General features: G+C 57.2%; 42 protein-coding genes and 2 tRNA genes (1 of these 44 only partly in view). 30 read left to right on the top strand and 14 right to left on the bottom strand.

Annotated features, from left to right (window positions below; all coding sequences use genetic code 11):
• Positions 1-9: 9 nt before the first annotated feature.
• Together HFD97_RS01375 and HFD97_RS01370 are read left to right on the top strand one after the other, a co-directional pair.
• Positions 10-84 (top strand) — tRNA-Gln (locus tag HFD97_RS01375).
• Positions 85-113: 29 nt separating this feature from the next.
• A tRNA-Gln gene (locus HFD97_RS01370) sits at positions 114-188 on the top strand.
• Positions 189-285: 97 nt separating this feature from the next.
• On the opposite strand, the gene ubiF is transcribed toward HFD97_RS01370, so the two are convergent.
• On the bottom strand, positions 286-1458 hold the full coding sequence (gene ubiF, locus HFD97_RS01365; protein ID WP_046101415.1) for a 3-demethoxyubiquinol 3-hydroxylase: 1173 nt from the start codon (positions 1456-1458) through the stop codon (positions 286-288).
• A gap of 172 nt (positions 1459-1630) precedes the next feature.
• On the opposite strand from ubiF, the gene miaB reads away from it, so the two are divergent.
• The 9 genes from miaB (at position 1631) to HFD97_RS01320 (ending at position 11212) form a co-directional block, all read left to right on the top strand.
• Positions 1631-3055, top strand: coding sequence for a tRNA (N6-isopentenyl adenosine(37)-C2)-methylthiotransferase MiaB (gene miaB / locus HFD97_RS01360; protein ID WP_009091472.1), 1425 nt, complete (start codon positions 1631-1633; stop codon positions 3053-3055).
• A 209-nt stretch (positions 3056-3264) separates the two neighbouring features.
• Positions 3265-4326, top strand: coding sequence for a PhoH family protein (locus tag HFD97_RS01355; protein ID WP_009091474.1), 1062 nt, complete (start codon positions 3265-3267; stop codon positions 4324-4326).
• On the top strand, positions 4323-4796 hold the full coding sequence (gene ybeY / locus HFD97_RS01350) for an rRNA maturation RNase YbeY (protein WP_058956316.1): 474 nt from the start codon (positions 4323-4325) through the stop codon (positions 4794-4796). Before HFD97_RS01355 ends, ybeY begins: the two co-directional genes overlap by 4 nt.
• 82 nt (positions 4797-4878) lie before the next feature.
• The gene (gene corC, locus HFD97_RS01345; RefSeq protein WP_009091478.1) at positions 4879-5760 is read left to right on the top strand and encodes a CNNM family magnesium/cobalt transport protein CorC; all 882 of its coding nucleotides are present in this window, start codon (positions 4879-4881) and stop codon (positions 5758-5760) included.
• A gap of 4 nt (positions 5761-5764) precedes the next feature.
• A complete protein-coding gene (lnt, locus tag HFD97_RS01340) occupies positions 5765-7288 on the top strand; it encodes an apolipoprotein N-acyltransferase (protein WP_167431129.1) in 1524 nt (507 codons plus the stop codon).
• A gap of 603 nt (positions 7289-7891) precedes the next feature.
• Positions 7892-8788: an amino acid ABC transporter substrate-binding protein gene (locus HFD97_RS01335; RefSeq protein ID WP_167431130.1), complete on the top strand. Its 897-nt coding sequence runs from the start codon at positions 7892-7894 to the stop codon at positions 8786-8788.
• 280 nt (positions 8789-9068) lie between these two features.
• Positions 9069-9809 carry an amino acid ABC transporter permease gene (locus HFD97_RS01330; protein ID WP_009091484.1) on the top strand — a complete coding sequence of 247 codons (741 nt, stop codon included), beginning with the start codon at positions 9069-9071 and terminating at the stop codon, positions 9807-9809.
• Entirely contained in the window at positions 9809-10486 is a 678-nt protein-coding gene (gltK, locus tag HFD97_RS01325) for a glutamate/aspartate ABC transporter permease GltK (RefSeq protein WP_009091486.1), read from the top strand. Before HFD97_RS01330 ends, gltK begins: the two co-directional genes overlap by 1 nt.
• Entirely contained in the window at positions 10487-11212 is a 726-nt protein-coding gene (locus HFD97_RS01320; RefSeq protein ID WP_009091487.1) for an amino acid ABC transporter ATP-binding protein, read from the top strand.
• 57 nt (positions 11213-11269) lie between these two features.
• On the opposite strand, the gene HFD97_RS01315 is transcribed toward HFD97_RS01320, so the two are convergent.
• On the bottom strand, positions 11270-11752 hold the full coding sequence (locus HFD97_RS01315; protein WP_046101412.1) for a zinc ribbon-containing protein: 483 nt from the start codon (positions 11750-11752) through the stop codon (positions 11270-11272).
• A 223-nt stretch (positions 11753-11975) separates the two neighbouring features.
• On the opposite strand from HFD97_RS01315, the gene leuS reads away from it, so the two are divergent.
• From leuS to lipA, 13 genes are all read left to right on the top strand, one after another.
• Positions 11976-14558 carry a leucine--tRNA ligase gene (gene leuS, locus HFD97_RS01310; protein WP_150029405.1) on the top strand — a complete coding sequence of 861 codons (2583 nt, stop codon included), beginning with the start codon at positions 11976-11978 and terminating at the stop codon, positions 14556-14558.
• Between the two features lie 14 nt (positions 14559-14572).
• Complete coding sequence (gene lptE / locus HFD97_RS01305; RefSeq protein ID WP_009091493.1) at positions 14573-15172, top strand: LPS assembly lipoprotein LptE; 600 nt, start codon at positions 14573-14575, stop codon at positions 15170-15172.
• A complete protein-coding gene (holA, locus tag HFD97_RS01300; protein ID WP_009091495.1) occupies positions 15169-16200 on the top strand; it encodes a DNA polymerase III subunit delta in 1032 nt (343 codons plus the stop codon). The genes lptE and holA overlap by 4 nt, the downstream gene beginning before the upstream one ends.
• Complete coding sequence (nadD, locus tag HFD97_RS01295) at positions 16193-16837, top strand: nicotinate-nucleotide adenylyltransferase (RefSeq protein ID WP_167431131.1); 645 nt, start codon at positions 16193-16195, stop codon at positions 16835-16837. Before holA ends, nadD begins: the two co-directional genes overlap by 8 nt.
• Before the next feature lie 92 nt (positions 16838-16929).
• Positions 16930-17247, top strand: coding sequence for a ribosome silencing factor (gene rsfS, locus HFD97_RS01290; protein WP_009091499.1), 318 nt, complete (start codon positions 16930-16932; stop codon positions 17245-17247).
• Between the two features lie 3 nt (positions 17248-17250).
• A complete protein-coding gene (gene rlmH, locus HFD97_RS01285) occupies positions 17251-17721 on the top strand; it encodes a 23S rRNA (pseudouridine(1915)-N(3))-methyltransferase RlmH (protein WP_009091501.1) in 471 nt (156 codons plus the stop codon).
• Positions 17722-17755: 34 nt separating this feature from the next.
• Positions 17756-19660 carry a peptidoglycan DD-transpeptidase MrdA gene (gene mrdA, locus HFD97_RS01280; protein WP_111207372.1) on the top strand — a complete coding sequence of 635 codons (1905 nt, stop codon included), beginning with the start codon at positions 17756-17758 and terminating at the stop codon, positions 19658-19660.
• An 8-nt stretch (positions 19661-19668) separates the two neighbouring features.
• Positions 19669-20781: a peptidoglycan glycosyltransferase MrdB gene (gene mrdB, locus HFD97_RS01275; protein WP_033736585.1), complete on the top strand. Its 1113-nt coding sequence runs from the start codon at positions 19669-19671 to the stop codon at positions 20779-20781.
• A 10-nt stretch (positions 20782-20791) separates the two neighbouring features.
• Positions 20792-21880, top strand: a complete 1089-nt coding sequence (gene rlpA, locus HFD97_RS01270; protein WP_140028216.1) for an endolytic peptidoglycan transglycosylase RlpA — start codon at positions 20792-20794, stop codon at positions 21878-21880.
• A 132-nt stretch (positions 21881-22012) separates the two neighbouring features.
• Positions 22013-23224, top strand: coding sequence for a D-alanyl-D-alanine carboxypeptidase DacA (gene dacA, locus HFD97_RS01265; protein WP_009091510.1), 1212 nt, complete (start codon positions 22013-22015; stop codon positions 23222-23224).
• 100 nt (positions 23225-23324) lie between these two features.
• Complete coding sequence (gene ybeD, locus HFD97_RS01260; protein ID WP_009091513.1) at positions 23325-23588, top strand: DUF493 family protein YbeD; 264 nt, start codon at positions 23325-23327, stop codon at positions 23586-23588.
• A gap of 77 nt (positions 23589-23665) precedes the next feature.
• Positions 23666-24325 carry a lipoyl(octanoyl) transferase LipB gene (gene lipB / locus HFD97_RS01255; protein WP_167431132.1) on the top strand — a complete coding sequence of 220 codons (660 nt, stop codon included), beginning with the start codon at positions 23666-23668 and terminating at the stop codon, positions 24323-24325.
• 169 nt (positions 24326-24494) lie between these two features.
• Positions 24495-25460, top strand: a complete 966-nt coding sequence (gene lipA / locus HFD97_RS01250; protein ID WP_009091517.1) for a lipoyl synthase — start codon at positions 24495-24497, stop codon at positions 25458-25460.
• Between the two features lie 107 nt (positions 25461-25567).
• On the opposite strand, the gene tatE is transcribed toward lipA, so the two are convergent.
• From tatE to cspE, 4 genes are all read right to left on the bottom strand, one after another.
• Positions 25568-25771 carry a twin-arginine translocase subunit TatE gene (gene tatE / locus HFD97_RS01245; protein ID WP_009091518.1) on the bottom strand — a complete coding sequence of 68 codons (204 nt, stop codon included), beginning with the start codon at positions 25769-25771 and terminating at the stop codon, positions 25568-25570.
• Between the two features lie 136 nt (positions 25772-25907).
• Entirely contained in the window at positions 25908-26702 is a 795-nt protein-coding gene (locus tag HFD97_RS01240; protein WP_009091520.1) for a deaminated glutathione amidase, read from the bottom strand.
• Between the two features lie 307 nt (positions 26703-27009).
• On the bottom strand, positions 27010-27438 hold the full coding sequence (locus tag HFD97_RS01235; RefSeq protein ID WP_167431133.1) for a GNAT family N-acetyltransferase: 429 nt from the start codon (positions 27436-27438) through the stop codon (positions 27010-27012).
• Between the two features lie 228 nt (positions 27439-27666).
• Positions 27667-27876 (bottom strand): transcription antiterminator/RNA stability regulator CspE, encoded by a 210-nt coding sequence (cspE, locus tag HFD97_RS01230; protein WP_006118399.1) that lies wholly within the window; start codon positions 27874-27876, stop codon positions 27667-27669.
• A 1303-nt stretch (positions 27877-29179) separates the two neighbouring features.
• Between cspE and HFD97_RS01225 the strand changes: the two genes are divergently transcribed.
• Positions 29180-29425 carry a hypothetical protein gene (locus HFD97_RS01225; RefSeq protein ID WP_009091526.1) on the top strand — a complete coding sequence of 82 codons (246 nt, stop codon included), beginning with the start codon at positions 29180-29182 and terminating at the stop codon, positions 29423-29425.
• Positions 29426-29541: 116 nt separating this feature from the next.
• On the opposite strand, the gene gntT is transcribed toward HFD97_RS01225, so the two are convergent.
• Complete coding sequence (gene gntT / locus HFD97_RS01220) at positions 29542-30858, bottom strand: gluconate transporter (RefSeq protein WP_009091528.1); 1317 nt, start codon at positions 30856-30858, stop codon at positions 29542-29544.
• Positions 30859-31148: 290 nt separating this feature from the next.
• Between gntT and HFD97_RS01215 the strand changes: the two genes are divergently transcribed.
• Positions 31149-32297 carry an iron-containing alcohol dehydrogenase gene (locus HFD97_RS01215; protein WP_140924586.1) on the top strand — a complete coding sequence of 383 codons (1149 nt, stop codon included), beginning with the start codon at positions 31149-31151 and terminating at the stop codon, positions 32295-32297.
• Positions 32298-32351: 54 nt separating this feature from the next.
• Here the strand turns inward: HFD97_RS01215 and HFD97_RS01210 are convergent, their stop codons facing one another.
• The 4 genes from HFD97_RS01210 to HFD97_RS01195 form a co-directional block, all read right to left on the bottom strand.
• Positions 32352-33188: a Cof-type HAD-IIB family hydrolase gene (locus tag HFD97_RS01210; RefSeq protein ID WP_167431134.1), complete on the bottom strand. Its 837-nt coding sequence runs from the start codon at positions 33186-33188 to the stop codon at positions 32352-32354.
• Between the two features lie 102 nt (positions 33189-33290).
• The gene (locus HFD97_RS01205; protein WP_046101405.1) at positions 33291-33782 is read right to left on the bottom strand and encodes an RcnB family protein; all 492 of its coding nucleotides are present in this window, start codon (positions 33780-33782) and stop codon (positions 33291-33293) included.
• Positions 33783-34029: 247 nt separating this feature from the next.
• A complete protein-coding gene (locus HFD97_RS01200) occupies positions 34030-35127 on the bottom strand; it encodes an ABC transporter substrate-binding protein (RefSeq protein ID WP_167431237.1) in 1098 nt (365 codons plus the stop codon).
• A 200-nt stretch (positions 35128-35327) separates the two neighbouring features.
• Complete coding sequence (locus HFD97_RS01195; RefSeq protein WP_167431135.1) at positions 35328-36614, bottom strand: HAAAP family serine/threonine permease; 1287 nt, start codon at positions 36612-36614, stop codon at positions 35328-35330.
• Positions 36615-36978: 364 nt separating this feature from the next.
• Between HFD97_RS01195 and HFD97_RS01190 the strand changes: the two genes are divergently transcribed.
• Entirely contained in the window at positions 36979-37569 is a 591-nt protein-coding gene (locus HFD97_RS01190) for a hypothetical protein (RefSeq protein ID WP_111207366.1), read from the top strand.
• Positions 37570-37718: 149 nt separating this feature from the next.
• Entirely contained in the window at positions 37719-38912 is a 1194-nt protein-coding gene (locus HFD97_RS01185; RefSeq protein WP_046101401.1) for a zinc-dependent alcohol dehydrogenase, read from the top strand.
• Positions 38913-38981: 69 nt separating this feature from the next.
• Here the strand turns inward: HFD97_RS01185 and HFD97_RS01180 are convergent, their stop codons facing one another.
• The gene (locus tag HFD97_RS01180) at positions 38982-39188 is read right to left on the bottom strand and encodes a hypothetical protein (protein WP_009091537.1); all 207 of its coding nucleotides are present in this window, start codon (positions 39186-39188) and stop codon (positions 38982-38984) included.
• A gap of 139 nt (positions 39189-39327) precedes the next feature.
• Positions 39328-40020 carry a DUF421 domain-containing protein gene (locus tag HFD97_RS01175; RefSeq protein WP_167431136.1) on the bottom strand — a complete coding sequence of 231 codons (693 nt, stop codon included), beginning with the start codon at positions 40018-40020 and terminating at the stop codon, positions 39328-39330.
• Between the two features lie 605 nt (positions 40021-40625).
• Here HFD97_RS01175 and HFD97_RS01170 point away from each other — a divergent pair.
• Complete coding sequence (locus HFD97_RS01170; RefSeq protein WP_167431137.1) at positions 40626-44387, top strand: NAD(P)-binding protein; 3762 nt, start codon at positions 40626-40628, stop codon at positions 44385-44387.
• 14 nt (positions 44388-44401) lie between these two features.
• On the opposite strand, the gene HFD97_RS01165 is transcribed toward HFD97_RS01170, so the two are convergent.
• Positions 44402-44731 (bottom strand): hypothetical protein, encoded by a 330-nt coding sequence (locus tag HFD97_RS01165; protein ID WP_009091543.1) that lies wholly within the window; start codon positions 44729-44731, stop codon positions 44402-44404.
• Positions 44732-45083: 352 nt separating this feature from the next.
• On the opposite strand from HFD97_RS01165, the gene HFD97_RS01160 reads away from it, so the two are divergent.
• A protein-coding gene (locus HFD97_RS01160; RefSeq protein WP_167431138.1) for an AI-2E family transporter crosses the window boundary here: on the top strand, positions 45084-45852 show its 5' portion. It continues 458 nt past the right edge of the window; only the first 769 of its 1227 coding nucleotides appear in the window; it begins with the start codon at positions 45084-45086; the stop codon falls past the right edge of the window.

Genomic DNA, 45852 nt, shown 5'->3' with positions numbered 1-45852 from the left:
CCATATAATTGGGGTGTCGCCAAGCGGTAAGGCACTGGTTTCTGATACCAGCATTCCGGGGTTCGAATCCCTGCACCCCAGCCATACAAAGACAATTTGAAAAACACCATTATTGGGGTGTCGCCAAGCGGTAAGGCACTGGTTTCTGATACCAGCATTCCGGGGTTCGAATCCCTGCACCCCAGCCAAATTGCACAACAGGCCCGCTTTTGCGGGCTTTGTTGTTTTTGTCGTCTGCCTTTCTGACGGCTGACCCACCCTGCGGCGAGCCAGACCGCCTGTCTGTTACAATCCCAGCGCGTAGCGCAGCACCTGCCGCTTCAGTACCCCGGAATGTTCGGCGGCGATCAGGCCGAGATTTCGTGCAAACCGCAGCGGAGCCAGCTGATTGCTGAAGGCGAAGTAGAAGAGATCCATCCCCCCCTGCATCAGCATGTTGTCGCGGCGGCGCTTGCGGTGATAACGCTGCAGCACCCGCTCAGAGGCCCACTCTTCCGCCGCATCGCGCGCGCTGACCAGCACATCAATCAACGCATCAATATCGCGATAGCCCAGATTGACGCCCTGCCCGGCCAGCGGATTGATGGTGTGCGCCGCATCGCCAACCAGCGCCAGCCCCGGCAGCACATACTGCGAAGCGTGACGGCGCACCAGCGGGAAACTGCCCGCCGCGTGGGCTTTAAAACGTCCCAGCCGCGCCGGGAAGTGACTGGCAATCTCTTTTTCCAGCTGGGCCATCGGCATCGCCTGAAGCTGACGGACTCTTGCCGGTGCGTCATACCAGACCAGCGAGGCCCGGTTGTCATACAGCGGCAAAAAGGCGCGTGGCCCCTGAGGAGTGAAGTGCTGCCAGGTGGCATCGCCTGCCGGATGTTCACAGGTCACGCTGATCAGTAAACAGGACTGCGCATAGCTCCAGCCATGAATCCCGATGCCGGCCATCTGCCGCACCTGCGAATTGGCCCCATCGGCGCCGATTACCAGCCGGGTATGCAGCGTCACGCCATCGCTCAGGTCGACGCGCCAGCCGCCGTTTTCCGGCTGCAGATTTTCCAGCGTGGCCGGGCAGTAGCAGGTCACATCCCGCGACTGCATCTCTTCCCACAACGCGCGCTGAAGAACGCTGTTCTCGACCATGAAGCCCAGCTCCGGCAATCCCAGCGAGGCGGCATCGAAACTCACCTGCGCCGTCTGCCACTCCCAGGTTTCCAGCCTGCGATAAGGGGCGCTTCGCATCGCTTCCACCCGCGGCCAGACGCTAAGCTGCTTCAGTAACGCCACCGAGGAGGAACCGATCGCTGAAATGCGCAGATCGGGATCGCTGTCGGCATCAAAGGGGGCGGGCTCGGCGCGTTCAATGACCGCCACGCGGAAACGCTGCTGCGTCAGTCCACAGGCCAGCGCAGCACCCACCATGCCTCCCCCGACAATCACCACATCAAACTGATTATCCTGCATTGCTTCTATCCTTCTCTTATTGCCGTCCGCCTGCGCAACACGGGTCTGAATACAGCAAAGTGTACCGGAAAACCGGATAGCTGACAGAAAAGCCCGCAGGCTGGTCACAACCGCATCAAAGCATTACAATACGCGCCCCGCACTTCACTGCACTGAATCAATGGCTAGCGCGATGACAAAAAAACTGCATATCAAAACCTGGGGATGTCAGATGAATGAGTATGATTCATCGAAGATGTCTGATCTGCTGAACAGTACGCACGGCTATACGCTGACCGAGGTCGCTGAAGAAGCGGATGTTCTGCTGCTTAACACCTGCTCTATCCGCGAAAAAGCGCAGGAGAAGGTTTTCCACCAGCTGGGGCGCTGGAGAAAGCTGAAAGAGCGTAACCCGGATGTGATCATTGGCGTGGGCGGCTGTGTGGCGTCACAGGAAGGAGATCATATTCGTCAGCGAGCGCCCTGCGTGGACATCGTATTTGGCCCGCAGACCCTGCACCGCCTGCCGGAAATGATCAACACCGTGCGCGGCAGTAAAAGCCCGGTGGTAGACATCAGCTTCCCGGAAATCGAAAAGTTTGACCGCCTGCCGGAACCCCGCGCAGAAGGTCCGACAGCCTTTGTCTCCATCATGGAAGGCTGCAACAAATATTGTACGTTCTGCGTGGTGCCTTACACCCGTGGTGAGGAAGTGAGCCGTCCGTGTGACGACATTCTGCTGGAGATTGCTCAGCTGGCGGCGCAGGGCGTGCGCGAAGTAAACCTGCTGGGTCAGAACGTCAACGCCTGGCGCGGTGCTTCCTTTGATGGCGACACCTGTACCTTCGCTGAGCTGCTGCGCCTGGTCGCCGCCATCGACGGTATTGACCGCATCCGCTTCACCACCAGCCACCCGATTGAGTTCACGGATGACATCATCGATGTCTACCGTGATACGCCGGAGCTGGTGAGCTTCCTCCATCTGCCGGTGCAGAGCGGCGCAGACCGCATTCTCACGCTGATGAAACGCGCTCACACGGCACTGGAATATAAAGCGATTATCCGCAAGCTGCGCGCGGCGCGTCCCGATATTGAGATCAGCTCTGACTTCATCATCGGTTTCCCGGGTGAAACCCAGCAGGATTTCGAGCAGACCATGAAGCTCATCGCCGACGTGAATTTCGATGTCAGCTTCAGCTTTGTCTACTCAGCCCGTCCCGGCACACCCGCCGCTGACCTGCCGGATGATGTCAGCGAGGAGGAGAAGAAGCAGCGTCTGTGGATCCTGCAGGATCGCATCAACCAGCAGGCGCAGGCGATCAGTCGCCGCATGCTGGGCACCGTGCAGCGTATTCTGGTTGAAGGCATCTCCCGCAAGAACGTCATGGAAGTCTCTGGCCGCACCGAAAATAACCGCGTGGTCAACTTTGAAGGCTCACCTGAGATGATCGGCCGGTTTGTGGATGTTGAAATTGTCGATGTCTACACCAACTCCCTGCGCGGCAGGCTGGTGCGCACCGAAGATGAGATGGGCCTGCGCATGGCACAGAGCCCGGCGTCTGTGATTGCCCGCACCCGCAAAGAGAATGACATCGGCGTGGGTCTCTTCCAGCCGTGATACCGGCTTTATTGTGCGGCAGCGCGCTTCGCGCTGCCGCCCGTTTCACATTGCGACACTTGCTTTCTGAAGCTGTTGCCCAAATATCTCTCCTTAAGCTTGCGCCCAGGCGTTACGGCATAAATAATTTCGTTATGGTGCATCCGGTTAAGCTCAACGGTGCGTCAGACACACCCCATAACTGGCCCTGAGTGACCCAAAGGATTCGTTTGAATATCGAAACTCGTGAAATCGCCCTTGAACCGGCTGATAACCGTCGTCTGATGAGCCTGTGCGGGCCGTTCGATGACAATGTGAAACAGCTTGAGCGCCGACTGGGTATTGAGATCAATCGTCGCGACAACGTCTTTAAGCTGGTTGGACGCCCGCTGTGCGTCAATGCCGCCGCCGATATCCTGAAAACGCTCTATGTGGATACGGCGCCCGTGCGCGGCGACATTCCGGATATCGAGCCGGACCAGATTCATCTCGCCATCAAAGAGAGCCGGGTGCTGGAGCAAACCGCCGACAGCGTGCCGGAGTACGGTAAAGCGGTCAACATCAAGACCAAACGTGGCGTTATCAAACCGCGCACGCCGAACCAGGCGCAGTACATCGCAAATGTCCTCGACCACGATATCACCTTTGGTATCGGCCCGGCCGGTACCGGTAAAACCTATCTGGCCGTGGCCGCCGCGGTGGACGCGCTGGAGCGTCAGGAGATCCGTCGCATCATGCTGACCCGTCCGGCGGTAGAAGCGGGTGAAAAACTGGGCTTCCTGCCCGGCGATCTGAGCCAGAAAGTCGACCCCTATCTGCGTCCGCTCTACGATGCGCTGTTTGAAATGCTCGGTTTCGAGCGGGTTGAAAAGCTGATGGAGCGCAACGTCATTGAAGTGGCCCCGCTGGCCTACATGCGTGGTCGTACCCTGAACGATGCGTTTATCATTCTTGATGAGAGCCAGAACACCACCATCGAACAGATGAAAATGTTCCTGACGCGTATCGGCTTCAACTCCAAAGCGGTCATTACTGGTGACGTGACCCAGATTGACCTGCCGCGCCACGTTAAGTCCGGCCTGCGTCACGCCATTGAGGTGCTCTCTGATGTGGAGGAGATTAGCTTCAACTTCTTCCACAGCGAGGATGTGGTTCGCCATCCTGTCGTGGCCCGCATTGTCACCGCCTATGAAGCCTGGGAAGCGGCCGATCAGACCCGGCGTGACCAGCAGGCTGAAGAGCGCAAACGTGAAGCACTGGCGGCGCAGAGCGCAACCCAGGAGAGCAAATGAGCGAGGTGATTCTCGACCTGCAGGTCGCCTGTGAAAACAGCGCAGGGTTGCCGGATGAAAGCCAGTTTCATCGCTGGCTCTCGGCGGCGGTTGCCCCTTTTCAGCCCGACAGCGAAGTCACCGTCCGTCTGGTTGACGAAGCCGAAAGTCATGAGCTTAATCTGACTTATCGCGGTAAAGACAAGCCGACTAACGTGCTCTCCTTCCCGTTTGAAGCCCCGCCGGGTATTGAGCTGCCGCTGCTGGGCGATCTCATTATCTGCCGTCAGGTGGTTGAGCAGGAAGCGGCTGAACAGGGTAAAAGCGTGGAGGCGCACTGGGCCCACATGGTCGTGCACGGCACGCTGCATCTGCTGGGATATGACCATATTGATGACGATGAAGCCGATGAAATGGAAGGGCTGGAGACCGAGATAATGCTTGCTCTTGGGTATCCTGATCCGTACATTTCGGAGAAAGAAGACGCCTGAGTCCCGCATTCAGGCTATCCGGCTGTCAGTGCATGTGGCTGACAGCCCCCATTCCTCACCAGAGAGATCTTTAAAAACCGCCATGAGCGACGACCATTCTCAAAACAGCGATGCACCCAGTAGTAAAAAGGGATTTTTCTCCCTGTTAATCAACCAGCTTTTTCACGGCGAACCCAAAAACCGTGATGAGCTACTGGAGCTGATCCGCGACTCGAACAACAAAGAGCTGATTGACCAGGACACCCGCGACATGCTCGAAGGGGTTCTGGATATTGCGGAGCAGCGCGTGCGTGACATCATGATCCCGCGCTCGCAGATGATCACCCTGAAACGGAATCAGAGCCTTGAAGAGTGTCTGGATGTCATCATCGACTCCGCGCACTCCCGCTTCCCGGTGATCAGCGAAGATAAAGATCATGTGGAAGGTATCCTGATGGCGAAAGATTTACTGCCGTTTATGAGCAGCGAATCCGAACCTTTCAGCATTGAAAAAGTGCTGCGTCCTGCGGTGGTGGTGCCGGAAAGTAAGCGTGTGGATCGGATGCTGAAAGAGTTTCGCTCCCAGCGTTACCACATGGCGATCGTGATTGATGAGTTTGGCGGCGTCTCCGGCCTGGTGACCATTGAAGATATCCTGGAACTGATCGTCGGTGAGATTGAAGATGAGTATGACGACGAAGAAGATCGTGATATCCGTCAGCTCAACCGCCACACCTTCACGGTGCGCGCGCTGACCGCCATTGAAGATTTCAATGAGGTGTTTGGCACGCAGTTCAGTGATGATGAAGTCGACACCATCGGGGGCCTGGTGATGCAGGGCTTCGGCCATCTGCCTGCACGTGGTGAAAGCATCGAGATTGAAGGTTACCAGTTCAAGGTGGCGATGGCGGACAGCCGACGCATCATCCAGGTTCATGTGACTATTCCGGAAAACGCACCACAACCTCAACTGGAAGACGAATAAGTCTATGGCTTTCGCCTCACTTTACCCGCGTCAGCGGGTTCGCCTGCTGCTGGCTTTAATAACGGGTGCGTCTGGCACCCTCGCCTTCTCCCCCTACGATTTCTGGCCCGCCGCACTGCTGTCACTGTGCGGTTTACAGCTGCTGACCCTTAACCGTTCCACTCCGCAGGCCAGCGCCATCGGCTTTGTCTGGGGGCTGGGCCTGTTTGGCAGCGGCGTCAACTGGGTTTACGTCAGCATCGCCACCTTTGGCGGTATGCCCGGCCCGGTAAACGTGTTTATTGTGGCGCTGCTCGCCGCCTATCTGGCGCTCTATCCAGCCCTGTTTGCCGGTGTGCTGAACCGCCTGTGGCCTCGCACTTCACTGTGGCGGCTGGTGCTGGCCGCCCCGGCGCTGTGGCAGATCACCGAGTTTCTGCGCGGCTGGGTGCTGACCGGCTTTCCGTGGCTGCAGTTTGGTTACAGCCAGATCGACGGACCGCTGAAGGGTCTGGCACCGCTGGCGGGCGTTGAAACCCTGACCTTCCTGCTCATGGTTATCGCCGGGCTGCTGGCTTATGCCCTGCAGCAGCGCAATGTCAGAAGTCTGATCGCCGCGCTGCTGCTGCTGGCGCTGCCGTGGCCGTTGCGCTACCTCCAGTGGGTTGAGCCGATGCCCGAACGCACCGTCGAGGTGGCGCTGGTTCAGGGCAACATTCCGCAATCCATGAAGTGGGACCCGCAGCAGCTGCTTAACACGCTGCGCATTTACACCGGCCTCAGTCAGCCGCTGATGGGCAAAGCGCCGATCATTATCTGGCCGGAGTCAGCGATAACCGATCTGGAAAGCAACCAGCAGCCCTTCCTGCGTTCACTGGATGATGAGCTGCGTCAGCGCGGCAGTTCGCTGGTCACCGGTATTGTTGACTCCCGGCTGGAGCAGAACCGCTATCACGACTACAACACGGTCATCGTGCTGGGCGGCAAAGCGCCGTACAACTACTTCAGTGGCAACCGCTACCAGAAAAATCATCTGGTGCCGTTTGGTGAATTTGTGCCGCTGGCCGATCTGCTGCGTCCGCTGGCTCCGTTCTTCGATTTACCGATGTCCGCGTTCAGCCGGGGCAACTATCTCCAGCCGCAGCTCAGCGTGGCGGGATATCACCTTACCACGGCGATCTGTTATGAGATCGTGCTGGGTGAGCAGGTGCGGGCCAACTTCCATCCCGATACGAACTTCCTGCTGACCGTTTCTAATGATGCCTGGTTTGGTCACTCGATCGGCCCGTGGCAGCATTTCCAGATGGCGCGGATGCGGGCGCTGGAACTGGGTCGTCCGCTGTTGCGCAGCACTAACAATGGCGTCACGGCCGTGGTGGATGCGAAAGGCGATGTGGCGTCAATTCTGCCGCAGTTCACCCGCGATGTCCTGACCAGCAAAGTCACCCCGACCCAGGGGGAAACGCCCTACGCGAAGGCGGGCGTCTGGCCGGTGTGGTCTCTGACGCTGCTGGCTGCGGTGATTGCCCTGCTGCGTCGCCGTCGATAACCGCCTGGATGCCGCAAGGCCAGCGGTGAGATTCAGCCAGCGCAGGGAACACGGTCAGGCAAAAACCGCCCTCTCTGACACCCCCGACCCGCGTCGTCCATGGCGCGGGTCACTTTCCGCTTCAGCCCCTGTTCCCTGTGCTTTCATCTGACGCTTTACTGCCAGATTCATCCGGCTTCGGGTGTGTCAGCATTCTGAGGCTTCGTTTTTTATTTTTTTATCCCCGATATAACTCACTCTCCTGACCGCATACTCTGCTGCCTTTATCGCTCTGAACCGCTTTCTGGCACGATGATTGCTAATTATTTCAGTGTTTTTCACAAACAGGCTGATTGCAGGCGCTGACAGCGAGCCGGTTGCACCAAAACCATCCGCACCGCTGCACCGTTACCGCGCAGCGCGGGATATTTGCCTTTTTTTGGTGCGTATCACCTCGCAAAACAGAAACTTTTTTGTTTCATTGCGTTAACAATCCGCTATGTTAGTGACTCTTCTGCGCTCGTTTTCAGCGCAGAAAGAGCCCGGACGCAGCAAAAAACAGACACAACATCATAATCAGCGCAGGTTATAGCCTGTGCCTTTTTCATACGAAGGAGTTGGAACATGCAACTACGCAAAGTGGCATTATCTCTTCTGCTGATCAGCGCAGCGGCGGGAGCGGCCCAGGCGGAAGATCTCAGCGGCACCCTGAAAAAGATCAATGACAATGGCGTTATTGTGGTCGGGCATCGCGAATCATCAGTTCCCTTTTCTTATTATGACAACCAGCAAAAAGTGGTGGGCTATTCACAGGCCTATTCCAACGCCATCGTGGACGCCATCAAAGCAAAACTGAACAAGCCGGATCTGCAGGTCAAGATGATCCCTATCACCTCTCAGAACCGTATTCCGCTGTTGCAGAACGGCACCTACGATTATGAGTGTGGCTCGACCACCAATAACCTTGAGCGCCAGAAACAGGCAGCCTTCTCTGACACCATTTTTGTCATCGGCACCCGTCTGCTGGTGAAGAAAGGTGGCCCAATCAAAGATTTCGCTGACCTGAAAGGCAAAACCGTCGTTGTGACCTCCGGCACCACCTCTGAAGTGCTGCTGCATAAACTCAATGACGAGCAGAAAATGGATATGCGCATCATCAGCGCAAAAGATCACGGCGACTCTTTCCGCACCCTGGAAACCGGTCGTGCCGTGGCCTTTATGATGGATGACGCGCTGCTGGCTGGCGAACGCGCAAAAGCGAAAAAACCGGACAACTGGGAAATCATAGGCACGCCGCAGTCCAAAGAGGCCTATGGCTGCATGCTGCGTAAAGATGATCCACAGTTCAAAGCCCTGGTGGATGAAACCATCGCTAAAGCCCAGACCTCCGGTCAGGCTGAAAAATGGTTCGACACCTGGTTTAAACAGCCGATTCCGCCTAAGAACCTGAACATGAACTTTGAACTGTCTGAAGACATGAAAGCACTGTTCAAGGCGCCGAACGATAAAGCACTGAATTAACAACAAAATACCCAATGGATTTCAGGTTGCATTACGGTGGCCAGAGAGTGAATCCCGATGCGCTTACGCAGGTAAGTGATTCGCGTGAATCAACGCAGCCAGCAACATTGCAGCCTGAAAGACGGCGGGTATAACAAGGGCGGCCCGGCTGCCCTCTCGATTGCTGAAACCGCGGCATGGACAGACAGACTGACACGGGTCGTTCCCCTGCGTCAGAAGATAAAACGCCGTTCATCAATCTTCAGGGTAGCTTCGCTACCCTTTTTTTCCGGAGCTCGTTATGGGTATCGATTGGAACTGGGGCATCTTTCTCGAACAGGCCCCGTTCGGTAACACGACCTACCTTGGCTGGCTGTGGTCCGGTTTTCAGGTGACGATTGCCGTCTCCTGCTGCGCCTGGATTATTGCCTTCTTCGTGGGTTCATTTTTCGGCATTCTGCGCACCGTGCCTAATCGCCTGCTGGCCACCATTGGCACCTGCTATGTCGAACTGTTTCGTAACATCCCGCTGATCGTCCAGTTCTTCTTCTGGTATCTGGTCGCGCCTGAACTGGTGGGCGAGAAGCTCGGCATGTGGTTCAAGTCGGAGCTGGATCCCAACATTCAGTTTTTCCTCTCCTCCATGATCTGTCTTGGCCTCTTTACCGCGGCCCGCGTCTGCGAGCAGGTCCGTGCTGCCATTCAGTCACTGCCGACCGGGCAGAAGAATGCAGGTCTGGCGATGGGATTAACCCTGCCGCAGACCTACCGCTATGTGCTCCTGCCGAATGCGTATCGCGTGATTGTCCCGCCGATGACGTCGGAAATGCTGAACCTGGTTAAGAACTCAGCTATCGCCTCCACCATTGGTCTGGTCGATATGGCCGCACAGGCGGGCAAACTGCTCGACTATTCGGCCCACGCCTATGAGTCCTTTACCGCCATTACGCTCGCCTACGTCGCGATTAACCTGGTGATTATGTTGTTGATGAGTCTGGTCGAGCGCAAGGTCCGGCTGCCAGGCAATGCGGGAGGCAAGTAATGTACGAGTTTGACTGGAGTTCCATTGCTCCCAGCCTGCCCTATCTGCTCAATGGCCTGGTGATTACGTTTAAAATCACCCTGACCGCCGTGGTCTTCGGGATTCTGTGGGGCACGCTGCTGGCGGTAATGCGTCTGTCGAGCTTTAAGCCGATCAGCTGGTTCGCCAAAATTTATGTCAACCTGTTCCGCTCCGTGCCGCTGGTGATGGTGCTGCTCTGGTTCTATCTGGTGGTGCCGAGTTTTCTGCAGCAGGTGCTGGGCCTGTCGCCCAAAACCGATATCCGGCTGATTTCAGCCATGGTCGCTTTCTCGCTGTTTGAAGCGGCTTACTACTCTGAAATTATTCGCGCCGGCATCATCAGTATCTCACGCGGCCAGGGTAACGCCGCGCTGGCGCTCGGCATGACGCCGTGGCAGTCGATGAGACTGATCATCCTGCCGCAGGCGTTTCGCGCCATGGTTCCGCTGTTACTGACCCAGGGTATCGTGCTGTTCCAGGATACCTCACTGGTCTATGTCTTAAGCCTGGCGGACTTCTTCCGCACCGCGTCCACCATTGGTGAGCGCGACGGGACCCAGGTGGAGATGGTTCTGTTTGCCGGTCTGGTCTACTTCGTGATCAGCCTGAGTGCATCGCTGTTGGTCAGCTATCTGAAAAGAAAAAGGACGGTTTAAATGATTAGCCTGAAAAATGTTTCTAAGTGGTATGGTCACTTTCAGGTGCTGACCGACTGCTCAACCGAGGTCAAAACCGGTGAAGTGGTGGTGGTGTGCGGGCCGTCCGGCTCCGGTAAATCGACGCTGATCAAAACGGTTAACGGACTTGAGCCGATCCAGCAGGGTGTGATTGCGGTGAATGGCACCGAGGTGAACAACAAAAAAACCAACCTGGCGCAGCTTCGCAGTCAGGTTGGCATGGTGTTTCAGCACTTCGAACTCTTCCCTCACCTGAGCATTATCAACAATCTGGTGCTGGCGCAGGTGAAAGTGCTGAAGCGCGACAAAGCGGCCGCGCGGGAGAAGGGGCTAAAACTGCTGAAGCGAGTGGGTCTGGCCGCGCATGCTGAGAAGTTTCCCGGTCAGCTTTCCGGGGGCCAGCAGCAGCGCGTGGCGATTGCGCGGGCACTCTGCATGGACCCCATCGCGATGCTGTTTGATGAGCCGACCTCCGCACTGGACCCGGAAATGATCAATGAGGTGCTGGATGTCATGGTCGAACTGGCCCAGGAGGGGATGACAATGATGGTGGTAACCCATGAGATGGGCTTTGCCCGCAAGGTAGCCAATCGCGTCATCTTTATGGATGAAGGGAAAATTATCGAAGACACCAATAAAGATGACTTCTTTAATAATCCGCAGTCTGACCGCGCCAAAGATTTCCTCGCCAAAATCCTGCACTAACCCCGGCCATTATGCGGGTCACCACCGGTGGCCCGCCTCACGCATGCGATGACGCTATCAGGGTTCAAAAGGCTGACGCTGAAACTGATCGTGGCCGCACTCCGGACAACGTGACAGCGTTTCAGGCGTGTAGATTGCCCGGGTAAACTGGCACTTTTCACACACCAGATTCCCCAGCCCCACCACTTCCCCGCTCTGATAGACCCCATGATGATGCAGATCCTGGAAGACCTCGCGCCACTCCAGCTGACTCTTATCGGTAATATCTGCCAGCTCTTTCCAGACGCTCTCACGGATAATGCGCATAAAGAGCGAGTCCGCGACCGGTTCTTCGACGTCGCTATAGCTGCGCGCAAACTCTTCCAGATCGCGTCGGACCGCGCGCAGTACCTGATCAATCTCCTCTTCCGTCATATCGTTGCGCGCCAGCAGCTGGCTTCGCCGTCCGTCAATCAGCGCATCCGGGTTACGATCGCCCTGACGCAGACGGTCGGTCAGTACGGCTAACGACTCGCGATATTCCTGAGCCACTTTATTCATTTTGTTCTCCTTTTATGCAGACTCTCGCTGAATTAAGTTTAGTCGCAATGTTGCTTTTGCCGTGTCGTCTGTACAGGGAATTACAAAAGGGTGAAGGTTCTGACGCTTTCGGCAGAAATCGCGCCAGCAAAAGTGGGAAGTGTTGTTGATATGCGGCCTTATGGGTATGCTATGCGGATCTTAAAGCCAGAAAAATGTTATTCACAAAGGACCACAGGCAGCCATGCAAGAGCAATACCGCCCGGAAGAGATTGAATCCCGTGTGCAGCAACACTGGGATGAAAACGAAACGTTTAAAGTGACTGAGCAGGAAGGTAAAGAGAAATATTACTGCCTTTCAATGTTGCCCTATCCTTCTGGGCGCCTGCACATGGGCCACGTTCGTAACTACACCATCGGCGACGTAATCGCGCGTTATCAGCGTATGCTCGGCAAAAACGTACTCCAGCCGATTGGCTGGGATGCTTTCGGCCTGCCTGCAGAAGGCGCGGCGGTGAAGAACAACACCGCGCCGGCCCCGTGGACCTACGACAACATCGCCTACATGAAGAACCAGCTTAAACTGCTGGGCTTTGGCTATGACTGGAGCCGTGAACTGGCGACCTGCCAGCCTGAGTACTACCGCTGGGAACAGTGGTTCTTCACCAAACTGTATGAAAAAGGCCTGGTCTACAAAAAAACCTCGGCGGTGAACTGGTGCCCGAACGATCAGACCGTACTGGCTAACGAGCAGGTGATCGACGGCTGCTGCTGGCGCTGTGACACCAGAGTTGAGCGCAAAGAGATCCCGCAGTGGTTCATTAAAATCACCGATTATGCGGAAGAGCTGCTGAACGACCTGGATACGCTGGACGAGTGGCCTGAGCAGGTCAAAACCATGCAGCGTAACTGGATTGGTCGCTCAGAAGGCGTTGAAATCACCTTCGACGTGGCTGACAGCGAAGAGAAAGTCACTGTCTACACCACCCGCCCGGATACCTTTATCGGCGCCACCTATGTGGCCGTGGCTGCAGGCCATCCGCTGGCGACCCAGGCGTCGGTGAACAATCCGGCGCTGGCCGACTTTATCGCTGAATGCCGCAACACCAAAGTGGCTGAAGCCGATATGGCGACCATGGAGAAGAAAGGCATGGCGACCGGCCTCTCGGTTGTCCACCCGCTGACCGGCGAACACCTGCCTGTCTGGGTCGCTAACTTCGTTCTGATGGAATATGGCACGGGTGCCGTGATGGCGGTTCCGGCGCACGACCAGCGCGACTGGGAGTTTGCCACTAAATATGACCTGCCCATTAAGCCGGTTGTCCTTAACCTGGATGGCAGCATTCCTGACGTCAGCGCGGCGGCGATGACCGACAAAGGCGCCCTGTTCAACTCTGGCGAATTTAACAGTCTGGATCATGCGGCCGGTTTTAACGCCATCGCAGATACCCTGGCGGCCAAAGGCGTGGGCGTGCGTAAAGTGAACTACCGTCTGCGCGACTGGGGCGTTTCCCGTCAGCGCTACTGGGGTGCGCCTATCCCGATGGTCACGCTGGAAGATGGCACCGTAATGCCTGCACCAGAAGATCAGCTGCCGGTGATCCTGCCGGAAGATGTGGTGATGGATGGCATTACCAGCCCGATCAAAGCGGATCCGGAGTGGGCAAAAACCACGGTAAACGGCCAGCCTGCGCTGCGCGAAACCGATACCTTTGACACCTTCATGGAGTCCTCCTGGTACTACGCACGTTACACCTGTGCCGACTACAAAGAGGGTATGCTGGACCCGGCTGCAGCGAACTACTGGCTGCCGGTCGATCAGTATGTCGGCGGTATCGAGCACGCCATCATGCACCTGATGTATTTCCGCTTCTTCCACAAGCTGCTGCGTGATGCGGGCCTGGTGAACTCCAGCGAGCCGGCCAAACGCCTGCTGTGCCAGGGTATGGTGCTGGCTGATGCCTTCTACTACCTCGGCGACAACGGCGAACGCAACTGGGTTTCACCGGTTGACGTTGAGGTTGAGCGTGACGAGAAAGGCCGCATCGTGAAGGCCGTGGATAAGCAGGGTCGCGAGGTGATCTACGCGGGCATGAGCAAAATGTCGAAGTCGAAAAACAACGGCATCGACCCACAGCTGATGGTTGAGCGTTACGGCGCGGATACCGTGCGTCTGTTTATGATGTTTGCCTCACCGGCGGATATGACGCTGGAGTGGCAGGAGTCTGGCGTTGAAGGCGCAAACCGCTTCCTGAAGCGTGTCTGGAAACTGGTCTACGAGCACACCCAGCTGGGTGCGACCGTGGCACTGGACGTGGAGAGCCTGAACGATGAGCAGAAATCGCTGCGTCGCGACCTGCACAAAACCATCGCCAAAGTAGCCGATGATATTGGCCGCCGTCAGACCTTCAACACCGCTATCGCGGCGATTATGGAGCTGATGAATAAACTGGCCCGCGCGCCGCAGGAAAGCGAGCAGGATCGCGCCCTGATGCAGGAAGCGCTGCTGGCGGTCGTTCGTCTGCTCTATCCGTTTACCCCGCACGCCAGCTACGTTCTGTGGCAGACGCTGGGTGGCGAAGGCTCCATTGATGAAGCGACCTGGCCGGTTGCGGATGAAGCCGCTATGGTTGAAGATTCACTGCTGGTTGTGGTGCAGGTCAACGGCAAAGTACGTGGCAAGATCACCGTCGCCGCCGATGCAACACAGGAACAGGTTCAGGCACGCGCTGCCCAGGAGCATCTGGTGGCGAAATACCTGGACGGTGTGACTATCCGTAAAGTCATTTATGTACCGGGCAAACTGCTTAACCTGGTCGTAGGTTAAGTTCAGGAGGAACTGTGCGACATCCGATTATCAGGCTGTTTGTCATGCTGGCGGTGGTCATCACCGCTGGCTGTGGTTTTCATCCGCGTGGCACCACACAGGTGCCCAGCGAACTGAAAACCCTGATTGTTTCAACCGGCGATCCTTATGGACCCCTTGCGCGTACTGTGCGTCAGCAGCTGCGTATCAACGATGTCACTATTGTTGAAGACACTAAACAGAACCGCACCGATATTCCGACGCTGCGTCTGGGTCCTGAGGTGTCGGGACGTAACACCGCCTCGGTCTTTATCAGCGGCACCTCTGCTGAGTATCAGCTGGTCATGACGCTAACGGCGCAGGTCCTGTTGCCGGGCAAAGGCATCTACCCAATCAGCACCACGGTCTATCGCTCATTCTTCGATAACCCGAACGCGGCGCTGGCAAAAGATGCCGAGCAGGATCTGATTACACAGGAGATGCGTCAGCGTGCGGCCGAACAGCTGATACGTAAGCTGCTGACCGTGCATGCCGCACAGATCAACAACAAAGAGACCTTACCGGCGTCCGTGATTCCGGTGCCGGGCCAGGTTTCAAAGGAAGCGCCCACTTCCTCTGCCACCAGTCTGCAATGATCAGGATTTATCCTGAGCAACTCAGCGCGCAGCTCCGTGAGGGGCTGCGCGCCTGTTATTTATTAACCGGAAACGAACCGCTGCTGTTGCAGGAGAGTGCCGACGCCATTCGCGCCGCCGCAACCGCGCAGGGATTCCAGGAACATTTCAGTTTTACGCTGGATGCGCAGACCGACTGGGAAAGCCTGTTTGTCAGCTGCCAGTCACTGAGTCTGTTTGCCCAGCGTCAGACCCTCACGCTGCAATTCCCCGACAATGGCCCTAACGCCGCAATGGCCGAGCAGCTGGTTAAGCTGTCGCAGTTGCTGCACGCCGATATCCTGCTGGTCTGCCGGATGGCAAAGCTGACCCGTGCGCAGGAAAACAGCGCCTGGTTTAAAGCGCTGTCCGCCTCTGCAGTCATGGTGCCCTGCCAGACGCCAGAGCAGGCGCAACTGCCCCGCTGGGTGGTAAATCGGGCCAGAGCGCTGAAGCTGTCGGTGGATGACGCCGCCGTGCAGCTGCTCTGTTACTGCTACGAAGGCAATCTGCTGGCGCTTGCTCAGGCGCTGGAGCGGCTCTCACTGCAGTGGCCTGACGGCAAACTGACGCTGCCGCGGGTGGAAGAGGCGGTCAGCGATGCAGCGCACTTCACCCCTTTCCACTGGGTGGATGCGTTACTGGCAGGCAAAAGCCGCCGCGCCCTGCATATCCTCCATCAGCTGGAGAAAGAGGAGAGCGAGGTGGTGATTCTGCTGCGCACGCTGCAGCGCGATATGCTGACGCTGCTGCATCTGCAACGTCATCAGGCACAACAGCCGTTGCGCACGCTGATGGATCAGCAGCGGATCTGGCAGAATCGCCGCGCGCTGTTCACCGAGGCGCTGCAGCGACTCGACGCTGCCCGTCTGCAACGCGCGATCCATCTGCTGAGTCAGATTGAGGTGACGCTGAAGCAGGATTATGGACAGCCGGTGTGGCCTCAGTTGCAGACCCTGACGCTGCTGCTCAGCAGCCGGGCTTTTCCGACGAGTTTTGCGCATGTCTGAGTTGCAGGCGCTGTTTGGCGGCACGTTCGATCCGATTCATTTCGGCCATCTGCGCCCGGTCGAAGCGCTGGCGCAGCAGACCGGTCTGCAGCGCGTGACGCTGCTGCCCAATAATGTCCCTCCCCATCGCCCGCAGCCGGAAGCCAGTGCGGCCCAGCGGGTCGACATGCTGCGCTGTGCTATCGCCGGTTTGCCGCTGTTTGATATTGATACCCGTGAGCTGGCGCGCGATACGCCCTCCTGGACCGTGACGACCCTGGAGGCCTGGCGCGCCGAACGCGGTGCCGCCCAGCCGCTGGGATTTATCATTGGTCAGGACTCCTTACTGAGCTTAGCCAGCTGGCATCGCTGGCAGGATCTGCTGTCACTCTGTCATCTGCTGGTGTGCCAGCGGCCGGGCTACGCCACGCGCTTTGAGGCGCCAGAGATGCAGCAGTGGCTCAATGAACACCTCGCCGGCGATATCCGGCAGCTGCATCAGCAGCCTGCGGGCCATATCTGGCTGGCAGACACGCCGCTGTATAACATTTCGGCAACCGAAATCCGCCGCCGCCGCCATCAGAACCAGCCCTGCGACGACCTGTTGCCCCAGGCGGTGATCGACTATATCGACCGCGAAGGCTTATATCGCGACTGATCCGGGCATGCTATACTGCGCCGCTTAATTTTCTGGCTGCACTTTCCGGGCTCGCAGCCGGCCCGATACCATCAGATTCAGAGGGGAACCTTTTGCAAGGTAAAGCACTCCAAGAGTTCGTTATTGATAAGATTGATGATCTCAAAGGTCAGGACATCGTGACCATCGACGTTCAGGGCAAATCCAGCATCACCGATTTCATGATCATCTGCACCGGCACCTCTACGCGTCATGTGACCTCGATCGCAGAGCACGTTGAGCAGGAGTCCCGTTTAGCTGGCCTGATGCCTTTAGGCATTGAAGGTAAAAGCGCGGCGGACTGGATCGTGGTTGATCTCGGTGATGTCATCGTGCACGTGATGCAGGAAGAGAGTCGCCAGCTGTATGAGCTGGAAAAACTCTGGGGCTAATCGGTGAAACTGCAACTTGTTGCCGTCGGCACGAAAATGCCCGACTGGGTGCAGACCGGTTTCATGGAGTATCTGCGCCGCTTCCCGAAAGATATGCCACTTGAGCTGACCGAAGTCACCGCGGGGAAACGCGGCAAAAATGCTGATATCAAACGCATTCTTGAAAAAGAGGGCGAAGCGATGTTAGCGGCGGTCGGCAAAGGAAATCGCATCGTCACGCTGGATATTCCCGGTCATCCGTGGGAAACCCCGCAGCTGGCGCAGCAGCTTGAACGCTGGAAGCTGGACGGCCGCGATGTCAGCCTGCTGATTGGCGGGCCTGAAGGCCTGGCCCCCGCCTGCAAAGCGGCGGCAGAGCAGAGCTGGTCCCTGTCAGCATTGACGTTGCCCCATCCGCTGGTGCGCGTGCTGGTCGCGGAAAGTCTGTATCGAGCCTGGAGCATCACGGCAAATCATCCTTATCATCGTGAATGACCGATCAGCCCACAGCAGACATGACAAGTAGCGGATGAAATTACAAAGCAACGCCTTTCGCGATTACAGCGCCGAACAGAAACTCTTTGTCCGTCGGGCGTTTTTCGCCTTCGTCGGTATTTTGCTGCTCTCTTCAATCCTGGTGGTGAACCTTTACCATCTGCAGATCCTTCGCTTTGATGATTACAGTACCCGCTCCAACCAGAACCGCATAAAACTGGTGCCTGTCGCGCCCAGCCGCGGCATTATCTACGATCGTACCGGCACGCCGCTGGCGCTGAACCGCACCATCTATCAGGCTGAACTGGTGCCGGAAAAAGTCGATAACCTGCAACAGACGCTGGAGAATCTGCGCCCGATCCTGGAGCTGACGGATGAAGATCTGGAAAACTTCCAGAAAGAGCGTAAACGCTCGCGTCGTTTTACCTCCATTCCGGTGAAAACCGCGCTGAATGAGGTGCAGGTCGCCCGTTTTGCGGTCAATCAGTACCGCTTCCCCGGCGTGGAAGTGAAAGGCTATCAGCGCCGCTACTACCCTTACGGTGCCACGCTGACGCATGTGGTCGGCTACGTCTCCAAAATCAACGATCGTGATGTGGCCCGCCTCGATAAAGAGGGGATCTGGCCAAATTACGCCGCGACCCACGATATCGGCAAGCTGGGCATCGAAGCCTATTATGAAGATCTCCTGCATGGCAAAACCGGCTTTGAGGAGGTTGAGGTCAACAACCGTGGCCGGGTCATTCGCCAGCTGCATGAGGAGTCGCCTCAGGCGGGCCGTGATATCTATCTGACGATCGATCTCAAGCTGCAGCAATATATTGAAACCCTGCTGGCGGGCAGTCGCGCAGCGGTGGTCGTCAGCGATCCGCGCACCGGCGAAATCCTCGCCATGGTTTCCACCCCCAGCTACGACGCCAACTTATTTGTCGACGGGATTTCCAGTAAGGATTACCGCGGCCTGCTGGAAGATGAAAACCGTCCGCTCTATAACCGCGCGATTCAGGCTGCCTACCCTCCCGCCTCAACGGTCAAACCCTATGTCGCCGTCTCCGCCATGAGTGCCGGGGTGATTAACCGCAACACCAGTGTTTTCGATCCTGGCTGGTGGCAGCTTCCCGGTTCCGAAAAGCGTTTCCGCGACTGGAAGAAATGGGGACATGGTCGTCTCAACGTCACCAAAGCGCTGGAAGAGTCTGCTGATACCTTCTTCTATCAGGTCGCCTATGACATGGGTATTGACCGCCTCTCTGAATGGATGAATAAGTTTGGCTACGGCAGCCGGACCGGTATCGACCTGCCGCAGGAGAGCGCCGGCAATATGCCGACCCGTGACTGGAAGATGAGACGCTTCAAAAAGCCGTGGTATCAGGGTGACACCATTCCGGTGGGCATCGGCCAGGGCTACTGGACGGCCACGCCGCTGCAGATGAACAAAGCGATGATGATTCTGATTAACGATGGCATCATCCGTGTGCCGCATATCCTGCGCGCAACCCGTGAAGGCCGGACGCTGGTGCCCTATCGCCAGCCGCCTGCCGCGCCAATTGGCGATATCCATTCCGGCTACTGGGAAATCGCCAAAGATGGCATGTATGGCGTGGCAAACCGCCCTAACGGCACCGCGCACAAGAGCTTTGCGGATGCGCCCTATAAAATCGCCGCCAAGTCCGGTACGGCACAGGTCTTTGGCCTGAAAGAGAACGAAACCTATAACGCCCACAGAATTGCTGAACGATTACGCGACCATAAGTTAATGACCGCGTTTGCTCCCTATGACAAACCTCGGGTTGCCGTGACCATTATTCTGGAAAACGGTGGCGCCGGTCCGGCTGTCGGCACCGTCATGCGCCAGATTCTGGATCACATCATGTTAGGTGATAACAATACAGTCCTGCCGGACGCCGCCCCGGTGCCGCCCGGTTATGAAGGTGAATAAACATGTCGATGCAAGATAGTCCGCAGAAACGATCAATCTGGATGCGCATCCACATCGATCCGCTGTTTATGCTGATCATCCTCGGCCTGCTGACCTACAGCGCCGTGGTGATCTGGAGTGCCAGTGGTCAGGACCCGGGCATGATGGAGCGTAAACTGGGTCAGATCGCGATGGGCCTGGTGATCATGATTGTGCTGGCGCAGGTGCCGCCGCGTGTCTATGAAGGCTGGGCACCTTATCTCTATATTGTCTGCGTGATCCTGCTGGTGGCGGTAGATGCCTTCGGTCAGATCAGTAAAGGCGCACAGCGCTGGCTCGATCTCGGCTTTGTCCGTTTTCAGCCCTCGGAGATTGCCAAGATCGCGGTGCCGCTGATGGTCGCGCGCTTTATTAACCGTGACGTCTGCCCGCCGACGCTGAAAAATACCGGTATTGCGCTGGTACTGATCTTCGTGCCTACCCTGCTGGTGGCCGCGCAGCCCGACCTCGGTACCTCCATCCTGATTGCCGCCTCGGGTTTGTTTGTGCTGTTCCTGTCAGGGATGAGCTGGAAACTGATTGGCGTGGCGGTGCTGCTGGTGGCCGCCTTTATCCCGATCCTGTGGTTTTTCCTGATGCACGACTATCAGCGCGATCGCGTCATGATGCTGCTCGACCCGGAAACGGATCCGCTGGGTGCCGGCTATCACATTATTCAGTCGAAAATCGCCATTGGCTCGGGGGGACTGCGCGGCAAAGGCTGGTTGCAGGGCACCCAGTCTCAGCTGGAATTTTTGCCGGAACGTCACACCGACTTTATCTTTGCGGTTCTGGCCGAAGAGTTAGGGCTGGTGGGCGTGCTGCTGCTGCTGACCCTGTATCTGCTGCTGATCATGCGCGGACTGGTGGTGGCCGCGCGGGCGCAGACCACCTTTGGCCGGGTCATGGCGGGCGGTTTAATGCTGATTTTATTCGTTTATGTTTTCGTTAACATTGGCATGGTTAGTGGTATCTTACCGGTGGTTGGCGTACCGCTGCCGCTGGTCAGTTATGGCGGCTCCGCGCTAATCGTGCTTATGGCGGGATTTGGCATCGTGATGTCGATCCACACTCACCGAAAAATGTTATCTAAAAGTGTCTAAGAGGCTGCAGATGCGTAAGGAATGGCTTGGCGTTGCACTGGCATCACTGGTTCTGGCGGCCTGTACCACGCCGGAACCCCAAAATACGGCGCCGCCGCAACCGGCATACAATGGACCAGTGGTAGAGATTCCGGGCGTTGAGCCACGTTATGAGCCGGTTAATCCGGGCACCAGCCAGGATTACAGCGTCAACGGCAAAAATTATCGCATCGTTAAAGATCCCTCCAACTTCAGTGAAGTCGGTCTGGCCACCTGGTACGGTGAAGAAGCGCAGGGCAACCGCACCGCCATCGGTGAAACCTACGATCCCGATGCGCTGACAGCGGCCCACCCTACCCTGCCGCTGCCGAGCTATGTGCGCGTCACCAATATCGCCAACGGTCGTCAGATTGTGGTGCGGGTGAACGATCGCGGTCCTTATACGCCGGGTCGTATTATCGATCTCTCCCGCGCCGCCGGTGACCGCCTGAATATCTCGAACAATTCGCGGGTGCGGGTCGACTTTATCAAGGTCGCGCCTGACGGCTCACTCTCCGGTCCTGGCACCATCGGCACTGTCGTAGCGAAACAGAGTTACGCCCTCCCCGCCCGTCCGGACCTGAGTGGTGGCGCAGTCATGAATGGCGGCAGCGCAGCGGCTGCTCAGCCGCCAGCGCAGAATGTGGACGCTATCAGTAACAGCACGCTGCAGAGCAGTGACAGCATGGGTGCACCGGTGCAGAGCAGCGGCTTTCTTGGCGCGCCCCAGCCTTTAGCGAGCGGCGTGCTGGAAGGCAGTGAACCGCCCGCTGCCGCCAGCGCCGCACCGGCAGCGGTTGCTGCTCCCGCCGCCGCCAGCGCCGCGCCTGCGGCCAGCCGGGGAACCGCAGCGGGCTATGTCGTGCAGGTCGGCGCGCTGAACGATCCGGCGCGTGCACAGCAGATGATGAAAAGCCTGAGCCAGCGTTATGGTGTGCCCGGGAAAGTGGAAGACGCAGGCAACAATGTTTATCGCGTGCAGCTTGGCGGGTACGCTACCCGCGCCGAAGCCGCCGCGCTGCAACAGCGCCTGAGCAGTGAAGGCCAGACCGCTTCATTTATTACTAATACGCGTCGCTGATCCGTTTGTCAGACCGCTGCACGTTACGTCTGCTAACAACCCAATCATTTCACCCCATGCCAGCGCCCCTGGCATTGGGTATGATAAGTGACTTTTTTAAACCTCAAACTCACGGATGTTGTAGTCCTACACATGAACACGCTGAAATCCTCTCGTTTGCTGAAACGCCTGACAGTGGGATCACTGATCGCTTTCTCCCTCAGCCATGCTGCTATCGCTGATGACGTCAATCTCAAGACCATGATTCCGGGCGTACCGGACATTGATGCCGAAGCGTATGTCCTTATCGACTACAACTCGGGCAAAGTGCTGGCGGAGAAAAATGCCGATGCACGCCGCGATCCTGCCAGTCTGACCAAGATGATGACCAGCTACGTCATCGGTCAGGCCGTGAAAGCCGGTAAAATTCATCAGGACGATATGGTCACCATCGGTCAGGATGCCTGGGCCACCGGTAACCCGGTGTTTAAAGGTTCCTCGCTGATGTTCCTGAAGCCAGGCGACCGCGTACCGGTTTCTCAGCTGACCCGTGGGATTGTGCTGCAGTCCGGTAACGACGCCTGTGTAGCGATGGCTGACTATGTTGCCGGCAGCCAGGACGCGTTCGTTAATCTGATGAACAACTACGTCAAAGCGCTTGGCCTGCAGAATACCCACTTCGGCACGGTGCATGGTCTGGACGCTGAAGGTCAGTACAGCTCCGCGCGCGACATGGCGCTGATCGGTCAGGCGCTGATCCGCGATGTGCCGGAAGAGTACGCCATCTATAAAGAGAAAGAGTTCACCTTCAACAATATCCGTCAGATGAACCGTAACGGTCTGCTGTGGGATACCAACCTGAATGTGGATGGGATCAAAACCGGTCACACCAACTCGGCAGGTTTTAACCTGGTGGCATCAGCGACAGAAGGCCAGATGCGCCTGATTTCTGCCGTCATGGGCGGGCACACCTTTAAAGGCCGTGAAACGGAGAGCAAGAAGCTGCTGACCTGGGGCTTCCGTTTCTTTGAAACCGTCGCGCCGCTGAAAGCAGGTAAAGAGTTCGCCTCTGAGCCGGTCTGGTTCGGCGATAATGACCGCGTGCAGCTGGGTGTGGAAAAAGATGCCTACCTGACCATTCCACGTGGCCGCATGAAAGATCTGAAGGCAAGCTATGTGCTGAACAACACAGAACTGCATGCCCCGCTGAAGAAAAACCAGGTCGTCGGCAGCATCAACTTCCAGCTGGATGGCAAAACCATCGAACAGCGTCCGCTGGTGGTACTGAATGAAATTTCCGAAGGCGGTTTCTTTGGCCGTATCGTTGATTACATCAAGCTGATGTTCCATCACTGGTTTGGTTAAGCGTGACGGGTGATTGAAAAATCACCCTTCCGCCCCCATTACACGATATTATGATGCTCCCGCTCAGGCGGGAGCCTGTTTTTTATGCACCGGAGTTAATATGAAAACCAAACTGAATGAGCTGCTCGAATTTCCTACCCCGTTTACCTACAAAGTAATGGGTCTGGCGCAACCGGAGCTGGTTGATCAAGTGGTTGAAGTGGTGCAACGTCATGCGCCCGGCGACTACAGTCCTGAAGTTAAGCCGAGCAGCAAAGGCAACTATCACTCGGTTAACATCACCATCAACGCGACCCACATCGAACAGGTTGAGCGCCTGTACGAAGAGCTGGGCAAGATCGAAATTGTGCGGATGGTGCTGTAATTTACGGGTCGGCAAGGCGCCTGTGCCTGACGGTTTGCCGACATTATCCAGCGATTCTTCTTTAGCGGATTCTCGTTTTGTCAGTTGAAACCCTTCTCGTCCGTCAGTCCGGTCTGCGCGACTGGCAATCTGTCTCCGATGCCATGCACCACTACACCGACCTGCGCGATGAACAGAGTCGCGACGAAATCTGGCTGGTTGAACATCCGCCGGTCTTTACCCAGGGCCAGGCAGGAAAAGCGGAACATCTGCTGATGCCGGGAGAGATTCCGGTGGTGCAGAGCGACCGCGGTGGCCAGGTGACCTATCACGGTCCGGGACAGCAGGTGATGTATGTCCTGATCGATGTCAAACGCCGTAAGCTTGGCGTCCGCCAGCTGGTTACGATTCTGGAAGAGACGGTGATTGCCACCCTGGCGGAATCTGGCGTCAGCGCCCGCGCGCGTGCCGATGCCCCTGGCGTCTACGTGGGTGATGAAAAGATCTGCTCACTGGGATTACGCATCCGCAAAGGCTGCTCGTTTCATGGTCTGGCGCTGAATGTGGCGATGGATCTCTCCCCCTTTCTGCGGATTAACCCCTGCGGCTACGCCGGCATGAGCATGACTCAGTTAAGTCATTTCCGGCCGGGCGTTACGACAGAACAGGTTCGTTCACCGCTGGTCAGCGCGTTTGCGCGGCTGGCAGGTTACGACCATGTTGAGTGGACCACGGATGATCTGCCGGTTCAGCCTTAGCGCTGAATGCGAATTTACAAATATGTAACTTTTCCGCGCTGACGGTGGCTGCTTCCCGGGCGCTGAGATGATATAATTTTTGCACTTTTTTCAAATAAAGTTGAAAGCACCCTTCCCGGTTTGAATGGGAACGCTTTCAAATCGCAATCCGACCGGAACCTGCTGATTTATGAGTAAACCAATTCAGATGGAACGCGGCGTCAAATATCGTGACGCAGACAAAATGGCGCTGATCCCGGTGAAAACCGTGGCTGTTGAACGGCAGGAGATGTTGCGTAAGCCGGAATGGATGAAAATCAAGCTGCCAGCTGACTCCAGTCGTATTCAGGGCATCAAAGCGGCGATGCGTAAAAACGGGCTGCACTCGGTCTGTGAAGAGGCCTCCTGCCCTAACCTCGCCGAATGCTTTAACCACGGCACCGCCACCTTTATGATCCTGGGCGCAATCTGTACCCGCCGCTGTCCGTTCTGCGATGTGGCCCATGGGCGTCCCAACGCGCCTGATGCCGGTGAGCCCGCGAAGCTGGCGCAGACCATCGCCGACATGGGACTGCGTTATGTCGTGATCACCTCGGTTGACCGTGACGATTTGCGAGACGGTGGCGCTCAGCATTTTGCCGACTGCATCAGCGCGATTCGCGAAAAAAATCCGACGATCAAAATTGAAACGCTGGTGCCGGACTTCCGCGGCCGTATGGATCGCGCGCTGGAGATCCTCACCGCGACGCCACCGGATGTGTTCAACCACAACCTGGAAAACGTACCGCGCGTCTATCGTCAGGTTCGTCCCGGCGCTAACTACGAGTGGTCGCTGAAACTGCTGGAGCGCTTCAAAGAAGCGCACCCGGATGTCCCGACCAAATCAGGTCTGATGGTGGGTCTGGGCGAAACGAATGCCGAAATCATTGAAGTGATGCGCGATCTGCGTCGCCACGGCGTCACCATGCTGACGCTGGGTCAGTATCTGCAGCCGAGCCGTCACCATCTGCCGGTTCAGCGTTACGTCAGCCCGGCCGAGTTTGATGAGATGAAAGAAGAAGCGATGGCAATGGGCTTCACGCATGCGGCATGTGGTCCGTTTGTCCGCTCTTCCTATCATGCCGATATGCAGGCGAAAGGGATGGAAGTGAAGTAATTCCCGCTTTGCTGCTGCATAAAAACAAAAAACCAGACTGCTGACAGTCTGGTTTTTTTATGTGTGCCTGAAATAAAAAGTAACAGTTATTTGCTGCAAATAACCGATTAATCTTTATGAACGACGCGTTCTGCAGGCACGTCTTCAGCCGTATTTCGGGTTGCACTGGTATCTTCATCTTTCATGGCTTTCTTGAAGCCCTTGATTGCGGAGCCCAGATCGCCACCCAGCGAGCGCAACTTGTTGGTACCAAAAAGCAGTACGATAAGCGCACCGATAATCAGCAGCTTGGCAATACTGATACCTTCCATATTTAACCTTTCAACTTTATCGAATAACGGTGACTGTTATTTACGCGCAGATTGCCTGTCACCACAAGCAGAATCTGTAACAGAGTAAGATCTGACACCCCTGCCGTCAGCGTATCCGGCTCAGGCTCTGTATGTTTCACTCTCCGTCGAGTTCAGGCCGGGCAAAACGCCGGTTCTCCAGCACCGGCAGTACCTGACGGGCATAGGCAAGACGTTCGGGATCGAGGTCGGCAAACAGCAGTGCGGGCGCTTCCGCCGCGTTTGCTACCGCGACCCCCATCGGGTCCACCACCAGACTGTTGCCGATATTGCGCGGACCACATTCGCCCGCCGCCACCATATAGCAGGTGTTCTCCAGCGCACGAGCGCGGGTCAGCAGTTCCCAGTGCATCTCTTTCAGCGGGCCTTTCACCCAGGCGGCAGGCAGCACCAGGACATCGGCACCGTCCAGCGCCAGCCGCCGCGCCATCTCCGGAAACCGCACGTCATAGCAGGTCATTAAGCCCACCTTCATACCGGCCACCTCAATCAGCGGAGGAATGACCTGGCCGGGATTGACCCGCTGCGACTCCTGCATCGTGAAAGCATCATAGAGATGCAGTTTTTCATAGACGGCGATGATCTCACCCTGTCGGAAGGCAACCAGCACGTTAAGCGCTTTCTGCGCGCCGTCGGGAACATGCAGACAGAGGATCGTCGTCAGGGCACGCTCTTTGCTGGCTGCCAGCAGCTGGCTCAGGAAAGGGCCATCCAGCGGCTGCGCCGCTTTCAGCACGATATCGGGATCGGTAATATCCCGCGCCAGCACGCCTTCCGGCAGGACCAGCAGATCGGCTCCCCCTTCCGCCGCCCGCTGCATCAGATCCAGACAGACAGCGGCGTTTTCCTGCCATTCACGACCGACGGCAAACTGCCCCAGAGCCACTCTCATCATTGTTCTTCTCCTGCTGTCGCCATCAACAGCCTTCCGGCGACCCTGTCAGAGGGATTCGCTCAGGCTGCCCCTGTTCACTACCCTCATTGATCAACGCCGCGGCACTCTGCTCTGCGGTCGGGCTGAGGGAGCATCGTAACCTGAACACACCGGAAAAGTCTGCCGGAGAGAGCCTGTCAGCTCAGGCGGGCTCCTGAAGGACGTGCGCAGGGCAACCGTTTCTGCTGCCTGTCTGGCGCGGAGAGAGCAGAAAGCACTGACCACCGGCCGCTCTCCTGCGGGAGGCTCACCCGCCGGCTGAAAATTAACTCGCCAGGGATTTAATATGATAATGGGGTGATTCGGCAAAGCCTTCACGGCCGTAGAAGAGATTCGCTTTCAGGCGCGACTGGTGGCAATGCACCTCCATGCGATCGCAGCCACGACGCGCCGCCAGCGCCTCAGCATGCTGAAGCAGCTGCTGCCCCATCCCTTTGCTGCGCTCGCCTTCGGCAATGCAGAAGTAGCTGATGCGGGCAAAGTCACCGGCCAGCGCCAGCTGTGGAATGAAATGCAGGGAAAGAAACCCCAGCACCTGGTTATCCTGTTCCGCTACTAAGAGTGCTTCACTGGGATCGCTGCATAACTGCGCCAGGCGCTGCTCAATAAAACCTTCGGTGCCGCCGTAGCCTAATTCGCTGAGCAACGCACTCAGCGCAAAACTGTCTTTTAACTCTGCCTGCCGTATATTCATCCTGCCTCCTCACCCACCGGGATCTGTCACTCTGTTATAACGCGTTGCCCGCAAAAAAGCGGCACTTCAGCTTGTTATAAATATGTTACGAGGATTTATTGTGAAGCGTCGCGCAGTTTGTGCGGCAGACGAGCCAGCAGCGCAGGATAGACAGGAGAAGGTGACGCGCAGATGACAGGCATAAAAAAACCCGCCATCAGGCGGGTTTTTAGAATTCTGACTGTTAACTTACAGGCTGATAACGTTAGCAGCAGATGGGCCTTTAGCACCGTCGGTGATTTCAAACTCAACGCGCTGACCTTCAGCCAGAGTTTTGAAGCCGTTGCTCTGGATTGCAGAGAAGTGTACGAATACATCTTTGCTGCCATCTTCAGGAGTAATGAAACCGAATCCTTTAGATTCATTAAACCACTTAACGTTACCTTTGATCTTAGACATCTATATTACCTTTACATGAAAAATGGACACTAAACTGTGTCGGCATCTAGTACAGCAATTGCGGAGGGATTTGTCCAGCACGATTTGATGAAAAAGTGATAAATATCGACTTTCTGTGCATCCATCACACTTTCCTGCTTTCCGACTTGCGAAATCGGTTTCAGCAGGTAGCGAACGCCTTTCCTCTTCTTCGCGCTAACACGCTGGAAAGTCATGCCTTTTTTGAATTTCAACTTAACAGGCGCTGTGGCTGAAAAAGAAAAATCTTATTGAGACCCATTCCTGTTCTCTCTGACGATATGGCGCGTAAAAACGCCCTTTTTTTTCTATGCCCGGTCAGCCAGGCGTCTGACGATGGTGCAATTTTCAGGCGGCTGAAAGCCATAGCAGGATAGAAAATCACTTATTGCAAAAAATTTGCGATTAGTTCACCGCCAGTTCGCCTTTCTTTCCGACAAAATTGAGCCTGCCGTGCCGTTTATCCGCGCCAGGACAGGCCATCTGCGGGCGTTTTAGCCAATAGATGACAATCCTTGATCATGATCAATGAAGTGGTTTTTACAAGCCGGATTCGCATTTGGCAGCAAACATTCATGCTCATAAGACACTACTTTTCTCATCGCAGTGCGGAATAATATTGCATAGCAATAGATTAAGTCTGCTTAACCGGTCAGGGAACGCGATCAGCACAGTGTCAGTCCAAAGGAGGTCATACGCAGGATGGTGATGAAAATACGCTGTAGTCAGTGTGGAAGCGCCCGGTTTGTTTTTGCTGATTACAAAGAGGGCCAGCGCACCTTTCATGGTGCCTGTTGCGCATGCTGTCGAAAACAGCTGGGCTCGCGGGATCTACTGCCGAATACGCCAATGGACCCGATTACACAGTGTCTGTTGGCCAGCCAGAAAACGTTTCGGGCACCTGATTAGGTGCCCGCTGTCGCAGAATCTTTAACAGAAATCAGAAAATCAGTTTGAACACCCCTGTCAGGGTCAGTAAGCCCACGATAAAAATGATCGCGATAATCCACAGAATAATTTTCATTTCCTTTTCCCTCGCTGGTTAAACAGGTTTCCTGTAAGCAGTATAGTCAGAAAACCAGGCTCTGCCGCTTCACTAAGTCGTTAACCGGTTACAGGTTCTTCAACTTTTGCTTTTATTTGCATTCTGAGAGTGCGATCGCAACCCCATATTTTACCCGCCCTCTTTCTTCGTTTTACAGACGACTCCTGGCTAAAATTCAGGCGGCAAGGCAGATCTCAATCTCAATAGTGAGGAGATTGACATGAGTTGTGAGGAGATCTTATGAGCACGATTAATACCAGTATGGGCCGCTACAGCCTCAAGGCTAAAAACAGCGGTAACCACATCAAAGGTTCTTTCGCCATCAACGATGAGGGCGGCACTCAGCTCACGATGCAGGAGTTTGAAGAGCACTACCTTGATGATGTGGTGAATAATGTCATCTATCCCGTCACTGGCGGCAACCGCGAAATTGCGCGTGCGCTTCGGGAACAGATGGTGAAAGCCGGTTTTGAAGCGCCTCATTAAGCGGGCAGCGTTAACTGTTATCACCCATGGGCCGCATAGCGCGGCCCTCTTTATGAGTACCATCCTCTTCAGAGAGCCAGCAGAGGGCCGCTGGCAGGCGGTGCCAGCGGCAGGGATCAGATTACCCAGGAGAGCAGCAGACAGCCCACCAGGCCGCACACGGAGATAATGGTTTCCAGCGCCGACCAGGAGCGAATGGTCTCTCCTATCGTCAGGTTGAAATACTCCTTGAACAGCCAGAAGCCAGGGTCGTTAACGTGAGAGAAGATGACGCTGCCGGATCCTACGGCGATCACCATCAGTTCCGGGCTGGCACCACTGGTGACAATCAGCGGGGCCACAATGCCACCTGCGGTAATCGCCGCCACCGTTGCCGAACCCAGCGCGATACGCAGCACCGCCGCAATAGACCAGGCCATAAAGATGGGTGACAGCTGAGTCGAGTGCATCATGCTGGCGATATATTTATCCACCCCGCTGTCGACCAGAACCTGCTTAAAGGCCCCGCCGCCACCGATGATCAGCAACATCATAGCGATGATTTTGATCGAGTCGGTCAGGGTATCCATCACCTGTTCCATTGAGCGACCGCGGTTAAGGCCAAACGTGAAGATGGCAATCAGTACGGCAATCAGGGTGGCCATGACCGGGTCGCCAAAGAACTCGGCATACGGCAGCAGCACATGCCCTTTTGGCAACAGCATCTCTGCCACCGCGCGCAGGGCCATCAGCACCACCGGCACCAGGGCCGTCCAGACGCTGACCCCAAAGCTGGGCATTTCTGCTTCGGTGAACGTTTTCGGGTTATAGAGTCCCTGCGGAATTGGTTTGTCGATGCCCTTCAGGAAGCGGGCGTAAACCGGGCCCGCCAGAATCACCGTAGGAATACCCAGCAGGGTGCCAAACAGCAGCGTTTTGCCCATGTCAGCATTGAACAGCGTGGCGATGGCGGTCGGGCCGGGATGCGGTGGCAGAAAGCCATGCGTAACGGACAGTGCAGCCGCCATCGGCACGCCGACATAGAGCAGCGGCACACGCGCCGACGCCGCCACGCTGAACACCAGCGGCAGCATCAGCACAAAGCCAACTTCATAGAACAGTGCAAATCCGACGATAAAACCGGTCAGCACCAGCGCCCACTGAATGTGCTTTGTGCCAAATTTTTCGATCAGCGTGGTCGCGATACGCTGCGCACCGCCGCAGTCGGCCAGCAGCTTACCCAGCATGGCACCAAAGCCCATGATCAGCGCCAGGCTGCCCAGCGTGCCGCCGACACCCGCTTTGATAGACGTAATCACTTTATTAACCGGCATGCCCTGCATCACGCCGACAGCCAGCGCCACCAGGATCAGCGCGATAAATCCATTAAGCTTAAAGCGAATCATCAGCAGCAGCAGTAACGCGACGCCGATCGCCACATAGAGTAATGGCATAGGTTTTCTCCACCTTGCGCACTGAATGGAATCCAGTGTCGGTTGTTATCATGGTCCCCTGAGGGCTGCAAAACAGTGCGCCTGTAAGAATTTTATACATCCGGACAAACGCTGTTACCGATAACATGTTAAGGGTAACATCCGCAGTAAAGCACCATCCCGCCGGGGTGAATTTCTGTTTTGCGAAGATGATCAACTTTTTACCGGGACGTTATCAGAAAGTTTGCCAGTGCCGGCGGCGCGCTTTTCGTTACACTCAGATTTTAGTGAAATGTAAAAAGGATGCGCTGGTGAGTGTGAACCTGAGTGAGCTGTACAGTAATCAACGAACCCTCTTTGGCCGCGGCAGCCTCGATAAACTGGTGCCGCTGCTGGCCGCCCGGTCACAGCCTACCCTGCTGTTTTGCGGGCAATCCTTTCTGCAGGGCGCGGCGTATGAACGGATTAAAGCTGACCTGAACGCGCAGATTATCGGCTATGAAATTGTCAGCCATGAAGCCTCTCCTGCTGAGATAGATGGCTGGGTGGCACGCTGGCGGGGTCATGTGGATCGGGTGGTGGCCATCGGCGGGGGCAGCGTGCTGGATGCGGCTAAAGCGTTCAGCGCGATGATGCAACATCCGTTGCCGACGGCCCGCTATCTGGAAAAGGTGGGCGACAGCACGGTTCAGCCAGTCACGTTACCGCTGATTGCCATTCCGACGACGGCCGGGACCGGCAGTGAAGTGACGCAGAATGCGGTGGTGACCGACCAGCGCGATATTCAGATCAAAGCCTCATTGCGCCACCCGGTTTTTGTCCCGGAAGTGGCTATTCTCGATCCCGATCTGCTGAAGGGGGCACCTGATCACGTGCTGGCGACCTGCGGGATCGATGCCTTTACCCACCTGTTTGAAGCCTACCTCTCCGCGAAAGGTAATCTTTTCACTCAACAGCTGGCCGTGACCGGCCTGCGTCAGTTTATCCAGGCCTGGCCGGCGCTGAACAGTGAAGAGAGTGCGGGCGATGCGGCAAGAGAGTCGATGATGATGGCATCGTGGCTGGGGGGAGTTGCGCTGAGCAGCGCCGGTCTGGGGGTCATCCACGGTATTGCAGGCGAACTGGGCGCGATAAAACCGTTTCACCACGGCGAAGTGTGCGGGCGGCTGTTGTTCCCCTTCCTGGAGCTGCTGGCCGACAGCGATCATCCGCTGCAGCAGACACTGATGTCAGCGTTACATGGGCAGCTTTTCAGTGAAGCCACCGACTCACCCGCGCAGTTCCTCAAAACGTGGCTGCAGCAGCAGGCGATTCTGCCGTTCTGGCAGGGGGGGCCCACGCTGACGGGCGAAGAGGTGAAGTGGATTCTGGCGCGCGCCAACAGCAAAAATTCGCTGGTGAATTACAGCCGCGAACAGATGGAGACGATGATCGCCCAGGCCTGGCGCATCACGGCGTGAAGCGAGGCGGGCCAGATGACCCGCCTCTGCCCTTCCGAAAACCGCGTCTGCCCGTTACGCGGGCAGATCTGCGAATGGCCCCTCACCGGCCAGCATCTGCTCAATCACCTGCAGCACGCCCTCTTCGTTATTAGCAGGGGCAGCATAGCGTGCTGCCTGCTTCACCCGCTGTGGCGCGTTGGCCATGGCAAAACTGAAACCAGACTGCTTAAGCATCTCCAGATCGTTGCCGCCATCACCAAACGCCAGCACCTGGTCGTGTGTGATGCCCCAGCGCGTGGCGAGCAGATCCAGGCCGTGCGCTTTATGGTTGCCCGGCACAATCAGGTCAACGGAGCCGTGTCCGCTTGAGGTTGCGGCCACACGACCATGATGCAGCCGCTCGATATCCGCCATCAGCGGCTCGATAGCGTCGTCAGAGAGATTCAGTGCGAACTTGAACAACCGATCATGCTGCACCTCATCCAGATGCTGAATCGGCTTCAGGCGATGACAGTAGTGACGCATCTTTTTCAGCCAGCTCTCTTCCATGCCGTCGAAGTAGTACGCACTTTCGCGTCCACACAGCAGATAACGCAGGCCGGGATAGTTGCCGTTTTGCAGGGTGTTGATGACCGCTTCGACATCGCGGCGGTCAAAGGCGCCGCAGAACAGCTCCTCATCACGGTCGATAATCCATGCGCCGTTTTCCGCCACAAAGGCGATATCGCTGGCGACCTCCGGAAAAAAGGATTTGAGCTGGTAGTACTGATTACCGCTGGCCACGACAAATTTGATGTCGCGGGCGGTGAGTTGCTGGTAGCAGGCGAGAAACCGGGATCGATTGTACTGCTTGTTGTCGTCCAGAAAAGTGCCATCCATATCAACCGCAACCATCTTAACCGTCGTCATCATGACTCCTTACACAGGGAGAATGTCAGTGTGGAGTCTCAGGATAGACGCTGGCGGCGCAAAACGGAAAGAAAGCGGGATGGCCGCCGCCATCCCGTGGGTTCAATTCAGTGCGTTGTTCAGCAGCAGTGAGGTAATAATGCCGGTTGCCGCCGCAATCAGCACATAGTTGCCGTTGATGTCGGCCCAGTGCTCCCCCTGCGGAGGTTCAGGCAGTCCGCGCGCATCCCAGTCGTCAACGCGGTAACGGTCGTCACAATAGGCTCGCGGGATCGCATGGCCACGGCGAAACTCATGTCCCTGCCAGGCGAATGCGTCGCGCGGCTCATATCGCCCTCTGTCGTGACGGAAGCGCTCGTCATCATGACGCGCATGTTCAATCTCATGGCGTTCCCGCTCCTCATGACGATGGCGGTCGTCGCGGTCACGATCCGGATGCGGGCCGGGCCCCCACGCATCCGGGCCAGGGCCATCATTCTGATGCGGCACCGGCGGGCGATGCGGATCGCCGCGATCGTCTGCCAGCGTGGTCTGAGAAAAGAGCGTGCTGCATGTCAAAAGTGAAGCGATAAGCGTTAATGTTGTTTTTTTCATGGTACTGCCTCCGAAAATAACGGCTGTCAGGCACCGTTGATCGGCATCATGGCAATAATCCTGTATGGCAACATCTGTATAATTCTTAAAAACCGCCAATTTACAGACCATTACGCGTAATTATCACTTTCTTAACACTAAAGACCGCCCTGCCCGCGGTCTGACCGGCGCATCAGACAAAACGCCGATCGCCGCTGCCAGCGAAAACGTGTGTCAGGGTACGAAACCGCACCCTGACAGGGGCCGGTTATGGCGTACTGAGGATCACGGGCGCGTCAGGTAATCCCGTAAAGTGCGTCACGATGTGGTGGTAATCCGCCGCGGGGTCGAGGTCACGGAACTTTTGCGGATAGAGGTCTTTCGCCAGAATCTCCATCCCGATAATGTTGTAGGGATGATTGTAGAAGTGATGGTAAACGCCATAGACACGCTGCTCTCTGACCGGGGCGATCTGTGCCAGCCCCGTGCGGCTCAGTAAGCGCTTAAAGGTCGCGGTCACCTCGGTCTGATTCGCGCCGTAACCAAACGGCAGCACATTGCTGTTCGGCCGCTTTGAGCCGGTCATGATGTAGACATCCGGCTTCATGGCGATGATCTTCTCCAGCGAAACAAAGCCGGAACTGCCGGGCAGCAGTGCAGAGCCAATATTTTTACCGCCGACCGCCTCCACCAGCGCGCCCCAGCCGTTGTGTCCGTGGGTAAAGCAGCAGTTGTCGCTGTTACCGGCAATCGGCTCAACAAAAACCGTCGGCTTGTGCGGAACCTGGGCGATCTTCTCCTGAAGCGCCTGCCAGCGCTGCTGATAAAAATCGGCGTAGTCTTTTGCTTCAGCTTCACGGTTCAGCACCGTGCCGAGCACGCTCACGCTCTTCAGGGTGTTCTCTTTCGGATGCAGCTCATCATCGAGGAACAGTACCGGGATGTGCAGATTTTTCAGGGTGGCCAGCACGCCTGATTGTGTCAGCGCGGGTTTAGCACGCAGCTGCGCAATCATCAGATCGGGCTGCTTCGCCAGCACGCTCTCCAGGTTGACCTGGCCCTGATCGTTAAAGCCCATATCCACAATTGAGGTCGCCTGAGGCCAGCGCTGCTTCAGCAGATCCCAGGTCTGGGTGTCCTGCTTTTTCGGCAGATTGTTCCAGGCCACGACCCGCTGAAACGGATTCTGTCGATCCAGCAGTGCCAGCGTCATGACGTCGCGGCCATCCTGCAGAATCACATGCTGAGGCTCTTTCTGCAGCGTAATTTTCTGTCCATCCATATCGGTCACGGTGACCGGATAAGTGGTGGCCGCGCAGGCGGTCGACAGCAAAAGTGTGGTGGCAGCAGCCATCCCGATCTTCATGTTCATCCTGTCCTTTAAAGGAATAATAATTATTCGCGTTAACTCTACCATGTCACTCTGTAACAACTGTAACCATTGCTAACCAGATACTTCAGTCGGTCAGGAGACAGGGGATGAGCCAGATTCGGACGCGCGGGAGGCGTGTATGACTGGGGGGAACGGCAGGCGCATCCCGGAGGAGGCACCTGCCGTGGGCAGGATTACTTCACCAACGAATAGAAAATAGCGGAGATGGCAATCACTCCAATCAGCACCACAAACAGGTTGCTGATTTTTCCGCTGTACTGACGCATTGCCGGGACTTTCTGAATGGCGTACATCGGCATCAGGAACAGGATCATGGCAATGACCGGCCCGCCCAGCGTCTCAATCATGCCGAGAATATTCGGGTCCAGCGTTGCCACCAGCCAGGTTGTCAGCAGCATAAAGAGTGACGTCAGGCGATTCAGTCTGGCCGGCGCGATCGCTTTACCGCGACTGCGCAGCGCTTTCTTGACCATGCCGTTGAACCCTTCGCGCGCGCCCAGGTAGTGACCCAGGAACGATTTGGTGATCGCCACCACCGCGATCAGCGGGCCCAGCCAGGCAATCATCGGCACCTGAAAGTGGTTCGCCAGATAGGAGAGAATCGTGATGTTCTGCGCCTTGGCCGCATGCAGATCCTCAGGCGACAGGCTCAGCACGCAACTGAAGACAAAGAACATCACTGTCACCACCATCATCAGGTGTGAGCAGGCCAGAATGCGCGAGCACTTTTTCTCAGCGGCGTCGCCATACTCTTCGCGCTTCGCCAGCGCAAAGGAGGAGATAATGGGAGAGTGGTTAAAGGAGAAGACCATCACCGGGATCGCCAGCCACAGCGTCATCCACAGGCTGCTGCCTGCGGGCTGAACGGTCAGCGTGGAGAGCGCCGCGCCGTGCCAGTGTGGGATCAGATAGCAGGCCATCAGCATCAGCACCGCGACAAAGGGGTAGACCAGCACGCTCATCGCTTTGACAATCATCTTCTCGCCAAAGCGCACAATGGTCATCAGCCCGACAATCAGCAGCAGCGACAGCAGCGCGCGCGGCGGCGGCACCAGCCCCAGCTGATTCACCATCAGACTCTCGACCGTATTGGTAATCGCAACGCTGTACATCAGCAGAATCGGGTAGATGGCGAAGAAATAGAGCAGCGTAATCAGCTTGCCCGCCCCGACGCCGAAATGCTCCTCAACAACCTCGGTGATATCACCGGCCGGGTTTTTGCCGGAGAGGACAAAGCGGGTCAGCGCGCGGTGCGCATAAAAGGTCAGTGGAAACGCCAGTATCGCCATAATGATCAGCGGGATGAGGCCGCCGACGCCCGCATTAATCGGCAGGAACAGGACGCCCGCGCCAATCGCAGTGCCGTATAAACCCAGCATCCACATGGTGTCGGTTTTACGCCATCCCGTATCGACGTCACTTTCAAGCGCGCCCAGCGTGCCAGTTTGCGTGGTTTTCATCAGATATTCCGTGTTAAAAGCGCCAGTACCCTGGACCGCTGAAAGAGGTGTCGTCCCCTGCTTTCCGGCCCGGTCGCAGCGGAACCTGCGCGCGTGATGCTGCCAACGCACATGCACAGGTAATCGTTTGCGTGCGCCACTTTTTACACTACCTGACGATAAAAGTTCAAGCCGCACCGATAAACGCGCACAGATTGCTGAAATAACCGTCAGGTTGTGCAGAGTGACTGCGGGGCAGATCATGCCATCTTTAAGGCCGCTTTACCGCACTAAAAAAGGTGATCGCTGTAACGGTTAAGCACAACGGGCTACGCTTTAACTCTGACGGGTCGCGAAGGTGGCGACGCAAACACGGGAGAAGAGAATGAAAATTGCCTGTCTGGGCTGGGGATCGTTAATCTGGAAAACCGGCGCGCTGCCGGTCGCCAGTGAGTGGCATCATGATGGTCCCGCCGTACCGGTGGAATTTGTGCGCATCAGTGATGGCGGTGAGCTTTCCACGGCGATCTGCCTGAATGCCAGTCCGGTGCCGGTGTGCTGGGCCTGGCTGAATACCGCTTCACTGGAGCGGGCCTGCCAGGCGCTGCGGCTTCGTGAGGCCATTCCGGACAACCGCGTCGATGGCGTCGGGATGATCACGGTGACAGATAACGCCACAGGCCCGCTGGCGGCGTGGGCGCAGGCCAGAGGGATTGAAGGTCTCATCTGGACTGATTTGCCCGCCCGCATGGCCGGTGTCGAAGGCCAGATACCGACGCTGAGTCAGGCGCGGCACTATCTGCAGCAGCTGAGCGGTGAAACGCGGGAACACGCTTTCCGCTACATTGAACAGGTGCCGGCGCAAATCGACACGGCTTATCGTCGCACCTTTGCCGACCTGATGCGGTGGCAGCCCGATGCGCCTCTCGTCACGGTTGCTGACACCCGGACACCCCCTCCCTGCCAGCCCGGCTGAGACGGGGCTTTCTCCTGCACCGCTCTGCTTACTCTTCTGAGGGTGACTACACTTCACGCAGGTTGAGGCTCAGATATCGCAACACTTCCCCGCGAGTGGTCACGGCTCACGGTCTGACCGCACTTCCCTTATCAGCAGGAGATGAACAGATGAAAGCATTAACCTACCACGGCCCGCATAAAGTCAGCGTGGATAACGTCCCCGATCCCGGCCTGGAAGCCGCAGATGACATTATTCTGCGTGTGACTGCCACGGCCATTTGTGGTTCAGACCTCCACCTCTATCGCGGCAAAATTCCCGGCACCGGCCACGGTGATATCTTTGGCCATGAGTTTATGGGCGAAGTGGTTGAGACAGGCAGTGCGGTCACGGCCGTCGCCAAAGGCGATCGGGTGGTCATCCCGTTCGTTATCGCCTGTGGCGACTGCTTTTTCTGCCTGCTTAATCAGTATGCCGCCTGTGAGAACACCAACAGCGGCCGGGGTGCCATCCTGAACCGCAAAAATATTACTCCGCCGGCCGCGCTGTTTGGCTTCAGCAAACTTTACGGTGGTGTGCCCGGCGGACAGGCTGAGTATGTCCGGGTGCCTAAAGCCAACACCGGCCCGTTTAAAGTGCCGCCGGTGCTGTCGGATGAGAAAGTGCTGTTCCTCTCCGATATCCTGCCAACCGCCTGGCAGGCGGTGAAAAATGCCGAGGTCAGACCCGGTTCCAGCCTGGCTATTTTCGGTGCCGGGCCGGTGGGGCTGCTCAGCGCCGCCTGCGCCCGCCAGCAGGGGGCCGAACAGATCTACATGATCGACCATAACAGCTACCGCTTAAACTTTGCCCGTGAACGCTATGGCGTTATCCCGATTAACTTCGATGAAATTGATGACCCGGCAGGCTGGATCATCGAACAGAGCGCTGGCAATCGCGGGGTGGATGCGGTGATTGATGCCGTGGGCTTTGAGGCGAAAGGCAGCCTGACGGAAACCGTGCTCAGCAACCTCAAACTGGAGGGCAGCAGCGGTAAAGCGTTGCGCCAGTGTATTGCGGCGGTGCGGCGTGGCGGTATCGTCAGCGTGCCGGGCGTTTATGCCGGTTTTATTCACGGCTTCCTGTTTGGTGACGCCTTCGACAAAGGGCTGACCTTTAAGATGGGACAGACCCACGTTCACGCCTACCTGCCTGACCTGCTTAAGCTGATTGAGCAGGGCCACCTGACACCGGAAGAGATTGTGACCCATCATCTGCCGCTGGAGGATGCGGCCCGCGGCTACGATATTTTCAACAAACGGGAAGAGGAGTGCCGCAAGGTGATTCTGGTGCCTGGCCTGTCACCCACGCAGGCCACCCTGTAACCTGCGGGTCTGACGCGTTCAGATTCGGCTCTCTGGTGCCCCGGCAGCGTGCTCTGCCGGGGCGTTATCTTAAAACGGCCTGCGTTGCAGAGTGCTCCGCCCCTCCCGTCCCTCCAGCAGATGTTCATCCGGCGTATCCGCCGTATCCACCTGGCTTCCCTGTTCCAGCAGTCGCGCGCTGCGTGAATGGGGGTGACTTTCGCTAATCACCTGTTGTGAAAACGCGCCAAACGATAACAGTAAAAAAAGTAACCCACTGGCCAGCCTCACTTTCATACGCACACCTCTTTGATAACGGTGACGCTATGCTGCCCGAAGCGTTTTCATTTTCTGTCAGTAACAGGCAAAGTTATGTGGCAACCGGGAACAAGCTGCAACGCGTTTAGCTGCGGTTCAGCTTTCCAGGCTGAGGCCATCAGTGCAACCGGCGCACGGTCAGCGCCACAGACCAGCGCTGGCGCTGGCAGCGTGGACAGACCGCCTGCTGCTCTGCCTCAATGGTCCGGGTCTGGCCGCAATGGGTGCAGGCATAAAGCCCGCTCGTCGGGACCGTGCTGTAATCCTGCCGGTGCGCGGGAGGCAGCACGCTTAAGCCGGCGCGCATCGCATCGTCGTCATAGAAATAGAGGCTCAGCTGGCCATCGACCTCCACCAGCGCCAGGCGGATCTGCCCCAGATGTTCCACGCCGCTCTGCCGCAACTCCATATAGAACTCATCTTCGGAAATATTCAGCCGATCCAGACTTTCCAGCACATATAGCCCGTCTTTAATCAGGGTAATCACATCCCCCTGAATCAGTCGTGAAAAGCGCGGGCTGTGCGCCGTCAGCCAGGTGGTCAGACGGTAGAGCGACAGCAGAACCACAAACACCATAATGACCGGCAGCACCGGCACATCATCATAAAACGTCACGTCACCGGAGGCGGAACCCAGCGTCAGGATCACCACCAGTTCAAACAGAGACAGCTGACGCACGCCGCGCCGCCCGGAGACTTTGAGAAAGGTAAATACCACCAGATAAGCGATCAGGACACGCGCCACCACCTCAAATAAAAAGGTGGCGGGCTGATCGTTGAGCAAAAAACGGTGCCAGTCGAATGAGAACATAGTCTGCTAAACATCCTGTTTTAAAGGGGGGGCGTCTCTTCGCCGCCGCCGATTGATTGGCCCGCAGATCCAGGCCAGCGATACGTCAAGCTTGTCGCCTGTTCGCCAAAAGGCAAGCGAAGCTGTAAGCCTGAAGCGGGCGAGTCTGACCGTTCTGCAGGCTGCGGAAAAGGTTAACAAAGCTGAAAAAGGGGCAGCCTCGCCTCACGCTGCGCTTATTTTGCTGGCGACTGAAACGGAAGCAAAAAATTCCTGTTTCTGGCTGGCTTCTTTTTGCCGCTGCGTTTTTTCTTTTTAGTTCAATAATTTGCCAAGAACATTACCCAGCCTATACTTTCCAGTAAGGCTTCCACCTCATCACTTAACATTCAGAGAAGCCACTCTTTTTCCTGCCGATAGCGCTGTCTGTGAAACCTGCTATCTCACTCGTCCATTTTGCAACAGGTGCTGATGCCTGCCATTCAGCGTCTGTGGCTTATGGCAGGGATCGCCCGTTCGTTGAGAGTGGCCCGACCGGCCAGTCTGCTTTGCATACCCATAACGCCCTGACCCGTTTCACGACGGCGCGTCAGCGGGAAGCGTGTTGCTTTTTTTCGGGAGATGCCATGACGCCTTTTTCCAGTTTCTGGCAGGCGGGTTACGAAGGGGCCGATCATATCAATCCTGCCGGTCTTGCGCTGTCGATGAACGATCTGAATCAGCATCAGAGCCGTGCAGCGGCGGATTATGCCGCCCTGGCCCCCTTTTCTCTTCGCACAGTGCGCGAAAGCGTGGGCTGGCGGCTGTGTGAACGCGATGGACGCTATGACTTCTCGACCGTCGCAGCGCGGATGGTGGCCGCACGTGAGCAGGGTATTCAGCTCAGCTGGACACTCTGTCACTACGGCTGGCCCGCTGACGTCACGCTGTTCAGTGATGACTTTGTCAGCCGGTTTGCCGCCTTCTGCGGCGCCCTGGCCCGCTTTCTCGCCCCCTGGTATTCGTCTGCGCCGGTCTATTCACCGATGAATGAGATCTCTTTCCTCAGCTGGGGTATCTCCGTCGGACTCTTTCCCTGTGAGGCGATCCCTGAACCCGATCGGGCGGATGCCGCCAAGCGTCAGCTGGTGCGGGCTACGCTGGCGGCCTGTGATGCGATCTGGCAGGCGGATCCGCGCGCCCGCCTGCTGCACTGCGATCCGCTGATCCATATCGTGCCCGATCCCGCCGATCCCGACAGCGACGGGCTGGCACGTGCCCTGTGTGACACCCAGTACCAGGCGTGGGACATGCTGAGTGGCAGACGTGATCCGGAGCTGGGCGGCGCGCCCCGCTATCTCGATCTGGTGGGCGTCAACTATTACCACGACAACCAGTGGGAGCAGGGTTCGAATCAGCGACTCTGGTGGCATCTGGGCGACAGCCGCCGCCTGCCGCTGCATCAGATGCTGCAGCAGATCTGGCAGCGTTATCAGCGGCCGCTGCTGCTGGCAGAAACCAGCCATGTCGGCAGCGGACGCGGAGCTTGGATCGGCGAGATCGCCGCCCAGGTGGCGCAGGCGCAGCTGGCGGGTGTTGAGATGCTCGGCATCTGCCTCTATCCGATTCTCGATCGTCCCCTCTGGGAGGAGACCACCTTCTGGACCCGCAGCGGGTTATGGGATTTGGACCTGTCAGGGCCCGATCCTTACGCCCGCCAGTTACAGCAGCCTTATGCCGACGCCCTGCGCCAGGCGCAGCGCTTTTTGCAGCACATCGTCCCTTCCTCATCCCCCTGTCAGGAGTCTGTCATGAACAAACCCGCTCTTATCGTTTTCAGTCATTTACGCTGGGGCTTTGTTTTCCAGCGCCCGCAGCAGCTTCTGACCCGTCTGGCACAGCACTATCGCGTGCTGTTCGTCGAGGAGCCGGTCTGGCAGGCGGGACCACCTGGCCTGCATCAGAGTTCGCCTGCAGCAAATATCACCGTGATCCAGCCGCATACCCACCACGACGCGCCCGGTTTTCACGACAGTCAGATTGCCCCACTGCTGCTGCTGCTCGCCCCGCTGCTGGAGGAGGAGGAGGAGCCGCTGATCTGGTTCTATACCCCCATGGCTCTGCCGCTGCTCACCCCCTTCAAACCCCGGCTGGTGATCTACGACTGCATGGATGAACTCTCCGCCTTCCACAACGCCCCGCGCCAGCTGCAACAGCGCGAATCGGCGCTGATGACCCGCGCCGATCTGGTGTTCACCGGCGGCTCCAGCCTCTATGAAGCAAAGCGCGATAAACATCATCAGGTTTACTGCTTCCCCAGCAGCGTGGATGCCGTCCACTTTGAGCAGGCACGCGATCGCAGTAACCATCATCCGCTTCAGGATGCGATCCCGGCAAAGCGGCTTGGCTATTACGGCGTACTGGATGAACGTATCGATCTGCCGCTGATTGCCGCGCTGGCGGACAGCCATCCGGAGTGGCAGATCATCATGGTCGGGCCGGTGGTGAAAATCGATCCCGCCAGCCTGCCGCAGCGCGACAACATTCACTGGCTCGGCCAGCAGCCCTATCAGGCGCTGCCGCAGTTCCTGGCGGGCTGGGATGTCTGCCTGATGCCTTTTGCCATTAACGCCTCGACGCGTTTCATCTCGCCCACCAAAGTGCTGGAATATATGGCGGCACAGCTGCCGATTGTCAGTACCGCCATCGTGGACGTGGCGCGACATTACGCTGAAGAAGTGGCGGTGGCAGAGACCCCTGCCGCCTTTATTGCCGCCTGTGAAGAGGCGATGACCCTCAGTGTGGCTGAGCGACTGGCGCTGGCGGGCCGGATGCAGGTAAGAGTGGACGCGACCTCCTGGGATCGCACGGCAGAACAGATACAGGCCCTGATCCAGCAGGCTCTGACGCATCCGCAGCCTGCCGGTGAACCGGTCACGCCAGCCAGTGCCCAGGCGAACGTGACGCCGTTAACCCCGGCGATGCTGGAGAGCGAAGCGGTGCCCTGCCTGATTGTCGGTGCCGGGCCAACCGGACTGAGCGCCGGTTATCACTATGGTGAAGGCGCGGTGCTGCTGGAGAAAAATGCCACGCCGGGCGGCTGGTGCCGCTCCATCGACGATCGGGGTTTTACCTTCGACTATGCCGGTCACATTATGTTTTCGCAGGACCCCTATGTCCTGCAGCTCTACGAGATGCTGCTCGGCGACAATCTGCACTGGCAGGCGCGTGAGGCCTGGGTCTGGAACGACGGCATCTATACCCGCTATCCCTTCCAGTCGGCGCTGCACGGTCTGCCGGTTGAGGTCGTAAAAGAGTGCGTGCTGGGCGCAATCGAGGCGCGCTATGGCGAAACGGCCGCGCCCGCGGTGCCGCTGGATCGGGCGCGGGCGCGACGGGACTGCTGTGCCGATGGCGCGATAGCGGATGAGGGCAGCCTGGCCGGTGAAGTGGAAGGCGAAGAGGATTTTCAGCACTTTATCCTGCGCACCTGGGGGAAAGGGATCGCACGCCACTTTGCCCTGCCCTATAACCAGAAACTGTGGAAAGTGCCGCTGACTGAGATGGAGACCTCGTGGCTGGGCGGACGCGTGCCGCTGCCCGACCTGGCGCAGATTATCGATGGCGCACTGCAGCCGCTGGCAAAACCGGTGGGGCCTAACGCCCGCTTCGGCTATCCGCTGCGCGGTGGCTTCCAGGCGCTGATGTCCGGCTTTCTGCCGCACCTGAAGTGCAAACTGGAAACGGATGCCACCCTGAGCCGGATTTATCCGCAGGCGCATGTCGCGCTGCTGGCGGATGGACGCCACTACCGCTATGAGCAGTTGATCAGCACCATGCCGCTGCCGGAACTGATTAAACTGATGGGCGATGAGGCGCCGGAGAATGTACAGCGGGCGGCACAGCAGCTGCAGTTTGTCTCGGTGCGCTGCGTGAACCTGGGCATCGGCCGGGCTGACCTGACCGAAAAACACTGGATTTACTATCCGGGCGACACGCTGTTTCACCGCATCTTTGTGCAGGGCAATGCCAGCCCGCACTGCAATCCCCCCGGCGGGTTCGGCTTAACCTGTGAAATCACCTACAACGCCGCCCATCCGCTGCCGCTGACGGGCGATGCGCTGATTGAACGCTGCCGTCAGGATTGCATCCGGGTCGGGATGATCAGCGAGAGCGATCCGCTGCTCTGCGCCTCAGAGGTCGATATGCCCTACGCCTACGTCATCTACGACCATGCGCGCAGTGCGAACGTGGCGCTGATCCGGCAGTGGCTGCTGACGCAGGATATCCATCTGTCAGGCCGCTACAGTGAGTGGGAATATTACAATTCCGACCACGCTTTCCTCGCCGGTAAGCGCGCCGCCGAAAATGTCCGGCTGCAGCATGTCAGCGAGCGGACGCGCGGCTGACCCGACGCAGCCAGCTACGCAAGAGGCTGGCTGCACTTCGCGGCTTTCAGCGACTGCAACTGGCTGACGCGCCGCGCCACCTTCTGGCTGGCATTGTATTTCGCAATGCCATTGCCCAGGCCAAAATCGCCGACGAAGCCCAGCACGGTCAGGGCGTCAAACCGACCGGTCTGCTCAATATCGCTCTGTACGCCGTGCGCTTTCACCAGCTCCTGATCCAGCGCGCCACAACTGAGCATCGCCGTCTCTTCCGGCGTCACCGCCGTGGCCTGCGGATAGTGCTTGGTGGCACAGCCTGTCAGCGACAGCGCCAGCAGCGCCGCCAGAATTATCCTGTTATGCATTTTTCATCGCCCGATGTTCACCTCATTAACCGGGTTATCGGCAGATTCCGCCGCGATCATGAGTGACTGACCTACCAATAATGGTTGAAACCGCTACGCTAAGGTAGGATCCCGCGCGTGATGGTCAGTTGCCGTGCGTGACTGTCCGGGCGCGACGCCGTGAACGCACATCCGCCGTTCCCCGCTTCTGCCCTGAATTTCAACGCGTTAGCCTGCATGAAGCTGCCACTGGCAGCATTTAAAGAGTAAAGCCTGATCGATATTCAGTGATGAGCGGTCAGTGCAAGCGAAGCCAGACACGGAAAATTCGTGCTTCGGGTTTATCAGAGTATGTTCCAGATGAGGTTTTTCCATGCGTTTTAAAGGATTGAACATCGGATTTTTCATTTTGATTCTGGCGATCGCCACGTTCGCCTTTTTTGAGGTGCTTTCGCCCTATTTCTCGCCGATTTTATGGGCGGCAATTCTGGCGGTCATTTTCCATCCGCTGAAAAGTTATCTGCGGGGCCGGCTGGGGGAACGCAATGGCCTGGCCGCACTGCTCACCCTGCTCTGCATCTGTCTGATTGTGTTTACGCCGCTGGCCATTATCGCCTCATCGCTGGTGGTCGAAACCAATGCGGTCTATCACAAGCTGCAGACCAACTCGGCGCAGTTCCCGGCGGTTTTTGCCGACCTGCTGCAGCATCTGCCGCGCTGGGCAAAACACTATCTGGCTGAAAATAATCTCGATACCGCCGGAGAGATTCAGCAGAAGCTCTCCTCGTTTGCCCTCAAGGGCGGCCAGTACCTGGCAGGCAGCGCATTCATCATCGGCAGGGGCACCTTCAGCTTTACCGTCGGTTTTGGCGTGATGCTCTATCTGCTGTTCTTCCTGCTGAAAGATGGCTCCTATCTGGTGCATCTGATCCTGGAAGCGCTGCCGCTTTCGACCTTCGTCAAGCATCACCTGCTGGTGAAGTTTGCCGCGGTGGCGCGTGCGACGGTCAAAGGTACGGTTGTGGTCGGCATCGTGCAGGGTATTCTCGGCGGGCTGGCCTTCTGGTTCACCGGCATTGACGGCAGCCTGCTGTGGGGGGCGCTGATGGCGTTCCTCTCCCTGATCCCGGCCGTCGGCTCCG

The sequence above is a fragment of the Pantoea sp. EKM103V genome (assembly GCF_011800365.1).
Classification (GTDB): Bacteria; Pseudomonadota; Gammaproteobacteria; order Enterobacterales; family Enterobacteriaceae; genus Pantoea; species Pantoea anthophila.
Note: the sequence above shows the minus strand (reverse complement) of the source record. Positions and strands in the feature narration are given on the sequence as shown.

Excerpts from the sequence above, each read along its gene's own strand:
- ubiF (WP_046101415.1), bottom strand. The coding sequence starts at position 1,458 with ATGCAGGATAATCAGTTTGATGTGGTGATTGTCGGGGGAGGCATGGTG.
- ybeY (WP_058956316.1), top strand. The coding sequence starts at position 4,323 with ATGAGCGAGGTGATTCTCGACCTGCAGGTCGCCTGTGAAAACAGCGCA.
- HFD97_RS01185 (WP_046101401.1), top strand. The coding sequence starts at position 37,719 with ATGAAAGCATTAACCTACCACGGCCCGCATAAAGTCAGCGTGGATAAC.
- gltK (WP_009091486.1), top strand. The coding sequence starts at position 9,809 with ATGTACGAGTTTGACTGGAGTTCCATTGCTCCCAGCCTGCCCTATCTG.
- mrdA (WP_111207372.1), top strand. The coding sequence starts at position 17,756 with ATGAAATTACAAAGCAACGCCTTTCGCGATTACAGCGCCGAACAGAAA.
- HFD97_RS01170 (WP_167431137.1), top strand. The coding sequence starts at position 40,626 with ATGACGCCTTTTTCCAGTTTCTGGCAGGCGGGTTACGAAGGGGCCGAT.
- gntT (WP_009091528.1), bottom strand. The coding sequence starts at position 30,858 with ATGCCATTACTCTATGTGGCGATCGGCGTCGCGTTACTGCTGCTGCTG.
- HFD97_RS01240 (WP_009091520.1), bottom strand. The coding sequence starts at position 26,702 with ATGAGAGTGGCTCTGGGGCAGTTTGCCGTCGGTCGTGAATGGCAGGAA.
- HFD97_RS01330 (WP_009091484.1), top strand. The coding sequence starts at position 9,069 with ATGGGTATCGATTGGAACTGGGGCATCTTTCTCGAACAGGCCCCGTTC.
- HFD97_RS01335 (WP_167431130.1), top strand. The coding sequence starts at position 7,892 with ATGCAACTACGCAAAGTGGCATTATCTCTTCTGCTGATCAGCGCAGCG.
- HFD97_RS01210 (WP_167431134.1), bottom strand. The coding sequence starts at position 33,188 with ATGACGACGGTTAAGATGGTTGCGGTTGATATGGATGGCACTTTTCTG.
- HFD97_RS01200 (WP_167431237.1), bottom strand. The coding sequence starts at position 35,127 with ATGAAGATCGGGATGGCTGCTGCCACCACACTTTTGCTGTCGACCGCC.
- lipA (WP_009091517.1), top strand. The coding sequence starts at position 24,495 with ATGAGTAAACCAATTCAGATGGAACGCGGCGTCAAATATCGTGACGCA.
- ybeD (WP_009091513.1), top strand. The coding sequence starts at position 23,325 with ATGAAAACCAAACTGAATGAGCTGCTCGAATTTCCTACCCCGTTTACC.
- HFD97_RS01315 (WP_046101412.1), bottom strand. The coding sequence starts at position 11,752 with ATGAATAAAGTGGCTCAGGAATATCGCGAGTCGTTAGCCGTACTGACC.
- leuS (WP_150029405.1), top strand. The coding sequence starts at position 11,976 with ATGCAAGAGCAATACCGCCCGGAAGAGATTGAATCCCGTGTGCAGCAA.
- cspE (WP_006118399.1), bottom strand. The coding sequence starts at position 27,876 with ATGTCTAAGATCAAAGGTAACGTTAAGTGGTTTAATGAATCTAAAGGA.
- HFD97_RS01175 (WP_167431136.1), bottom strand. The coding sequence starts at position 40,020 with ATGTTCTCATTCGACTGGCACCGTTTTTTGCTCAACGATCAGCCCGCC.
- mrdB (WP_033736585.1), top strand. The coding sequence starts at position 19,669 with ATGCAAGATAGTCCGCAGAAACGATCAATCTGGATGCGCATCCACATC.
- HFD97_RS01320 (WP_009091487.1), top strand. The coding sequence starts at position 10,487 with ATGATTAGCCTGAAAAATGTTTCTAAGTGGTATGGTCACTTTCAGGTG.
- HFD97_RS01180 (WP_009091537.1), bottom strand. The coding sequence starts at position 39,188 with ATGAAAGTGAGGCTGGCCAGTGGGTTACTTTTTTTACTGTTATCGTTT.
- corC (WP_009091478.1), top strand. The coding sequence starts at position 4,879 with ATGAGCGACGACCATTCTCAAAACAGCGATGCACCCAGTAGTAAAAAG.
- holA (WP_009091495.1), top strand. The coding sequence starts at position 15,169 with ATGATCAGGATTTATCCTGAGCAACTCAGCGCGCAGCTCCGTGAGGGG.
- miaB (WP_009091472.1), top strand. The coding sequence starts at position 1,631 with ATGACAAAAAAACTGCATATCAAAACCTGGGGATGTCAGATGAATGAG.
- nadD (WP_167431131.1), top strand. The coding sequence starts at position 16,193 with ATGTCTGAGTTGCAGGCGCTGTTTGGCGGCACGTTCGATCCGATTCAT.
- HFD97_RS01195 (WP_167431135.1), bottom strand. The coding sequence starts at position 36,614 with ATGAAAACCACGCAAACTGGCACGCTGGGCGCGCTTGAAAGTGACGTC.
- tatE (WP_009091518.1), bottom strand. The coding sequence starts at position 25,771 with ATGGAAGGTATCAGTATTGCCAAGCTGCTGATTATCGGTGCGCTTATC.
- HFD97_RS01190 (WP_111207366.1), top strand. The coding sequence starts at position 36,979 with ATGAAAATTGCCTGTCTGGGCTGGGGATCGTTAATCTGGAAAACCGGC.
- HFD97_RS01235 (WP_167431133.1), bottom strand. The coding sequence starts at position 27,438 with ATGAATATACGGCAGGCAGAGTTAAAAGACAGTTTTGCGCTGAGTGCG.
- lnt (WP_167431129.1), top strand. The coding sequence starts at position 5,765 with ATGGCTTTCGCCTCACTTTACCCGCGTCAGCGGGTTCGCCTGCTGCTG.
- HFD97_RS01165 (WP_009091543.1), bottom strand. The coding sequence starts at position 44,731 with ATGCATAACAGGATAATTCTGGCGGCGCTGCTGGCGCTGTCGCTGACA.
- HFD97_RS01225 (WP_009091526.1), top strand. The coding sequence starts at position 29,180 with ATGAGCACGATTAATACCAGTATGGGCCGCTACAGCCTCAAGGCTAAA.
- rlpA (WP_140028216.1), top strand. The coding sequence starts at position 20,792 with ATGCGTAAGGAATGGCTTGGCGTTGCACTGGCATCACTGGTTCTGGCG.
- dacA (WP_009091510.1), top strand. The coding sequence starts at position 22,013 with ATGAACACGCTGAAATCCTCTCGTTTGCTGAAACGCCTGACAGTGGGA.
- HFD97_RS01205 (WP_046101405.1), bottom strand. The coding sequence starts at position 33,782 with ATGAAAAAAACAACATTAACGCTTATCGCTTCACTTTTGACATGCAGC.